Annotated in this window: 52 protein-coding genes and 2 pseudogenes (2 of these 54 running past the window's edge); 29 read left to right on the top strand and 25 right to left on the bottom strand. The window is 64.9% G+C overall.

Annotated elements, in window-relative coordinates; translation table 11 throughout:
• Both HWW87_RS31290 and HWW87_RS31285 read left to right on the top strand, forming a co-directional pair.
• On the top strand, positions 1–286 hold the 3' portion of the coding sequence (locus tag HWW87_RS31290; protein ID WP_175823540.1) for a TetR/AcrR family transcriptional regulator. It extends 293 nt beyond the left edge of the window; the window shows 286 of its 579 coding nt (coding positions 294–579); its start codon lies beyond the left edge, outside the window; the stop codon is at positions 284–286.
• 152 nt (positions 287–438) lie between these two features.
• Positions 439–1314: an SDR family NAD(P)-dependent oxidoreductase gene (locus HWW87_RS31285; protein WP_175823539.1), complete on the top strand. Its 876-nt coding sequence runs from the start codon at positions 439–441 to the stop codon at positions 1312–1314.
• 139 nt (positions 1315–1453) lie between these two features.
• Here HWW87_RS31285 and HWW87_RS31280 read toward each other — a convergent pair whose 3' ends face one another.
• On the bottom strand, positions 1454–2284 hold the full coding sequence (locus HWW87_RS31280; protein ID WP_174429361.1) for an IclR family transcriptional regulator: 831 nt from the start codon (positions 2282–2284) through the stop codon (positions 1454–1456).
• Positions 2285–2397: 113 nt separating this feature from the next.
• Between HWW87_RS31280 and HWW87_RS31275 the strand changes: the two genes are divergently transcribed.
• Together HWW87_RS31275 and HWW87_RS31270 are read left to right on the top strand one after the other, a co-directional pair.
• Positions 2398–4746, top strand: coding sequence for a cytochrome P450/oxidoreductase (locus HWW87_RS31275; protein ID WP_175823538.1), 2349 nt, complete (start codon positions 2398–2400; stop codon positions 4744–4746).
• Between the two features lie 66 nt (positions 4747–4812).
• Positions 4813–6147: an MFS transporter gene (locus HWW87_RS31270; RefSeq protein WP_175823537.1), complete on the top strand. Its 1335-nt coding sequence runs from the start codon at positions 4813–4815 to the stop codon at positions 6145–6147.
• 221 nt (positions 6148–6368) lie between these two features.
• Here the strand turns inward: HWW87_RS31270 and HWW87_RS31265 are convergent, their stop codons facing one another.
• Positions 6369–7289: a LysR family transcriptional regulator gene (locus HWW87_RS31265; protein WP_175823628.1), complete on the bottom strand. Its 921-nt coding sequence runs from the start codon at positions 7287–7289 to the stop codon at positions 6369–6371.
• Positions 7290–7397: 108 nt separating this feature from the next.
• On the opposite strand from HWW87_RS31265, the gene HWW87_RS31260 reads away from it, so the two are divergent.
• The 4 genes from HWW87_RS31260 to HWW87_RS31245 all read left to right on the top strand — a co-directional run bounded on the left by HWW87_RS31260 (position 7398) and on the right by HWW87_RS31245 (position 10747).
• Entirely contained in the window at positions 7398–8135 is a 738-nt protein-coding gene (locus HWW87_RS31260; RefSeq protein WP_175823536.1) for an SDR family oxidoreductase, read from the top strand.
• 56 nt (positions 8136–8191) lie between these two features.
• A complete protein-coding gene (locus tag HWW87_RS31255; protein ID WP_175823535.1) occupies positions 8192–9274 on the top strand; it encodes an alkene reductase in 1083 nt (360 codons plus the stop codon).
• 170 nt (positions 9275–9444) lie between these two features.
• Entirely contained in the window at positions 9445–10281 is an 837-nt protein-coding gene (locus HWW87_RS31250) for an alpha/beta hydrolase (protein WP_175823534.1), read from the top strand.
• Between the two features lie 76 nt (positions 10282–10357).
• On the top strand, positions 10358–10747 hold the full coding sequence (locus HWW87_RS31245; protein WP_175823533.1) for a limonene-1,2-epoxide hydrolase family protein: 390 nt from the start codon (positions 10358–10360) through the stop codon (positions 10745–10747).
• A gap of 36 nt (positions 10748–10783) precedes the next feature.
• On the opposite strand, the pseudogene HWW87_RS31240 reads toward HWW87_RS31245, so the two are convergent.
• Positions 10784–11140 (bottom strand): annotated as a pseudogene (locus tag HWW87_RS31240) (DUF3331 domain-containing protein); the annotation flags it as partial.
• Between the two features lie 646 nt (positions 11141–11786).
• On the opposite strand from HWW87_RS31240, the gene HWW87_RS31235 reads away from it, so the two are divergent.
• On the top strand, positions 11787–12977 hold the full coding sequence (locus HWW87_RS31235) for a M20 aminoacylase family protein (protein WP_175823532.1): 1191 nt from the start codon (positions 11787–11789) through the stop codon (positions 12975–12977).
• A 60-nt stretch (positions 12978–13037) separates the two neighbouring features.
• Positions 13038–14369: an MFS transporter gene (locus HWW87_RS31230; RefSeq protein WP_175823531.1), complete on the top strand. Its 1332-nt coding sequence runs from the start codon at positions 13038–13040 to the stop codon at positions 14367–14369.
• A gap of 43 nt (positions 14370–14412) precedes the next feature.
• Here HWW87_RS31230 and HWW87_RS31225 read toward each other — a convergent pair whose 3' ends face one another.
• Positions 14413–15333 carry a LysR family transcriptional regulator gene (locus HWW87_RS31225; protein ID WP_175823530.1) on the bottom strand — a complete coding sequence of 307 codons (921 nt, stop codon included), beginning with the start codon at positions 15331–15333 and terminating at the stop codon, positions 14413–14415.
• 136 nt (positions 15334–15469) lie between these two features.
• Between HWW87_RS31225 and HWW87_RS31220 the strand changes: the two genes are divergently transcribed.
• Positions 15470–16243 (top strand): transporter substrate-binding domain-containing protein, encoded by a 774-nt coding sequence (locus HWW87_RS31220; protein WP_175823529.1) that lies wholly within the window; start codon positions 15470–15472, stop codon positions 16241–16243.
• A 56-nt stretch (positions 16244–16299) separates the two neighbouring features.
• Entirely contained in the window at positions 16300–17415 is a 1116-nt protein-coding gene (locus HWW87_RS31215) for a succinylglutamate desuccinylase/aspartoacylase family protein (RefSeq protein ID WP_175823528.1), read from the top strand.
• 231 nt (positions 17416–17646) lie between these two features.
• Here the strand turns inward: HWW87_RS31215 and HWW87_RS31210 are convergent, their stop codons facing one another.
• Complete coding sequence (locus HWW87_RS31210; protein ID WP_174385707.1) at positions 17647–18435, bottom strand: IclR family transcriptional regulator; 789 nt, start codon at positions 18433–18435, stop codon at positions 17647–17649.
• A gap of 227 nt (positions 18436–18662) precedes the next feature.
• Between HWW87_RS31210 and pcaF the strand changes: the two genes are divergently transcribed.
• The gene (gene pcaF, locus HWW87_RS31205) at positions 18663–19865 is read left to right on the top strand and encodes a 3-oxoadipyl-CoA thiolase (protein ID WP_175823527.1); all 1203 of its coding nucleotides are present in this window, start codon (positions 18663–18665) and stop codon (positions 19863–19865) included.
• A gap of 155 nt (positions 19866–20020) precedes the next feature.
• Here pcaF and HWW87_RS31200 read toward each other — a convergent pair whose 3' ends face one another.
• Both HWW87_RS31200 and HWW87_RS31195 read right to left on the bottom strand, forming a co-directional pair.
• Entirely contained in the window at positions 20021–20581 is a 561-nt protein-coding gene (locus HWW87_RS31200; RefSeq protein WP_175823526.1) for a GNAT family N-acetyltransferase, read from the bottom strand.
• Positions 20582–20655: 74 nt separating this feature from the next.
• Positions 20656–20796, bottom strand: a pseudogene (locus tag HWW87_RS31195) (SAM-dependent methyltransferase); the annotation flags it as partial.
• 305 nt (positions 20797–21101) lie between these two features.
• On the opposite strand from HWW87_RS31195, the gene HWW87_RS31190 reads away from it, so the two are divergent.
• Positions 21102–22646, top strand: a complete 1545-nt coding sequence (locus HWW87_RS31190; protein WP_175823525.1) for a PAS domain-containing methyl-accepting chemotaxis protein — start codon at positions 21102–21104, stop codon at positions 22644–22646.
• Positions 22647–23057: 411 nt separating this feature from the next.
• Positions 23058–24602 (top strand): PAS domain-containing methyl-accepting chemotaxis protein, encoded by a 1545-nt coding sequence (locus HWW87_RS31185; RefSeq protein ID WP_175823524.1) that lies wholly within the window; start codon positions 23058–23060, stop codon positions 24600–24602.
• 65 nt (positions 24603–24667) lie between these two features.
• Here HWW87_RS31185 and HWW87_RS31180 read toward each other — a convergent pair whose 3' ends face one another.
• From HWW87_RS31180 to HWW87_RS31150, 7 genes are all read right to left on the bottom strand, one after another.
• Entirely contained in the window at positions 24668–25114 is a 447-nt protein-coding gene (locus HWW87_RS31180) for a hypothetical protein (RefSeq protein WP_175823523.1), read from the bottom strand.
• A 70-nt stretch (positions 25115–25184) separates the two neighbouring features.
• The gene (locus HWW87_RS31175) at positions 25185–25679 is read right to left on the bottom strand and encodes a hypothetical protein (protein ID WP_175823522.1); all 495 of its coding nucleotides are present in this window, start codon (positions 25677–25679) and stop codon (positions 25185–25187) included.
• Entirely contained in the window at positions 25676–26350 is a 675-nt protein-coding gene (locus HWW87_RS31170; protein WP_175823521.1) for a M35 family metallo-endopeptidase, read from the bottom strand. The genes HWW87_RS31175 and HWW87_RS31170 overlap by 4 nt, the downstream gene beginning before the upstream one ends.
• Positions 26337–26888 (bottom strand): PAAR domain-containing protein, encoded by a 552-nt coding sequence (locus tag HWW87_RS31165; protein ID WP_175823520.1) that lies wholly within the window; start codon positions 26886–26888, stop codon positions 26337–26339. Before HWW87_RS31165 ends, HWW87_RS31170 begins: the two co-directional genes overlap by 14 nt.
• A 10-nt stretch (positions 26889–26898) precedes the next feature.
• Positions 26899–27561 carry a hypothetical protein gene (locus HWW87_RS31160; RefSeq protein WP_244107371.1) on the bottom strand — a complete coding sequence of 221 codons (663 nt, stop codon included), beginning with the start codon at positions 27559–27561 and terminating at the stop codon, positions 26899–26901.
• Between the two features lie 629 nt (positions 27562–28190).
• On the bottom strand, positions 28191–29660 hold the full coding sequence (gene gabD, locus HWW87_RS31155; protein ID WP_175823519.1) for an NADP-dependent succinate-semialdehyde dehydrogenase: 1470 nt from the start codon (positions 29658–29660) through the stop codon (positions 28191–28193).
• A gap of 90 nt (positions 29661–29750) precedes the next feature.
• Positions 29751–31040: a 4-aminobutyrate--2-oxoglutarate transaminase gene (locus HWW87_RS31150; protein ID WP_175823518.1), complete on the bottom strand. Its 1290-nt coding sequence runs from the start codon at positions 31038–31040 to the stop codon at positions 29751–29753.
• A 120-nt stretch (positions 31041–31160) separates the two neighbouring features.
• On the opposite strand from HWW87_RS31150, the gene HWW87_RS31145 reads away from it, so the two are divergent.
• From HWW87_RS31145 to HWW87_RS31130, 4 genes are all read left to right on the top strand, one after another.
• The gene (locus HWW87_RS31145) at positions 31161–32669 is read left to right on the top strand and encodes a PLP-dependent aminotransferase family protein (RefSeq protein ID WP_175823517.1); all 1509 of its coding nucleotides are present in this window, start codon (positions 31161–31163) and stop codon (positions 32667–32669) included.
• 144 nt (positions 32670–32813) lie between these two features.
• Positions 32814–33878, top strand: coding sequence for a selenide, water dikinase SelD (gene selD / locus HWW87_RS31140; protein WP_175823516.1), 1065 nt, complete (start codon positions 32814–32816; stop codon positions 33876–33878).
• A 72-nt stretch (positions 33879–33950) separates the two neighbouring features.
• Entirely contained in the window at positions 33951–34544 is a 594-nt protein-coding gene (locus HWW87_RS31135) for a LysE family transporter (protein WP_175823515.1), read from the top strand.
• Between the two features lie 230 nt (positions 34545–34774).
• A complete protein-coding gene (locus HWW87_RS31130; RefSeq protein ID WP_175823514.1) occupies positions 34775–35842 on the top strand; it encodes a purine nucleoside permease in 1068 nt (355 codons plus the stop codon).
• 114 nt (positions 35843–35956) lie between these two features.
• Here the strand turns inward: HWW87_RS31130 and HWW87_RS31125 are convergent, their stop codons facing one another.
• Both HWW87_RS31125 and HWW87_RS31120 read right to left on the bottom strand, forming a co-directional pair.
• Positions 35957–36718: a hypothetical protein gene (locus tag HWW87_RS31125; RefSeq protein ID WP_175823513.1), complete on the bottom strand. Its 762-nt coding sequence runs from the start codon at positions 36716–36718 to the stop codon at positions 35957–35959.
• A gap of 13 nt (positions 36719–36731) precedes the next feature.
• Positions 36732–37343: a M35 family metallo-endopeptidase gene (locus HWW87_RS31120; protein WP_244107370.1), complete on the bottom strand. Its 612-nt coding sequence runs from the start codon at positions 37341–37343 to the stop codon at positions 36732–36734.
• Between the two features lie 362 nt (positions 37344–37705).
• Here HWW87_RS31120 and HWW87_RS31115 point away from each other — a divergent pair, with 362 nt between their 5' ends.
• Positions 37706–37828, top strand: a complete 123-nt coding sequence (locus HWW87_RS31115) for a hypothetical protein (protein ID WP_175823511.1) — start codon at positions 37706–37708, stop codon at positions 37826–37828.
• 209 nt (positions 37829–38037) lie between these two features.
• Here HWW87_RS31115 and HWW87_RS31110 read toward each other — a convergent pair whose 3' ends face one another.
• Both HWW87_RS31110 and HWW87_RS31105 read right to left on the bottom strand, forming a co-directional pair.
• Positions 38038–38331, bottom strand: a complete 294-nt coding sequence (locus tag HWW87_RS31110) for a DUF4148 domain-containing protein (protein ID WP_027781548.1) — start codon at positions 38329–38331, stop codon at positions 38038–38040.
• Between the two features lie 384 nt (positions 38332–38715).
• Positions 38716–39402 carry a response regulator transcription factor gene (locus HWW87_RS31105; RefSeq protein ID WP_175823510.1) on the bottom strand — a complete coding sequence of 229 codons (687 nt, stop codon included), beginning with the start codon at positions 39400–39402 and terminating at the stop codon, positions 38716–38718.
• Positions 39403–39732: 330 nt separating this feature from the next.
• Between HWW87_RS31105 and HWW87_RS31100 the strand changes: the two genes are divergently transcribed.
• Both HWW87_RS31100 and HWW87_RS31095 read left to right on the top strand, forming a co-directional pair.
• Complete coding sequence (locus tag HWW87_RS31100; RefSeq protein WP_174433106.1) at positions 39733–40050, top strand: H-NS histone family protein; 318 nt, start codon at positions 39733–39735, stop codon at positions 40048–40050.
• 273 nt (positions 40051–40323) lie between these two features.
• Positions 40324–41031, top strand: coding sequence for a hypothetical protein (locus HWW87_RS31095; protein WP_175823509.1), 708 nt, complete (start codon positions 40324–40326; stop codon positions 41029–41031).
• A 21-nt stretch (positions 41032–41052) separates the two neighbouring features.
• Here the strand turns inward: HWW87_RS31095 and ceoR are convergent, their stop codons facing one another.
• Positions 41053–42057: a putative multidrug efflux transcriptional regulator CeoR gene (gene ceoR, locus HWW87_RS31090; protein ID WP_175823508.1), complete on the bottom strand. Its 1005-nt coding sequence runs from the start codon at positions 42055–42057 to the stop codon at positions 41053–41055.
• Between the two features lie 174 nt (positions 42058–42231).
• Here ceoR and HWW87_RS31085 point away from each other — a divergent pair, with 174 nt between their 5' ends.
• Genes HWW87_RS31085 through opcM form a run of 4 tightly spaced genes read left to right on the top strand, consistent with a single transcriptional unit; the run spans position 42232 to position 49120 of the window.
• Positions 42232–43092, top strand: a complete 861-nt coding sequence (locus tag HWW87_RS31085; RefSeq protein ID WP_174385729.1) for an alpha/beta hydrolase — start codon at positions 42232–42234, stop codon at positions 43090–43092.
• A 33-nt stretch (positions 43093–43125) separates the two neighbouring features.
• Positions 43126–44343, top strand: a complete 1218-nt coding sequence (ceoA, locus tag HWW87_RS31080; RefSeq protein WP_175823507.1) for a multidrug efflux RND transporter periplasmic adaptor subunit CeoA — start codon at positions 43126–43128, stop codon at positions 44341–44343.
• A 45-nt stretch (positions 44344–44388) separates the two neighbouring features.
• Positions 44389–47574: a multidrug efflux RND transporter permease subunit CeoB gene (ceoB, locus tag HWW87_RS31075; RefSeq protein WP_175823506.1), complete on the top strand. Its 3186-nt coding sequence runs from the start codon at positions 44389–44391 to the stop codon at positions 47572–47574.
• Positions 47575–47584: 10 nt separating this feature from the next.
• Positions 47585–49120, top strand: coding sequence for a multidrug efflux transporter outer membrane subunit OpcM (gene opcM / locus HWW87_RS31070; RefSeq protein WP_175823505.1), 1536 nt, complete (start codon positions 47585–47587; stop codon positions 49118–49120).
• A gap of 144 nt (positions 49121–49264) precedes the next feature.
• On the opposite strand, the gene HWW87_RS31065 is transcribed toward opcM, so the two are convergent.
• On the bottom strand, positions 49265–49852 hold the full coding sequence (locus HWW87_RS31065; RefSeq protein ID WP_175823504.1) for a hypothetical protein: 588 nt from the start codon (positions 49850–49852) through the stop codon (positions 49265–49267).
• Between the two features lie 392 nt (positions 49853–50244).
• Here HWW87_RS31065 and HWW87_RS31060 point away from each other — a divergent pair, with 392 nt between their 5' ends.
• On the top strand, positions 50245–50658 hold the full coding sequence (locus HWW87_RS31060) for a hypothetical protein (protein WP_175823503.1): 414 nt from the start codon (positions 50245–50247) through the stop codon (positions 50656–50658).
• A 90-nt stretch (positions 50659–50748) separates the two neighbouring features.
• On the opposite strand, the gene HWW87_RS31055 is transcribed toward HWW87_RS31060, so the two are convergent.
• Positions 50749–51345, bottom strand: coding sequence for a TetR/AcrR family transcriptional regulator (locus HWW87_RS31055; protein ID WP_175823502.1), 597 nt, complete (start codon positions 51343–51345; stop codon positions 50749–50751).
• Between the two features lie 127 nt (positions 51346–51472).
• Here HWW87_RS31055 and HWW87_RS31050 point away from each other — a divergent pair, with 127 nt between their 5' ends.
• Positions 51473–51901 carry a Tautomerase enzyme gene (locus HWW87_RS31050; RefSeq protein WP_175823501.1) on the top strand — a complete coding sequence of 143 codons (429 nt, stop codon included), beginning with the start codon at positions 51473–51475 and terminating at the stop codon, positions 51899–51901.
• Positions 51902–51965: 64 nt separating this feature from the next.
• On the opposite strand, the gene HWW87_RS31045 is transcribed toward HWW87_RS31050, so the two are convergent.
• Entirely contained in the window at positions 51966–52856 is an 891-nt protein-coding gene (locus tag HWW87_RS31045; RefSeq protein WP_175823500.1) for a LysR family transcriptional regulator, read from the bottom strand.
• Between the two features lie 97 nt (positions 52857–52953).
• On the opposite strand from HWW87_RS31045, the gene HWW87_RS31040 reads away from it, so the two are divergent.
• Positions 52954–53394, top strand: coding sequence for a PACE efflux transporter (locus HWW87_RS31040; protein WP_175823499.1), 441 nt, complete (start codon positions 52954–52956; stop codon positions 53392–53394).
• A gap of 93 nt (positions 53395–53487) precedes the next feature.
• On the opposite strand, the gene HWW87_RS31035 is transcribed toward HWW87_RS31040, so the two are convergent.
• From HWW87_RS31035 to HWW87_RS31025, 3 genes are all read right to left on the bottom strand, one after another.
• Complete coding sequence (locus HWW87_RS31035) at positions 53488–54339, bottom strand: alpha/beta hydrolase (protein WP_175823498.1); 852 nt, start codon at positions 54337–54339, stop codon at positions 53488–53490.
• A 239-nt stretch (positions 54340–54578) separates the two neighbouring features.
• Entirely contained in the window at positions 54579–54920 is a 342-nt protein-coding gene (locus tag HWW87_RS31030) for a DUF3579 domain-containing protein (protein WP_175823497.1), read from the bottom strand.
• A 25-nt stretch (positions 54921–54945) separates the two neighbouring features.
• Positions 54946–55728, bottom strand: partial view of a sigma-54 dependent transcriptional regulator gene (locus tag HWW87_RS31025; protein ID WP_175823496.1) — the 3' portion only. It continues 579 nt past the right edge of the window; the window shows 783 of its 1362 coding nt (coding positions 580–1362); its start codon lies off the right edge, out of view; it ends in the stop codon at positions 54946–54948.

Raw genomic sequence — 55728 nt, 5'->3', positions numbered from 1 at the left:
TCCGGACGGCCGGCGTGCGCTGCAGCAGCTCGGCGTGAGCGGGCGCATCGACGACGCGCATCGCGCGGCCGGCACCGAGGGCTTCGGCGCGATCCGCGCGCTGCTGCGCGAACAGGTCGCCGCGTCGGGCGCGCTGAACCGCGACGAAGCGCATGCGTTCTGCTCGGCGTTGTTTACGTCGATTGCGGACACCGCGATGGAATCGATCGCACGCGATCCCGCGCGGGCCGATGCATATCGGGAAGCCGGCTTTCGCGCGTTGTGGGCCGTGTTGCACACGGTGTGAGTCAGGCATGGCCGTCGGGCGGCGCGTGCCGCGACGACGGGCAGGGAGTTTCAGGCAGGGCGATGCAGATCAGGAACGATCGATTCATCGTCCACATTAATGAGTGAGTGATCATTCATTTTCATCGTTTCACCACGATCAAGGAGTGGAAAATGTCGAAAGTCTGGTTGGTAACGGGGGCCGCACGCGGCCTCGGGCGAGCGATTTCGGAAGCCGTGCTGGCTGCGGGCGACCGACTGGTGGCCGGCGCACGCGACCCGGCGCGACTGGCCGATCTGGCCGAACGGTATGGCGACCGGTTGCTGCCGGTCGCGCTCGACGTCACCGACGAAGCGGCGGCGGAGCAGGCCGTCGCGGCGGCACGCGCCGCGTTCGGTCGCATCGACGTGCTGGTGAACAACGCGGGTTACGGCCATACGGCGCCGTTCGAGCAGACGGGCGCCGAGGTGTTCCGCGACCAGATCGAAACGAACCTGTTCGGCGTGATCAATCTGACGCGCGCGGTGCTGCCGACGATGCGCGCACAGCGCGCGGGGCACATCTTCCAGGTGTCGTCGGTCGGCGGGCGGACGTCGACGCCGGGGTTGTCCGCGTATCAGGCCGCGAAGTGGGCGGTCGGCGGATTCAGCGACGTGCTCGCGAAGGAAGTCGCGCCGTTCGGCGTGCGCGTGTGCACGCTCGAACCGGGCGGGATGCGCACCGAATGGGCCGCGCAGGCGAAGCGCGACGTCGACGATCTGCTGCCCGACTATCAGCCGTCGGTCGGCAAGATTCTCGAGTTGCTCGGTGCGTATGGCGGCCACGAGATCGGCGATCCCGCGCGGATCGCGGCGCTGATCGTCGACCTGTCGCGCCGCGACGACGTGCCGATGCGCCTGCTGCTCGGCGGCGATGCGCTGTTCGTCTGCGAGCAGGCGGAACGGCAGCGCGCGGAAGAGGCGGCGCGGTGGCGGGACGCCACGCTGTCCACGCAGTTTCCGGACGCGAAGCTGCCGGACGGGCTGGAGGCGTTGAAGGCGGTCGAGTAAGGGTGGCCGTCGTCGCGGGCGGCGCGTCCCATGCCGTTCAGTCGCTCGACTGAACGGCATCAATTCTCGCGTCACTGCGCAATTCGCCGCGCATGTATTGCAGACAGGAAGCCGGTGTCTGCGTCGACACGCGGACGTACTACCGGCCGTCGGGAGCGGCCCTGTACCCGAGCTCGCCGCTGATCAGCCCGGCCTCGTGGCGCAGCGCCGTCGCGACCGGCCCGTCGATCGACGCGTCGAAGCCGCCGGTCGCGCCCAGCGCGGTGATCGCCGCACACATATGTCCGTTCGCATCGAATAGCGGTGCCGACACGGCGCTGATGCCCTTCAGGTTCGTGTCGCAGACGGTCGCGAGGCCGGACGCGCGGATCTCGCGCTGCAATGTGCCAACCGGATCGCGTCGATCGAGCTGGGCGCGCAACTCGGCCGGCGCCGACGCGAGCTCGTCTTCCGCAAGCTGTCGCACACGCGGCTCGTCGAGCAGCGCGAGGAACAGCCGCCCGGTTGCGGACCATAGCAACGACATCACCGAGCCGGCGCGAACGTTGACCGTGACCGGCAAGCCGGGCTCTTCGAAGCGCATGATCGTCGGCCCGCGGTTGCCCATGATCGCGACGAAGCACGTCACCTCCAGGCGCTCGCGCACGCGCACGAGCGACGGTTCGGCGAGCCGTATCGGGTCGGCCATCCGGATCGCCGCGAGCCCGATCGAGATGCACTGGGGCCCGAGCACGTACTGCTGGGTGGCGCGCTCCTGCGTGACGAACGATTCCTCCATCAGGCTCGCCAGATAGCGGTGAACCTTCGCGGGATTCTCGTCGAGCCGCGCCGCGAGCGCGGTCAGCGTGGCGCGGCCGCCGCACGCGGCGAGTTCCTTCAGCACGAGCAGGCCGGTCGAGGCGGACTGGACGCGTTGCCGGCGGTCGCGCTCGGGCGGCGCGGTCTTCTTCGTTCTGGCGATTTTTTCCATAAGCCGGATTCTAGCCGGACGACCGACGGCGCCCGGCCGCCAAGGTTTACCCCAGTCGTTTGATTACGCATTGCGTATTAGATTTACGCAAAATCATAGCACGGGAGTGAATCATGTCCGTCACGGAGCGCCACGCGTCATCGTCGAAGTGTCCGTTTCATCCTGCGCCGGCCGTCGCGACCGCGCCGAACGGCTGTCCGGTCAGCGCCGCCGCAGCCGCGTTCGATCCGTTCGACGACGGCTACCAGCAGGATCCGCCCGAGTACGTGCGCTGGGCACGCGAGCAGGAGCCCGTGTTCTACAGCCCCCAACTCGGCTACTGGGTCGTCACGCGCTACGACGACATCAAGGCGATCTTTCGCGACAACATCACGTTCAGCCCGTCGATCGCATTGGAGAAGATCACGCCCACCGGCCCCGAGGCGAACGCGGTGCTCGCGTCGTACGGCTTTGCGCTGAACCGCACGCTCGTCAACGAGGACGAGCCCGCGCACATGCCGCGCCGCCGCGCGCTGCTCGACCCGTTCACGCCCGACGCGCTGAAGCATCACGAACCGATGGTGCGCCGGCTCGCGCGCGAATACGTGGACCGCTTCATCGACGACGGTCGAGCGGATCTGGTCGACCAGATGCTGTGGGAAGTGCCGCTCACCGTCGCGCTGCACTTTCTCGGCGTGCCCGAGGAGGACATGGACACGCTGCGCGAATACTCGATCGCGCACACGATCAACACGTGGGGCCGCCCGAAACCGGAGGAGCAGGTCGCGGTCGCGCATGCGGTCGGCAAGTTCTGGCAGTTCGCGGGCAAGGTGCTCGACAAGATGCGCGAGAATCCGTCCGGGCCCGGCTGGATGCAGTACGGGATCCGCAAGCAGAAGGAACTGCCGGACGTGATCACCGATTCGTATCTGCATTCGATGATGATGGCGGGCATCGTCGCCGCGCACGAGACGACCGCGAACGCGACGGCCAACGCGATGAAGCTGCTGCTGCAGCATCCCGACGCGTGGCGCGACATCTGCGAGGATCCGTCGCTGATCCCGAACGCGGTCGAGGAGTGCCTGCGCCACAACGGCTCGGTCGCCGCATGGCGACGGCTCGCGACGAAGGACGTGACGATCGGCGGCATCGACATTCCGGCGGGCTCGAAGCTGCTGATCGTCACGTCGTCCGCGAATCACGACGAAGCGCGCTTCGCGGACGCCGACTTGTTCGACATCCGCCGCGAGAACGCGAACGATCAGCTGACGTTCGGCTATGGATCGCATCAGTGCATGGGCAAGAATCTCGCACGCATGGAGATGCAGGTCTTCCTCGACGAATTCACGCGCCGTCTGCCGCACATGAAGCTTGCCGAGCAGCGCTTCACGTATGTGCCGAACACGTCGTTCCGCGGCCCCGAACACCTGTACGTCGAATGGGATCCGGCGCTGAATCCCGAGCGCCGCGACCCGTCGGTGCTGCGCCCGCGCGCGGCGGTGCGCATCGGCGAGCCGTCGTCGCACGCGGTGAGCCGCGCGGTCACGGTCGAACGCGTGTCGATGTGCGCGGATCGCGTCGCCCACATCCGGCTCGTGTCCGCCGACGGCCGCCCGCTGCCGCGCTGGACGCCGGGCTCGCATATCGACGTGATCTGCGGCGATACCGGCATCACGCGCCAGTACTCGCTGTGCGGCGACCCGGCCGAGCGCGACGCGTACGAGATCGCGGTATTGCACGACGCGCAGAGCCGCGGCGGATCGGCGTGGGTGCATGCGAATGTGCGCGCCGGCGATGTGCTCAAGATCCGCGGCGCGCGCAATCATTTCCGCTTCGCAGCCGACACCCACAAGGCCATCTTCGTCGCGGGCGGCATCGGCATTACGTCGATCAGTGCGATGGCGCGCGAAGCGAAGGCGCGTGGCATCGATTACGCCATCCACTACAGCGGCTCGCGACGCGCGTCGATGGCGATGCTCGACACGCTCGCCGCGCTGCATGGGGAGCGTCTGCACGTGTACGTGTCGGAAGAAGGTTCGCGTAACGACTTTCGTGCGCTGTTCGCACAGCCGGCCGACGACACGCACGTCTACGCGTGCGGCCCCGCGCGGATGCTCGATGCGCTCGAAGCGAGTTGCGCGCACTGGCCGCGCGATGCGCTGCGGGTCGAGCATTTCGTGTCGACGAAGGCGGCGCTCGATCCGTCGAAGGAGCGGCCGTTCGAAGTCGAACTGAAGGATTCGGGCATCACGCTGACGGTCTCGGCGAACCAGACCGTGCTCGACGCGTTGCAGCACGCGAACATCGACGTGCAGAGCGACTGCCGCGAAGGGCTGTGCGGATCGTGCGAAGTCCGCGTGCTGGCCGGTCGAGTCGATCATCGCGACAGCGTGCTCACGCGCGCGGAGCGCGACGCGCACGACCGCATGATGACCTGCTGTTCGCGCGCGTGCGGCGGCGAGCGGCTCGTTCTCGAACTCTGAATGCGCGGTGGCGCCGCCGCGCCGCTCGCCCCCTATAAACCACAAAAAAGACCGGAGACATGCGCGATGAAAAAGCGTGCCAACCTGATGTTCGCCTGCACTGTCGGCACCACGCTCGAGTGGTACGACTTCTTCGCGTTCGCCGCGTGTGCGGTGCTCGTGTTCGACAAGCAGTTCTTCGTCGTCGGCAATCCGCTCGCGGCCACGCTGCTCGCGCTCGCGACGTTCGCGGTCGGCTTCGTCGCGCGGCCGCTCGGCGGCATCGTGTTCGGGATGATCGGCGACCGCATCGGCCGCCGCAAGACGCTCGTCGTCAGTCTGCTGATGATGGGCATCAGCACGTTCTGCGTCGGCCTGCTGCCGACCTATGCGTCGATCGGCATCGCGGCGCCGCTGCTGCTCGTGCTACTGCGGATCGTGCAGGGGATCGCGGTCGGCGGCGAAGCGACCGGGGCGATCCTGATGATCGCCGAATCGATGCCCGCCGCGCAGCGCGGCTTCTGGACCAGCTTCACGATGTTCGCCGGTCCGCTCGCGAATGTGCTGACCGCGTTCGTGATCGGGCTGGTGCAGCGGTTCTACGGCGATACCGCATTCGTCGACTGGGCGTGGCGGATCCCGTTCTTCGTGTCCGCGCTGCTCGTGATCGTCGGTTTCTGGACGCGCCGGCGCGTCGAGGAATCGGCGGCATTCGCCGAGCTGGCCGCCGCGCATCGGACGGTCGAGCGCGCGTCGCTGCGCGAAACGTGTGCGGGCAACTGGCGGCAGATGGCGCGTGCGTTCTTCGTGAAGGCCGCGGAAAACACGTTCCTGTATCTGTTCTCGACGTTCGCGCTCGGACTCGCGACCGGCTATCTGCACTTCAGCCGGCCGCAGGCGCTGTCCGCGCTGATGTGGGCGTCGGCGATCGAGGTCGTCGTCATCCTGATTGCCGCGCACGTGTCGGACCGGGTCGGACGGCGCCCGGTGCTGATCGCCGGCTTGCTCGGCGCGGCGGTCGCCGGTTGTTCGTTGTTCACGTTGTCGCCGGGCAGCGATTATGCGCATCTGCAACTCGCGTTGATCGCGTGCCTGGCCTGCCACGGCATCATTCTCGGACCGATGGCCGCGTACATGGCCGAACTGTTTCCGACGCGTGTGCGCTTTACCGCACTGTCGACCAGCTATCAGCTCGCATCGGTGCTCGGCGGATCGATCGCCCCGATCGTCGGCACGCTGCTCGTCAGCTACACGGGCTCGGCGATCTTCGTCGCGGGTTACGCGATGCTGATGGCGCTTCCCGCGTTCGTCGCGGTGATCGCGTCGCGCGAATCGCGCGGTGAGGACATCGACTCACAGTCGATGTCCGCCGGCCATGCGGTTGTGCGGACGAACGACCGGCCGCGCTCGACGCATGCGTAAGGAATGCTGCCTGCGTCATGCGGGCGAAGAAGCGGGTTGCGTGCGTGCCGGCCCGACCCGTACTCACCCGGATTAAAAACGCTTACCACGGTGAAAAATTCCGCGTAGGAAGCCACGCCGTTCTGCGTGCGCGTGTGCACGTTCGTGGCGTTGGGCGAACGTGTGCGCAGTCAGGCGTCGAACCGGTCGACGAGTCTGCTTCGATCAGATGCCGCTGCTCGTCAATGGTCTGCCGCATACGAAGCAAACACCTTTTTCAGGTATGCCAAGAATACTTTGACGTTCGGGCTACTACGGCGGCTCTCCGGCCAAAGCGCAGTGATAGTGGAGCGCGGTTCGACGAACTCGGTGAGGACCGGCACGAGTTCCCCGCGCCGAACGTACGATGCAGCGACATACGTCGGTGAAATTCCCACGCCTCCACCAGCCGCCATGACAGCCGCCACCGCATCGCTGGTATCGACAACGATGCCCGCATCCGGCATGAGGCTGAGCGGCCCTTCGCTCGTGGCAAAGGTCCAGCGAAAAACTTGTCCCGAACTTTGAAAACGAAAATTTACGCAATCATGATCCACGAGGTCGTCAGGATGTCTGGGAACACCGCGTTTGGCGAGGTAGTCCGGAGACGCATAGGCGCCGATGTAGTGAGGCGAAAGCGCTCGCGAGACCAAACGAGAGCCTGCGAGATCCCCAACGCGAACAGCCACATCGATACCTTCACCGACGAGGTCGACGAAATGATCACCCAGGCGCAGGTCGATCGACAGCTTTGGAAAGCGCTCGCGAAACGCGGGTAGGGCGGGTGCGATGAGATGAACCCCGATGGGGAGCGGCGCGGTCACTTTCAGGATGCCCGCAGGCTCGGATCGCGCCGAGGCAGCAGCCTGTTCGATCGCCTCCATTTCCGACAGCAGGCGCAGCGTGCGTTCATGCAGGTCGCGCCCCTCCTGAGTCAGCGTCAATGACCGTGTAGTGCGGTTGAACAGTTTGAGCTCGAAGTGATGCTCCAGACGCTGGATACTTTTGCTTATAGCGGAAGGCGTTACGCCAAGCGCGCGCGCTGCGGCTGAATAGCTTCCTAACGATGCCGCGCGGCTAAATGCGATGAGACCGGTGAGGCGGTCCAGGCTGATTTGTTCCATGGCGGAAATATAGAAGCGAATGAGGCGCTGATTATCAATGTCCGCTGCCAAGTATAGAGTGCTCTGCACGGCGCCGTTTTGAGTTGTGCCGGCTGACAGGACTACTTCATGAACTCCGATTTCGATTCCCATTCACTCAAGAGCAAGTCCGTCCTCATTTTCGGCGGAACGTCCGGAATCGGCCTTTCGGCCGCCAAACAGGCGAAGGCCGCTGGCGCAAGCGTCACGGTTGTCGGGTTCAACGCGGAGGGCGCCGAACAGGTCGCGATCGAGAATGGATTCGCGGGTTGGCGGAGCGCCGACGTGACCAAGCCGGAAACCATCGTCTCGGCACTGGCTGACATCGCTCACGTCGACCATCTCGTTCTCCTCGCGGGAACCTTCGTGGCAGGCAAGGTACTGGAGGCGGATGTCGACTATCTACGACGGGCGTTCGAGGAGCGCGTATGGGCAGCCGTCCATACTTTGCGCACGTTGGGTGATCGCCTGGCGGCCGATGCGTCCGTCACGTTTATTTCCGGCGTGTTGGCCGACCGACCCAATGCCTATGGCACGGCCATTCTTGCCTCTGCGTCGGCCGCGATGGAGGCGCTGGCCAGGGGACTGGTTCTGGAACTCGCGCCTCGCCGTGTCAACACCGTTTCGCCCGGCACCACCGACACGCCGTTGCTGGCTCGCACGCTCGGCGAAGGTCGTGACGCGTACGTCAACGCATTGAAAGACAAATTGCCGCTGCATCGTTTGGGAACCGCTGAAGAAGTGGGCGCTGCAGTGGTGTTCCTCATGAGCAATGGATCAATGAACGGCGAGACGATTCATGTCGACGGCGGCGCCCGCCTTGTCTGAGTCGTGTAAAGGGTTGTCGGCCTTTCCACGCTGGCAAGAACGAGAAGGAGGTTTTGGTGCCTATGCTGTTTGATCCGTTGCAACTCGGGGCGATTGAAGTGCCCAACCGTATCCTTATGGCGCCGATGACGCGTGCGCGGGGAACGCGCGAACACGTACCGACCGCGATGATGGCGGACTATTACAGTCAGCGTGCCTCTGCGGGGCTCATTATCTCGGAGGCGATCGGTATCTCCCGGCAGGGCCTGGGATGGCCTTACGCCACCGGGCTGTGGACAGCTGCGCAAATTGCCGGCTGGCGCAAAGTGACCGATGCCGTGCACAACGCGGGCGGTCGCATCATCGCTCAGCTTTGGCATATGGGGCGAGTCGTGCATCCGAGCTTTCTGGATGGCGCACCGCCGGTCTCCTCGTCCGAGACTACGGCGCCCGGCCATGCTCATACCTACTCGGGCAAGCAGCCCTACACGCAGGCACGCGCACTCGAGACAAACGAAATTCCCGCGATTATCGAGCAGTTCGCCGCCGCAGCACGTCATGCGCTGCAGGCCGGCTTCGACGGCGCGCAGTTGCATGCGTCGAACGGCTATCTGATCGATCAATTCCTGCGAGACAGTTCCAACTTCCGCAGCGACGCGTATGGCGGATCGATCCCGAATCGGCTCCGGCTTCTCATCGAGGCGACCCGGGCTGTCGCGGATGTAGTCGGTCCCGGCCGTACCAGCGTTCGCCTGTCTCCCAACGGCGAAACCCAGGGCGTGCGTGACAGCGATCCCTTGCCGTTGTTTATCGCGGCCGCCGAGGCGCTATCTGCAGTAGGGATCGGGTTCCTGGAACTGCGCGAGCCTCCGCTGAACGGCAGTTTCGGCGTTGGCTACCTCGATCCACTCGCCGCGAAAATTCGGCCGGCTTTCAAAGGGCCGCTGGTGCTCAACTCGGATTTCGACGCAACTCGAGCTCAGGCAGAACTCGATGCAGGCGTTGGCGACGCTGTTACGTTCGGGCGCCCGTTCATCTCCAATCCGGACTTCCCTCGGCGTCTGGCTGAAGCGATTCCTCTTGCGTCGGACGACCCGACAACATGGTTCACGCAAGACGCGGAGGGTTACATCGATTACCCGTTCGCGCCGTCGACGTAACCATGCCTGCCTGAAGCGGGCTCGAGATCAGACGGCGCCCGCGGACGTTCTTTTCGCCTGCCAGCCGCATTCCGGCGACAACCACTCGACCACTCGAGATCGCCTTGGCCGCGACGAGTGCTTCCGCAGCAAAAGTTACTTCCCTGCAACCGTACGAAAGGAACACGATCATGTCATTCATTACAACGCGAGACGGCGTAGACATTTTCTACAAAGACTGGGGACCCAAGGACGCTCAGCCGATCGTGTTCCATCACGGCTGGCCGCTCTCCGCGGATGACTGGGATGCCCAAATGCTCTTCTTCCTGTCGAACGGGTATCGCGTCATTGCCCACGACCGGCGCGGACACGGGCGCTCGTCGCAGGTCGCTGAAGGTCACGACATGGATCATTACGCAGCGGATGCGTTTGCTCTCGTCGAGACGCTGGACCTCAGGAATGCAGTGCATATCGGCCATTCCACCGGCGGGGGCGAAGTGGCTCGCTATGTTGCAAGGCACGGCGAGCCGGCGGGGCGTGTCGCAAAGGTAATTCTCGTGAGCGCCGTGACGCCGCTGATGCTGAAGACGCAATCGAATCCCGAAGGCCTGCCGCTGGATGTCTTCGACGGGCTACGCAAGGGGCTCGCTGAAAATCGCGCACAGTTCTTCATAGACGTGCCCGCGGGCCCGTTCTACGGGTTCAACCGTCCGGACGCGATCGTTCATCAGGGCGTGATTCAGAACTGGTGGCGCCAAGGAATGATGGGTAGTGCGCAAGCCCACTACGAGGGTATCAAGGCGTTTTCGGAAACAGACCAGACCGAAGATCTCCAGTTGATCGACGTGCCGACGTTGGTGCTTCACGGCGAAGATGACCAGATCGTCCCGTACAAAGACGCGGCGCTCAAGGCAATCAAACTGTTGAAGAACGGCAAGCTGAAGACGTTCCCGGGCTTCTCCCATGGGATGTTGACCGTCAACGCAGGTGTCTTGAACGCGGAACTGCTGGCATTCGTTCAAGGCTAGGACTGGCGGTACATGGAGCACCTGCTTGTGCTTCATGTACCGCGCCTGCTTGTCACCCCTATCCGACGGAGCCGAGATGACTGCCGATGTTTTGGCCGTGGCGTTTCGATTCTTTTCGCTTTGGACTGAGAACCGCATCGACGACGCACTGTCGATGCTCTCTGACGAGGTCCTCTACGATAACGTTCCGTTCCCTGACATCGTTGGACGGGACAATGTTCGCAAATTCCACAGCGACTTCGGGATCGGTACGACGTTCAAGGTCGACTGGACGGTGACCCATATCGCCGCAGTGGGAAACGTTATCCTCAACGAGCGGATCGACGTCTTTCAACACGAATCAGGAGGAAAAATCACGCTTCCCGTGATGGGTACCCTCACCATCGTCGATGATCGAATCACGGTTTGGCGAGACTACTTTGATCCCGCGGACTTCGATCGGCAGTTGAGCGCAATCAAGAAGTAATCTTGCACCGCAGCCGCGGATCATGCAATCCATTGCCGAAGCGAGAATCATCTCGGCGCTATTCCCCGGCCGTTTCGAGCCACGCCACTGCGGCTTGTAGACATCGTCGCCAAATTGTACAAGTTCGCCACTCAGTGCACAGCGCCCCTTAGACCGTGATTTCGCGTTGACCCAGCGCTGCTCATCGTAGCGACAGCGTGTCGAGTCGCTCCACGAGACGAGGACCGTCGTCGCATTCAGTCGCTCGACGGCGACGATGGCCTCGGCGACTTCGCCAATACTGCTTGCCGGGACGCCGGTTCTGTTCGGCTCGCGCGCTGTGACCACATTGCCGCCCCTCTGCTCCGGTACACGGGTTCCACCGTCGAGAATGGCAGCAAGCTCCGCGATCATCTGTTCCCAAGGACTGAAGTCGTTCATACCCTGCATCTTCGAAAATGGTGTGAGAGATGCATCCCCTCAACTAGCGGCCGGGATATTGCCGCCACCGGCAGACGGCGCATCGAACAAGCCTCGTCGCAACATTTCAACAATGTGTGGTTTCCACCATATTCATCGGTCAAAGCAGAGCGCAGGTATTCAGATTTTCAGTGATGCGCGGGGTATCCAGCCCGGTAGATTGGCGCATAACAGGTATTGTTTTTCGATTAAGGACGTTAATGACAGCGTGGAGGATACGACGTCTATTTTTTCTTGAAAATTGGAGTGGGACTCCGATGTGTAATTCCACGATGGAACAAGTCGTGGGTGACCGCTCGCGTATTTGCACAAGGTTTCTGATGGGAGGGATACAGGATGGCCCACGCCAACCCCATCGGCAGCCCGCCGGAAAATTACGCGCGCCACGGGCGGGTACCCAATCAAATCGAAAGCTACCAGCCGGACCAGCGCATCCGTACTAACCCTGATTAAAAACACTTATCACGGTGAAAAATTCCGCATCTTATTGAGCGGATATCGGCTCGCTATAGTGGCTCGCTTTCCCGCACGCCATCGCTCGCGTGCGGCCGATACGCAGACGAACGGCAGGAGCCCCTTGATGACCACCGCTACCCGATTCACCGAAGTCGAGGATCTGATGCCCGCCGCCGGCGGGCTGCGCGAGATCCGTCACCACATCCATCACCATCCCGAACTCGCGTACGAAGAGCACGACACGGCCGCGCTCGTCGCGGACAAGCTCGAGCAATGGGGCTGGCAGGTGACGCGCGGGGTCGGCAAGACGGGCGTCGTCGGCACGCTGCGGGTGGGCGACGGCGCACGCAGCATCGGCATTCGCGCGGACATGGATGCGCTGCCGATCGTCGAGGCGACCGGCCTGCCGTATGCGAGCGGCACGCACGGCAAGATGCACGCGTGCGGCCACGACGGCCACACGACGATGCTGCTCGGCGCCGCGCAGCATCTCGCGAAGACCCGCAACTTCTCGGGCACCGTGCACCTGTATTTCCAGCCGGCGGAAGAGCACGGCGTCGACAGCGGCGCGAAGAAGATGATCGACGACGGCCTGTTCGAGCGCTTCCCGTGCGACGCCGTGTTCGGCATGCACAACCATCCGGGCGCGGCGCCCGGCGTCTTTCTCACGCGGCGCGGCCCGTTCATGTCGGCGGGCGACAAGGCGATCATCACGATCGAAGGTGTCGGCGGCCACGCGGCGCGGCCGCACCTGACGGTCGACCCGGTCGTCGTCGCGGCGAGCATCGTGATGGCGCTGCAGACGATCGTCGCGCGCAACGTCGACCCGTCGCAGCCGGCGGTCGTCACGGTCGGCTCGATGCACGCGGGCACCGCGAACAACGTGATTCCGAACGGCGCGCGCCTCGAACTCAGCGTGCGGTCGTTCAGCCCGGACGTGCGCGCGCTGCTCAAGCGCCGCATCACCGAGCTGGCCGAAACGCAGGCCGCGAGCTACGGCGCGACCGCGAACGTCGAGTACATCGAGGGCTATCCGGTCGTCGTCAATACGGATGCCGAAACGGATTTCGCCGCGCAGGTCGCACGCGAACTCGTCGGCGACGCGCACGTGGTCGAGCAGACCGACCTGCTGATGGGCAGCGAGGATTTCGCGTTCATGCTGCAGCAGCGGCCGGGCTCGTTCGTGCGGCTCGGCAACGGCGAAGGCGAGGACGGCTGCATGGTGCACAACCCGAAATACGACTTCAACGATCGCAACCTGCCGATCGGTGCGGCGTTCTGGACGCGCCTCGTGGAGCGTTATCTCGGGCAGTGAGCGCGGCGGCGGGCGACCGGCGGCCGGCGCTTCCGACCGCATTGAGAGGACACACGAACCATGCAGAAAGACCATCTCGCGCTGCACGCTGCATCGACGGGCGCCGCCGAAACCGATACGCGCGGCGCACCGGCCGTCACGCGGCGCGGCGCGATCGCCGCGGCGGTGATTGGCAACTGGCTGGAATTCTTCGATTTCACCGTGTACGGCTTCTTCGCGGTGCTGATCGGCAAGTTGTTCTTCCCGTCGAGCGACCCGACCACGTCGCTGTTGCTGTCGGTCGCGACGTTCGCCGCCGGCTTCTTCACGCGGCCGCTCGGCAGCGTCGTGCTCGGCGTCTACGCGGACCGCAAGGGGCGCAAGGCCGCGCTGAACCTGACGATCATGCTGATGGCGCTCGGCACCGGCCTGATCGCGATCGCGCCGACCTATGCGCAGGCCGGCGTGGCCGCGCCGCTGCTGGTCGTGTTCGCGCGGCTGTTGCAGGGCTTCTCGCAGGGCGGCGAATTCGGCGCGGCGACGTCGACGCTGCTCGAACAGGGCGGCACGTCGCGCCGCGGTTTCCGCGCGAGCTGGCAGCTCGCGACGCAGGGCGGCGCCGCGCTGATGGGCTCGGGCTTCGCGGCGCTGCTGTCGAACACGATGACGAAGGACGCGCTGGAAAGCTGGGGCTGGCGGCTGCCGTTCCTCGTCGGCGTGCTGATCGCGCCGGTCGGCATGTACCTGCGCCGCCGGCTCGCGGACGACGCGCCCGGCGACCGCCATCACGGCATCGAACGCGGCGTGCTGCACGCGCTGTTCTCGAAGCACACGCGCACGGTGCTGCTGCTGATGCTCACGGTGATGGGCGGCACGGTGTCGACCTACATCCTGACGTTCTACATGCCGACCTACGCGATCCACACGCTCGGCCTGCCGATGAAGCTGTCGATGTTCGTCGGCGTCGCGTCGGGCTGCGTGATGCTGGTCACGTGCCCGCTGTTCGGCTGGCTGTCGGACAGGCTCGGTAGCCGCCGCCTGCCGATCTTCGTCGGCCGCGGCGTGCTGGTCGTGCTGCTGTTCCCGGCGTTCTGGCTGATGAACCATCATCCGACGCTGTCGGTGATCCTGCCGCTGACCGCGCTGATGCTGCTGTTCTATTCGCTCGGCTCGGCATCGGAAATGGCGCTGATGTGCGAGTCGCTGCCGCGCCACGTGCGTGCGACGGGCATCTCGATCGCGTATGCGCTCGCGGTGACGATCTTCGGCGGCACCGCGCAACTGATCGCGACCTGGCTCGTGAAGACGACCGGCAGCAAGCTCGCGCCGGCCGGCTACGTGGCCGCGTGCGTGGTGCTGTCGCTGATCGCGGTCGCGATGCTGCGCGAGACGGCGCGGGAATCGCTGGACTGACGCGCGCGATGCGCGAGGCGGGCGGCGGCGCGGCCCCATGCGCTTACCGCCCGCGCACCACCCTCAGATACGACGCGAGCATCGTCGCGAGTTCCTGCGCGGCCGGCGTCAGCGGCACGGCCGCGCGTTGCAGCAGGCACACGTCCTGCGCTTCGGCCTGCTCGCGCACGGGCACCTTCGCAAGCGCGCCGGCGAACGGCCCGTGCCGCGTGATCGCTTCGGTTTCGAGCGCGAGCGAATCGGTCTGCGTGACGATCTGCAGCGTCTCGAACATCCCTTCGACGGTCGCGAGAATCTTAGGCGGCGGCAGGCCGTGCGCGTCGAAATACGCGAGCAGCCGGTTGACGACCGGGTCGGCGCTCAGGTTCGGCGAGCGCGTGGACACCCATGCATGGTCGGCCAGCTCGGCGAGCGATTGCGCGTGCATCGCCGGGTGCCCGTTGCGGCAGACGACCACCGGCGCCGACGTGCGCAGCGGCGTGACCGCGAGATCGGTCGTGTCGGTCTGCTTCGCGACCAGCGCGATCGCGAAATCGACCGCGCGCTCGCGCAGCCAGCCGATCATCATCCGCGACGTGCCGGTGCGCAGGTGCACGTCCACCTTGTCGAAGCGCGCGCGGAACGCGGTCAGCACGGGCGCGAACGCGTCGATCAGCGGCTCGGTCACGAGGCCGAGCGTGACGGTGCCTTCGTAGGCGCCGCTCAACTGACGGATTTCCCGCTCGACCTGCTCGCATTCGCCGAGGATCGAACCGGAGCGCGCGAGCAGCCGCTGGCCGACGGCCGTCGGCACGATCCCGCGATTGGTGCGCGTGAACAGCGTCGCGCCGAGCGTCGCCTCGAGGCCCTGCAGTTGCTGCGTGACGCCGCTTTGCGCGAGATCGAGCGCGCGGGCGGCCGCGCGCAGGCTGCCGTGCTCGACGACGGCCTGGAAGATGCGGAGCTGGGACAGCGTGAACGCCATGGGAAGCTGCGAGGCCGGTGATCGGAAATACCGATCATGATAAGTCAGCCGATGGTTCCGGCGGGAGCCCGCGGCGCCTACGATCGCAGGCAGTCCGGCTCATGCCGTTTGTCCCGCTTCCTGCCCATCGTCGACCATGAAACGCTTCCTTATCCCGCTCGTTTCCCTGTGCATTGGCCTGGCGGCCAGGTCCGCGTTTGCGCTCGACGCGCACGTGGTGCGGCTCGGCATCGACCCGACCTATCCGCCGATGGATGCGAAAGCGCCCGACGGCAGCCTGAAGGGTTTCGACGTCGATCTCGGCAACGAGATCTGCCGCCGCGCGCAGTTGCGCTGCCAGTGGGTCGAGCTTGAATTCTCCGGGATGATCCCCGCGTTGCAGGCGCGCAAGATCGACGCGATCCTGTCGTCGATGGCGATCACCGCGAAGCGCGAGAAGCAGATCCTGTTCTCGTCGAAGCTGTTCCGCTTCAAGTCGCGTCTCGTCGCGCGGCCCGGCAGCGGGCTCGACGGCACGGCGGCGTCGCTGGCCGGCAAGCGCGTCGGCGTGCAGTCGGGCACGCAGTTCGAATCGTGGGCGCTCGCGCACTGGGCGCCGGCCGGCGTCGGCGTGGTGCCGTACAAGAGCCAGGACGACGTGTTCGCCGATCTCGTGAACGGCCGCCTCGACGCGGCGCTGCTCGGCACCGTGGAAGCCGACTACGGGTTCCTGCGCCAGCCGCGCGGCAAGGGTTTCGCGTTCGTCGGCGCGCCGCTCGACATGGGCGATCGCGGCGTCGGCATCGGCATGCGGCAATCGGATACCGCGCTGAAGGCGTCGATCGACGGTGCGATCGCGTCGATGCTGAAGGACGGCACGTACGACCGGATCGCGAAACAGTACTTCGATTTCAACCCGTACGGCGACTGAGCGCCGTGCCGGCCGATTCCTCCGATTCCCCCGTTTTCCTCCGTTCGAGACCATCGATGCAGATTCGCACCACGCCGCTCCTGCCGCCGTCGATCGGCACGCAGCGCACGCTGACGAGCTTTCATTTCGGGCCGGCCGACAGCGGCCGCAAGATCTACCTGCAGGCTGCACTGCACGCGGACGAGACGCCCGCGATGCTCGCGGCGGTCGTGCTGAAGCAGCGTCTCGCGCAGCTCGACGCCGCAGGCCGGCTCGCGGCCGACATCGTGCTCGTGCCGGTGTCGAACCCGATCGGCCTCAATCATCATCTGCTCGGGCAGTTCATCGGCCGTTTCGATCTCGCGAGCGGCCGCAACTTCAATCGCGGCTTCCTGCCGCTCGCGGAGATCGCCGCGCGTGCGCGCGACCGGCTGGGCGACGACGGCGCACGCAATCGCGTGATCGTGCGCGAATGCGTCGGCGCGGCGCTCGACGACATCGCGCCGCGCACCGAATTCGATGCGCTGCAGCTTGCGCTGCTGAAGCTGTCGTACGACGCCGACGTCGTGATCGACCTGCATTGCTCGCTCGAAGCGGTGATGCACGTGTACACGAGCGATACCGCGTGGCCGGACGTCGAGCCGCTCGCGCGCTATCTCGGTGCGGAGGTGTCGCTGCTCGCCGAGGATTCCGGCGGGCATGCGTTTGACGATGCGCATCACCTGCTGTGGTCGCGGTTGCGAGAGCATTTGCCGGACGGCACGCCGATGGCGGCCGGCACCGTGGCCGTGACGGTCGAGTGCCGCGGCCAGCGCGACGTGACGTACGAGTACGCGCAACGCGACGCCGACGCGCTGGTCGACTATCTCGTGTGGTTCGGCGCAGTGCGCGGCGAGCGTGCGCCGCTGCCGCCGCTGGCCGCGCCGGCCACGCCGCTCGCGGGCAGCGAGCAGTTTTACGCGCCGGTGAGCGGGATCCTCGTGCACCGTGCGGCGATCGGCGCGACGATCCGGGCGGGCGATCCGCTGTTCGACATCGTCGATCCGCTGACGGATGCGGTCACGACGATCGCGAGCGCGACCGATGGCGTGTTCTACATGCGCCGCGCGATCCGTTTCGTGACGGCCGGCGCGCCGCTCGGCCGCGTGACGGGCACGGTGCCGGTGCGAAAGGGGATGCTGCTGGGCGCGTGAGCGGCGCCGGGCGCGCACGCTGTCCGAGATGCGCCGTGCAATTTCGTTCTCGTCAAATTGACCGGGCGTTGCCGCGCCCCTAAATTGGGTGATGCGGAGCGCGCTCCGTGTTCCGTGAGAAGGACGTTGCAAGCAGAGTCAGAGAGTTGAGCGGGCGGCGCATGCCGCCCGTCTTTTTATCCGCGCTATCCGCAAATGACCGTCGTGCCGATCCCCGGGCGAAGTAACCGCTCAACCGCGCCGCGCCACCAGTTCCGATACCGTCTGCGCAGCCTGCTGCAACGGCCCGAGGAACTCCTTCACCATCTGCTTCGCGGTATGCCGCTGCGCGTTGCCGCTGATGTTCATCGCGGCGATGATCTGCCCGCGCCGGTTGCGGATCGGCGCGGACAGCGACATCAGCCCCACTTCGAGTTCCTGGTCGACCACGGCCCAGCCCTGCTGGCGCGCCTGCGCGATCGCCGCCTTCAGCTCGCCGAGGTCGGTGATCGTGCGCGGCGTATGCGCGCGGATGCCGCTCTGCGCGAGCGTGTCGTCGAGCGCCGCGTCGTCGAGCGCGGACAGCAGCACGCGGCCCATCGACGTGCAGTACGCGGGCAGCCGGCTGCCGATCGACAGGTTGATCGTCATGATCTTGCGGGTCGGCACGCGCAGCACGTAGACGATCTCGGTGCGGTCGAGCACCGCGGCCGAGCAGCTTTCGTGGATCTGCGCGGACAACTGCTCCATCACCGGATCGGCGAGATTCCAGAACGGCATCGATGTGAGATACGCGAAGCCGAGCTCGAGGATCTTCGGCGTGAGCCGGAACAGCCGGCCGTCGGCCTCGACGTAGCCGAGCGTCTGCAGCGTGAGCAGGATCCGGCGCGCGCCCGCGCGCGTGAGGCCGGTGGCCGACGCGACCTCGGTGAGCGTCTGCTCCGGGCGTGCCGCGTCGAACGCGCGGATCACCGCGAGGCCGCGTGCGAACGACTGCACATAGGAGTCGCCGGGTTTCGTCTGAATATCGTCGGTTGTCATGAGCGCCTGGAATGTCGTGCAGCCGAGAAGATAGCGCATGGGGCCTGACACGCCAACCACCCGGCGGACTGTGCCCTTGACAGGTCGTCCCTGCACTCCCTATGATGCGTTGAACGTTCGATACACGATCTTATGTTCGTATATAGAACATTTAAGCGCATCCCGGCGGGCAATGCAAGGGGCGCGCCCTGTTCATTTCCCAGCCTTTCACGGGACCGGAGACACTGATGACCGAAGCTTTTCTGTGTGATGCGATCCGTACGCCGATCGGGCGTTACGGCGGTGCACTGTCCGGCGTGCGCGCCGACGATCTGGGCGCGGTGCCGCTCAAGGCGCTCGTCGAGCGCAACCGCGACGTCGACTGGACGGCGATCGACGACGTGATCTACGGCTGCGCGAACCAGGCCGGCGAGGACAACCGCAACGTCGCGCGCATGTCCGCGCTGCTCGCCGGTTTGCCGGAAGGCGTGCCGGGTTCGACGATCAATCGCCTGTGCGGTTCCGGGATGGACGCGGTCGGCGTGGCCGCGCGTGCGATCAAGTCGGGCGAAGCCGCGCTGATGGTCGCCGGCGGCGTCGAGAGCATGACGCGCGCGCCGTTCGTGATGGGCAAGGCCGCGAGCGCGTTCGCGCGGCAGGCCGACATCTACGATACGACGATCGGCTGGCGCTTCGTCAATCCGTTGATGAAACAGCTGCACGGTGTCGATTCGATGCCGGAAACCGCCGAGAACGTCGCGGTCGATTACAACGTCAGCCGCGCGGATCAGGATCTGTTCGCGCTGCGCAGCCAGCAGAAGGCCGCGCGGGCGCAGCAGGACGGTACGCTGGCCGAAGAAATCGTGTCGGTCACGATTGCGCAGAAGAAGGGCGATCCGGTGGTCGTGTCGCGCGACGAGCATCCGCGCGAGACGTCGCTCGAAACGCTCGCGAAGCTGAAGGGCGTCGTGCGCCCGGACGGCTCGGTGACGGCCGGCAACGCGTCGGGCGTGAACGACGGCGCCGCCGCGCTGCTGCTCGCGAACGAGGAAACCGCGAAGCGCTTCGGCCTGACGCCGCGCGCCCGCGTGCTCGGGATCGCGACGGCCGGCGTCGCGCCGCGCGTAATGGGCATCGGCCCCGCGCCGGCCACGCAGAAGCTGCTCGCGCGGCTCGGGATGACGATCGACCAGTTCGACGTGATCGAGCTGAACGAGGCGTTCGCGTCTCAGGGCCTCGCGGTGCTGCGCATGCTCGGCGTCGCCGACGACGATCCGCGCGTGAACCCGAACGGCGGCGCAATCGCGCTCGGCCACCCGCTCGGCGCATCGGGTGCGCGCCTCGTGACGACCGCGATGTACCAGTTGCATCGCACGAACGGCCGTTTTGCGCTGTGCACGATGTGCATCGGCGTCGGCCAGGGCATCGCGATCGCGATCGAACGCGTCTGAGCGGCGTGATGCGGTGAAGCGGCGGATACGCGCCGCTTTGCCGCTGCGCTGTGTCCGCCACGATGGGCGGCACGAGGTGTCTCGTGCCGCCCATCGTCGTTAACCGGCCAGCGACAGTTGCCTGAGGCGCGCGTCGTTATCCGCGTGCCGGGCCGTCAGGCCGTCGGCCCTTCCAGGTGAATGTCCTCGGGTTCGAGCGCATAAAGCTCCGGATCGGGCGCCGTGCTGACCGTGAAGCCGAGCCGCAGGTAGAAGTCGATCGTGCGCTGCGACGGCGTGGCCGACACGTACAGGCGCTCGGCGCCCATCGCGCGCGCCTGCGCGCGGGCCGCGCGGTAGAGCTGTTCGCCGAGCCCACAGCCGCGCCAGTCGTGGCTCACGTGCAGGAACTTCAGCTGCAGCATGTCGCGTTGCGGGCCGAGCGGCCGGCTGTCGACGATCGCTGCCGCGACGAGCCGTGTGCCGTCGAACCTGCCGAGAAACCAGCCGCCGCGGTCGTGGCAGTCGAGCAGGATCGGCGTGTAGTGATCGGCTTCGCCGTCGGGCCAGCCGGCCACGTCGTAGAACTCGGGCACGAGATGCAGCGCGCCGTCGCGCAGCACGTACAGGTGTTCGATGATTTCGCGCCGGTCGATGGTCCACACGAGCGGCACGTCGTCGCGCGCAAGCGGGCGGGCCGACAGCGCGTCGCGGTCGGCGGCGGTGCGGCGCGTCATGCGGCCACCCGGTGTGCAGCGAGCGCGATCATCAACGGCAGGTGTGGCATACCGTCGGGCGGCGCCATCCGGTGGCCGTCCAGTTCACGCTTTTCCGGGAACCGCGTGGCGCCGCCATTGCGGAAAAACGCGGCCGGATCGCCTTGATGGCTGCCATGCGCGACCGTCGCCGTATTCCGGGACAGTCGATTCAGTTCATGCAATGCCTTTTTCATCGAATTCAGGTGGAATGGATCAGGATAGGCCAATCGTTTCGCCGCACGCAACGGCTGCGGGCATTGTCGATGCCGTGTGGTACTTCGTGACAGGCAGATAAACGCGCGCGGCGATTATCGCCGGATTACTTGATCGAAATCATGGTAATGGCCGAATTGCCTATTTCATGCGCAACGGAATTAAGGTTTTCCGGTGAATTGCCGACAGTAAGGACGAGAGTGTCGTAAAGCGATCAACCGTTTTTCGGCTACTGAGCGCAATTTCAGCGCGGCGCGGACGACAGATCCGCCTTTCGGAGCCTTGCATGCGCAACAACCAGCCCGTTACCCAACAGGAATTCGATTTTCCCGACGACGTCACGCTGATGTCGACGACCGATGCCGACAGCATCATCACCTACGCGAACACGACGTTCGCGCAGGTGAGCGGCTTCTCGAACGAGGAGCTCGTCGGCCAGCCGCACAACGTGGTGCGGCATCCGGACATGCCGAAGGAGGCGTTCGCCGACATGTGGGCGACGCTGCGGCGCGGCGAGCCGTGGACTGCGCTCGTGAAGAACCGCCGCAAGAACGGCGATCACTACTGGGTGCGCGCGAACGCGATTCCGGTGATGCGCAACGGCGCGCCGCAAGGCTATATGTCGGTGCGCACGAAGGCGCCGCACGACGAGAGCCAGGCCGCGGACGCGCTGTATCGCGCGTTTCGCGAAGGCAAGGCCGGCCAGCGCCGGTTCCACAAAGGGCTCGTCATCCGCACCGGACTGCTGCGGATCGCATCGCTGTCGCAGACGATGTCGGTGCGTGCGCGCGTTCATGCGGCGCTGTGCGTGCTGGCGCCGGCCGTCGTCGGCACGGGCTGGGCTTGCGGGCTCACCGGCGGCGGGCTCGCCGCGTTTGCCGGCGTGACGGTTGGCGTGGCGGCCGCGGCCGGCTGGTGGCTCGATGCGCAGATCGTGCAACCGCTGAAGCGGCTGCATGAACAGGCGCTGAACGTCGCGACCGGCGAGAGCCGCAGCGGCGTGCGGATGAATCGCGTCGACGAGATCGGCATGACGCTGCGCACGCTCAACCAGCTCGGGCTGATGTTCCGCTGGCTCGTCGACGACGTCAGCGAACAGGTGCACAACGTGCAGCGTGCGAGCAACGAGATCGCGCAGGGCAACAGCGACCTGAGCGCGCGCACCGAACAGGCCGCCTCGAGCGTGCAGCAGACGGCCGCGTCGATGGCGGAAATGACGGCGACCGTATCGAGCAATGCGGAGACGGCGTTGCAGGCGAATCAGCTGTCGGTGTCCGCGAGCGATGCGGCCGAGCGCGGCGGGCAGGCGGTGAGCGAGGTCGTCACGACGATGAGCGAGATCACCGACAGCTCGCGCAGGATTGCCGACATCATCGGCGTGATCGACGGCATCGCGTTCCAGACCAACATCCTCGCGCTGAATGCGGCGGTCGAGGCCGCGCGTGCCGGCGAACAGGGGCGCGGCTTCGCGGTGGTGGCCGGCGAAGTGCGCGCGCTCGCGCAGCGCAGCGCGAACGCGGCGAAGGAGATCAAGACGCTGATCGGCGCGAGTGTCGAGCGGGTCGAGTCGGGCGCGCGGATCGTCGACGGTGCGGGGAAGACGATGGAGGACATCGTCACGCAGGTGAAGCGCGTGTCGGACCTGATTGCCGAGATCAGCTCGTCGACGGCCGAGCAGAGCACGGGCGTCGAGCAGGTCGACCAGGCGGTCGTGCATCTGGACAACATCACGCAGCAGAACGCGGCGCTCGTCGAACAGAGCACGGCGGCATCGGAAAGCCTGAAGCAGCAAGCGACGCGGCTCGTGGATGCGGTGAACGTGTTCAGGTGATGGTTGCAAGAGTGCGCGACGTGCGGGTTCGATCGATGAATGCCGGATGTCGCGCACAGCGCTTATTCAGATTTGCGGGTTCAATCGAATGGCGACGAATGAGAAATATTCGTATTCCAGATTTTGTCGTTGCGCATTAAATCGCACCGAAATCATGGTGCGCAATGGTCAGACGAATCGCCGGCAAACCGTTGCCCGGAAAGGCATTTCGTTTTATCCGTGAACAAATTATTCGGCAAAAACAAGATGATGCATATTTAATGAATATTTACCCGAATACGGCATAATGTTTTCGGCGAATTTGCCGAAAGCGCAGGAGCCGACTCACGCGCATGCGAATCGATCGCCATGCGCGGGGTCTCGAATCAATCGACGAGCGGACGCAAGATCCGTCACCCGGAGCTCCACACCATGCGCAACAACCAGCCTGTCACGCAACGCGAATTCGAATTTGCCGATGATGCGACGCTGATGTCGACGACCGATGCCGACAGCTATATCACGTACGCGAACGCGGCATTCATCCAGGTCAGCGGCTTTTCGCCCGAGGAGATCGAAGGCCAGCCGCACAACGTGGTGCGTCACCCGGACATGCCGAAGGAAGCGTTCGCCGACATGTGGGCGACGCTCAAGGGCGGCGAGCCGTGGACCGCACTCGTAAAGAATCGCCGCAAGAACGGCGATCACTACTGGGTGCGCGCGAACGCGATTCCGGTGATGCGCAACGGGCAGCCGAAGGGTTACATGTCGGTGCGCACGAAGGCGACGCGCGACGAGATCGCGGCCGCCGAGGCGCTATATCGCGATTTCCGCGAAGGCAAGGCCGGCAGCCGCCGGTTCCACAAGGGATTGATCGTCCGCACGGGCGCGATGCGCGTCGCATCGCTGTTCCAGACGATGTCGGTGCGGGCCCGGCTGGTGTCGACGCTGTGCGTGCTGGCGCCGGCGGTCGTCGGCGCCGGCTGGGCGGGCGGGTTGACCGGCGGGGCGCTCGCGGCGTTTGCCGGTGCGGCGGTCGGCGTGACGGCGGCCGCCGGGCTGTGGCTCGACGCGCAGATCGTGCGGCCGCTCCGGCAGTTGCGCGACGAGGCGTTGCGCGTGGCGACCGGCGAGAGCCGCAGCGGTGTGCGGATGAACCGTGTCGACGAGATCGGCATGACGCTGCGCACGCTCAACCAGCTCGGGCTGATGTTCCGCTGGCTCGTCGACGACGTCAGCGAACAGGTGCTGAACGTGCAGCGCGCGAGCAACGAGATCGCGCAAGGCAACAACGACCTGAGCGCGCGCACCGAGCAGGCGTCGACGAGCGTGCAGCAGACGGCCGCGTCGATGGCCGAGATGACGGCGACCGTGTCGAGCAATGCGGAAACGGCGCTGCAGGCGAACCAGTTGTCCGTTTCCGCGAGCGAGGCGGCCGGGCGCGGCGGGCAGGCGGTGAACGAAGTCGTCGCGACGATGAACGACATCACCGACAGCTCGCGCAAGATCGCGGACATCATCGGCGTGATCGACGGTATCGCGTTCCAGACCAACATCCTCGCGCTGAATGCGGCCGTCGAGGCGGCGCGCGCGGGCGATCAGGGGCGCGGTTTCGCGGTGGTGGCCGGCGAAGTGCGCGCGCTCGCGCAGCGCAGCGCGAACGCGGCGAAGGAGATCAAGATGCTGATCGGCGCGAGCGTCGAACGGGTCGAGTCGGGCGCGCGGATCGTCGATGGTGCGGGGAAGACGATGGAAGATATCGTCACGCAGGTGAAGCGTGTGTCGGATCTCATTGCCGAGATCAGCTCGTCGACGGCCGAGCAGAGCACGGGCGTCACGCAGGTCGACCAGGCGGTCGTGCATCTGGACAACATTACGCAGCAGAACGCGGCGCTGGTCGAACAGAGCACGGCGGCGTCGGAAAGCCTGAAGCAGCAGGCGACGCGGTTGGTCGAGGCGGTGAACGTGTTTCGCTGATCGCGGTGAGCGGGTGATGCGGAATGCGGCCCGCATTGCGCGGGCCGACGTGAGGGGCTGCTACGTCATCGCACCTTGGGTATGGGATTCAGGTTCGGGCAACAGTGGTCCGGGCATCCTGGACTGACGTTCACTTCGACGCGTCGCCCGGATTGATCGAACACGTCCGGTTTGAAAATTTTCCCCGTCAAGGCGCTTTTCTCGCCACGGATCGAATGCTGATCCAGGATGGCCATCACGCTTTCCGCTCGTTGCGTTGCAAGCTGTTGCGCGTCGCGTTCGGTTTGTTCGGCCAGACCGATCAACCATACCGTGTCAATGATCGGAAAGCGTTTGTGCATGTCGGTCGACCATGCCGACAGCCTCGACAGTTCAGTCGGAGAAATCGCGCTCGAATCGGCATCGAAAACAATATCGATGTAATGAGCGGGCATGTTCGACGCGCCGTCACAGGCGAACGCCGCATGTGCACAGCTCAATGCGAGCACGGCGGTGGTCAGGAATTTGATCACTGTCGATATCGTACCCGCGACGCTGTTGGCATTTTGGAATGAGAACACCGCATACGTGGGCGCTTCGTGATCAGCGATTGATGAGCTTGCTGTGTGGCGTCACGCGAGGGTCATCACACATCCATGCGCAGCTACCTTTACATATCGGCGTAAATTCCACGATTATCTGATTGGTTTTTATTGTTCCATCTGGTCGTCGTGTAATCATTTCATCGGTAAATGTCTTTTTTTCGATAAGGATGTGATCGGGGTTGATGCCAAGTTGTTGTAAATATTCTTTTGCGTTTTCTCCTCGCATATTTTTCAGTTTTTCGATGTTATTCTCGTAAGCGAAGGCGCCCGCAATTATTATTGCTTGAATTTCGACATTCGGCCATTTTTTTGCCTCGATAACGCTATTGGCTATTGTCACTCTGTCTGAATTGGAAAGTGTGGTCGTGTTGAATGGAAGTTGCAACCGCGCTTCCTCGCCTATCGTGCATGGCACCGCTATGTCCGGTAGCATTGACAACAGCGTGAGTGCGCAGACTGCAACGCTGGATTTAATGGATTTTCTTTTGATCATTCGATTGTCTTGTCAAGGGTTGCTATGTATCCGGTAATGCTGTCTGCATTGTTAATGGAAAGGGTTGGATTGTTCATCGCAAAAATTCTCATTCCTGATTCGCTGTTTCCATACATGGCGTCGTCTGAATCGAATGTGTCGGTGAAATGGGTGCATTCGTGAATTAACACCTTTATCTGTGCCTCATGATACAGCTCGCCAAACGGGTCGCTGCAAAATGACGAGTAGATCGCAATGATTCGTTTATGGGAGTCGGGCTTGCAAACGGCGGCGCGGTTTTGGCCGCTGTCAGGTACGACTGCGCAAGATAGATTCCTGCTGGTCTCGCTGTCCCATCGAACAATTTTCTCTGGCACTAACTCTCGCATCGCGGCGCGCAATCGTGGAAGACCAGCCGACAACCTGTCGTGAATCTGCGCGTTAGCACGTCCGAAATAGGTGGTGACGCGCGCTTGTTCGCCCGCGTCCCATCGTACTAGCGCTGCAATGCGATCATCAATCAGACGGACGGCTTCATCGCGAGCGCGCATCACGATCTTTCTGAACTCTTCGTTGCTCATGTTCGGGCATATCGGCTTCGTGTTGATATCGACATACACCTTGGAACCGGGCCTTGTGTTCGTCATGGCCGTATCGTGTACCAGCACGTAGTCGTCGTCAGGATTCGGCATTTCTGTTCCTCGTAATCTCGAACTTGATCGATTCCGCATATGCGGATGTGACGCGTTGCGTGTGGCCTGTTGCGTCAGTCACGCCGGTGAATATCTTTCCGGATGACAGGCGAATCCGATAGCCGACATTCGCGAGCGGTCGCCCGCTATCTGCCTCGCGCAACACGTACTGTTCGTCATGGATGCGGGATACGGGGGCATATCGCGCGGGCGTGAATGCGGAAAGCGCGGTTAATGCGGTGGCCGCATTGCGACTGCCATCGTCCTCGTAAAAAACCGTGCAATCGCTGCCGGACATTAGAAGGTTTTGTCCGCACGGACAGAGTACCGCGTCGCCCTCTAAAGCCATACATCGCTCGTGCGATATCACGCGTACCGCGCTGGCAGCTATCGGGAACGTTCCCTCGCAATTTCCACACGTCGCTTTGTCACCGTTGACGGCAATGGTTCTGCCGTTGCTAAACATGTTCGACGAACCACTGATGACGATTCCGCCTGTCGTTGTGGAGTCGCCGATCCTGACTGCTCGTCGGCCCATGACTATCTCCTCAATCGAAGTTGGTAAAGACCCAACTCGCTGACTCCGGGTCATAAATTGCGTATTGATCGATATTTGCATCTTCAACTTCGATGGTCGGCGGCATGCGGGCCAATGCTTCGGCCTCTGCATCGGCTATCTGCTCGGTGGTCCACGCATGCATCGAGTCCAGTGTCGTCCCGAACGCGGATAACCCCGCACGCAGATAAGCTGTTTGGATTTGCTCGATCACTTCATCCGCGAAGCGGATCGTGAAATGGTCACGCCGAACGATTGGCACATCAAACGACGAAGCGAAGTAGACCATCAAGGGATGCCCCGCATCGGAAACGATCAGACGTCCCCCGGTCGCCCCGTACGCATAGTTCAAGGCGACAAGTAGTCGACCATGCTGTTCCATGAAATGACGGGTATCGACTTGTCGAAAATCGATCGGCCAAACGTGGTCATCCTCGCGTGCGAGCGTTCTCGAGCCTATGACCGCATCAAGTGGGGAGAGGTAGGTGCAAATGAACGGATCGTGCGTGCAAATCATTTTCATGTTGCCGCTATACGTCGGATCGATCGAGTCGGGCGCATCGGTCGGTGGCGTGTGTAGCTGCTGCACCATCGCGTAAAGCCGGATCGATGAGTGAAGAAAGTAGGGGCAATCGGCATGCTCTTCTTCTTTCATGAAGTCGGACATCTTCTGTATGGACGAGCCATAGACAGTGATCGGTAATATTTTCTTTGTCTATAGAACGAGTACGATTTTTATTTCGTAATCCGACTTAAATAGGGATTTTGAAACGATCAGCAAAGCCGAAGGAAGGGTGAGCGAGCAGAGTGTGGCAGCATCGGTCCAGTCTGAGGCGGCAGGCGACGTGGCTGGTGGATGAGTTGGGCGTGTTTCGGTGAGCGCATAAAGAGTCGACGCAGGTGTGGCGAGGAAGTCGCCCGCCCACGCGTCACGACAGTAGCTGCTGACGTGTGTCGGGGCTCCACCGGCTGCAATGGTGCCAACGTGCGCTGACTCCATGCACACCGGGCCGTCGGGTGAAGGGTTCATGCGCGAGCAAACCTGATCGAGGCGGAGCGCTCAATCTAGTGGCTTGCAGCGAAATGGGAATGAGACTTGAACGAAATACGTGCGCGATATGAGGTATCGACGAATACAGCGTCGAATCGCGTGCGTAGAGTGCGGAGACATCGCGCGTATCAAGGTGACGCGGGCGCGACGGAGAGGGGGGCCGGCCCGCGTCGGGCCACCCGGTTCCGGCCGGGCGGCCAGGGCCCGCCGCCGAAGCGGCAGGCCCCGAACCGTCAGACGGCGAGGCAGAGGTACTTGATCACGACGTAGTCGTCGATGCCGTAGTGCGAGCCTTCGCGGCCGAGGCCCGACTGCTTGACCCCGCCGAACGGCGCGACTTCGTTCGAGATCAGGCCCGTGTTCACGCCGACCATCCCATATTCGAGCGCTTCGGCCACCTTCCACACGCGGCCGATGTCGCGGCTGTAGAAGTACGCGGCGAGGCCGAACTCGGTGTCGTTCGCGAGGCGGATCACCTCGTCGTCGCTGCCGAACTTGAACAGCGGCGCGAGCGGCCCGAACGTCTCTTCCTTCGCGACCTTCATCGCCGGCGTGACACCCGTCAGCACGGTCGGCTCGAAGAAGCCGTGGCCGAGCGCGTGGCGCTTGCCGCCCGTCACGACGGTCGCGCCCTTCGCGAGCGCGTCCTCGATGTGCGCCTCGACCTTCAGCACGGCCGCTTCGTTGATCAGCGGACCCTGCGTGACGCCCGGCTCCGTGCCGCGGCCGACCTTCAGCTCGCCGACCGCCGCCGCGAGCTTCTGCGCGAACTGGTCGTACACGGCTTCGTGCACGTAGAAGCGGTTCGTGCACACGCACGTCTGGCCGCTGTTGCGGTACTTGGACGCGATCGCGCCCTGCACGGCCGCATCGAGATCGGCGTCGTCGAACACGATGAACGGCGCGTTGCCGCCGAGCTCCAGCGACACCTTCTTCACCGTCGCCGCGCATTGCGCCATCAGCAGGCGGCCGACCGGCGTCGAGCCCGTGAACGACAGCTTGCGCACGATCGGGTTCGACGTCAGCTCGCCGCCGATCGCCTTCGGGTCGCCCGTGACGACGCTGAACACGCCGGCCGGCACGCCCGCGCGCTCGGCCAGCACGGCCATCGCGAGCGCGGAGAACGGCGTCGCTTCCGCCGGCTTCACGACGATCGGGCAGCCTGCCGCGAGCGCCGGGCCGACCTTGCGGGTGATCATCGCCGCCGGGAAATTCCACGGCGTGATCGCCGCGCACACGCCGATCGCTTCCTTCGTCACGACGATGCGCTTGTCGCTCGCCGGCGTCGGGATCGTGTCGCCGTACACGCGCTTGCCTTCTTCCGCGAACCACTCGAGGAACGACGCCGCGTAGCCGATCTCGCCCTTCGCTTCGGCCAGCGACTTGCCCTGCTCGGTCGTCAGGATCAGCGCGAGGTCATCGGCGTTCTCCATCATCAGGTCGTGCCACTTGCGCAGGATGACCGCGCGTTCCTTCGCGGTCTTCTTGCGCCACGCCGGCCATGCGGCGTTCGCGGCGTCGATCGCGTGACGCGTTTCCGCCGCGCCCATCGCCGGCACGGTGCCGAGCAGGCCGCCGGTGGCCGGGTTGCGGACGTCGAACGTCTCGCCGTTCGTGGCGCCTTGCCATTCGCCGTTGACGTACGCCTGCTGGCGGAACAGCGACGGATCTTTCAGTGCCAGGGTTTCCTGAACAGTGCTCATATGAATCACCTGCTTTGAAAAGGACGGATGAAAACGGCCGCCGCCGTCTTCACGACGGCGGCGGCGCATTCAGTTGAAGCGGACGGGCACTCAGGCCGGCACGCCGACCGTTTCCTTCAGCACTTCCTCGAGGATCACCAGCGCTTCGTCGAACACGGCTTGCGTGATCGTCAGCGGGAACAGGAAGCGCACGACGTTCGAGTACACGCCGCACACGAGCAGCAGCAGGCCGCGCTCGAGCGCACGCGTCTGCACGCGCTTCGTGAATTCGGCATCCGGCTCGCCCGAACCCGGCTTCAGGAACTCGACCGCGATCATCGCGCCCGGGCCGCGCACGTCGGCGATCTGCGGCACGTCGGCCTGCAGCGAGGTCAGCTTCGCCTTCAGCACGTCGCCGAGTTGCGTGGCGCGGTCGCACAGCTTCTCTTCGTCGATGATCTCGAGCACCGCGTGCGCCGATGCGACGGCCAGCGGGTTGCCCGCGTAGGTGCCGCCGAGGCCGCCGGGCGCGGCCGCATCCATCACGTCCGCACGGCCGACGACGCCCGACAGCGGCATGCCGCCGGCGAGGCTCTTCGCCATCGTGATCAGGTCGGCCAGCACGTCGTAGTGCTGCATCGCGAACAGCTTGCCGGTGCGCGCGAAGCCCGTCTGCACTTCGTCGGCGATCAGCAGGATGCCGTGTTCGTTACAGATCTTGCGCAGCGCGCGCACGAATTCGGCCGGCGCTGGGTAGAAACCGCCTTCGCCCTGGACCGGTTCGAAGATGATCGCGGCGACGCGCTTCGGATCGATGTCGGCCTTGAACAGCATCTCGATCGCCTTGATCGAGTCGGCCGTCGTCACGCCGTGCAGCGCGTTCGGGTACGGCGCGTGGAACACGTCGCCCGGGAACGGGCCGAAGTTCAGCTTGTACGGGGCGACCTTGCCGGTCAGCGCCATGCCCATCATCGTGCGGCCGTGGAAGCCGCCCGAGAATGCGATCACGCCCGGACGGCCGGTCGCGGCGCGCGCGATCTTGATCGCATTCTCGACGGCTTCGGCGCCGGTCGTGAAGAACGCGGTCTTCTTCGGGAAGTCGCCCGGCGCGCGTGCGTTGATCTTTTCCGCCAGCTCGACGTACGACGCGTACGGGACGATCTGGTAAGCGGTGTGCGTGAAGCTGTTCAGCTGATCCGCGATCGCCTTGACGATCTTCGGGTGGCGGTGGCCCGTGTTCAGCACCGCGATGCCGGCGGCGAAATCGATGAAGCGGCGGCCTTCGACATCCCACAGCTCCGCGTTCTCGGCGCGGGCTGCGTAGAAATCGCACATCACGCCGACGCCGCGCGGGGTGGCGGCGTTCTTGCGGGCCTGCAGGTCGGCATTCTTCACGGTCATCTCCTTGATGTTCTGTCCGGTGGGTAGGAAATCGGGCGCCTGGGCAGCCCATGGAGGCGACTATAATCACATTTGGCTCTGGCAATCAGAGCCATTTCAATAAATATTCAGGAGCCAATCATGCGCGCGAGCGTGTTGTCGGACTGGCTCGCGCAGCGCCTCGTGCGCGGCGGCGAACAGCCGATCTACCGGCAGCTTCATCGGCTGCTGCAACAGGCGATCCTGTCGCGTGAACTGCCGGCCGGCACGCGCGTGCCGTCGTCACGGCTGCTGGCCGCCGAGCTCGGGATCGCCCGCAACACGGTCACGCAGGTTTACGAACAGCTTGCGCTCGAAGGCTATGTGCACTCGGCGACGGGCCGCGGCACGTTCGTCGCCGACAGCGCGCCGGACGAGATCGTCGGCGTGCCGCCCGACGCGGCCGCAGGCCCGGCGGTGGTGCCCTCATCCGCGCGGCGGCTGTCGGCGCGCGGCACGCGGCTCGTCGAAGGCGCGGGCGTGTCGAAGCGCCAGGGCGGCGCGTTCATGCCGGGCGTGCCCGATGTGTCACGATTTCCGGCGCGCGTGTGGACGCGGCTGCACAACAAGTACTGGCGGCGCCTGCGCCCCGACCTGCTGACCTACGCGCCCGGCGGCGGGCTCGCACTGCTGCGCGAGGCGCTGGCCGACTATCTGCGCACGTCGCGTTCGGTGCGCTGCACGCCCGAGCAGATCGTGATCACGACCGGCATCCACCAGTCGATCGACCTCGCGGTGCGGTTGCTGACCGATCCGGGCGACGCGATCTGGACCGAGGATCCGTGCTACTGGGGCGTGCGCAGCGTGCTGAACGTGTCGGGGCTGACCACGCGGCCGATTCCGGTCGACGACGAAGGCATCGCGCCGTCGGCCGCCGATCTCGCCGAGCCGCCGAAGCTGATGCTCGTCACGCCGTCGCACCAGTATCCGCTCGGGATGGTGATGAGCCTCGCGCGGCGGCGGATGCTGCTCGAATACGCGCGCCAGCACGGCTGCTGGATCATCGAGGACGACTACGACAGCGAATTCCGCTATGGCAGCCGGCCGCTCGCGTCGCTGCAGGGCCTCGACACGGCCGGGCAGGTGATCTACGTCGGCAGTTTCGGCAAGACGCTGTTTCCGGGGCTGCGGGTCGGCTACCTGGTCGCGCCGGAGCCGCTCGCGGAAAGCTTCGCGACCGCGAGCGCCGAGCTGTATCGCGAAGGGCAGTTGCTGCAGCAGGCCGTACTCGCCGAATTCATCGCGGAAGGGCATTTCGTGTCGCATATCCGCAAGATGCGCACGCTGTACGGACAACGCCGCGAGGTGCTGCTCGAGGCGGTCGCGCGCCGCTACGGCGATACGCTGAGCGCGCTCGGCAGCGACGCGGGGCTGCATCTCGTCACGCAGTTGCCGGAGGGCGTCGACGATCGCGCGGTCGCGCAGGCCGCGCTCGAACGCAACATCGTCGTGCGGCCGCTGTCCGGGTATTATGCGGACCGCTCGCGGGCTGCGTCGGGCTTGCTGCTCGGCTATGCGTGCGTGCCGGAAGACGAGATCGCGACAGCGTTCGCGACGCTCGCCGAAGCGATCGACGAGCGGGCGTTCGGCGGGGCCGTTGCGCTGGCTTGACGTGTAAGTACGGCAATATCGACTCGTTGCGATTCCGTCAAAGACTGGTCGAGGCTCAATTCTCTCCGCGACGTGGAGAGCGTATCGGGCGCGCTCGCGCGGAATTGTCGATAATAGAACGTTGTTATTTACCGGATGCCGACGATGACCGAAGCCACCCAAGCCCAGCCTGCCGTTCCGCGCCTCACGAGCCTGTCGCACGGGGGCGGCTGCGGCTGCAAGATCGCGCCGGGCGTGCTGTCCGAGCTGCTCAAGCGCGCGACGCCGCCCGCGCTGTTCCCGGACCTGCTGGTCGGCACCGAAACCTCCGACGACGCGGCCGTCTACCGGCTCAACGACGAGCAGGCGATCGTCGCGACCACCGATTTCTTCATGCCGATCGTCGACGATCCATTCGACTTCGGCCGCATCGCGGCGACCAACGCGCTGTCCGACGTCTATGCGATGGGCGGCAAGCCGATCCTCGCGCTTGCGCTGGTCGGCATGCCGATCAACGTGCTGCCGCACGAGACGATCGCGGCCGTGCTGCGCGGCGGCGAATCGGTGTGCGCGGATGCCGGCATTCCGGTCGCGGGCGGCCATTCGATCGATTCGGTCGAGCCGATCTACGGGCTCGCGGCGATCGGCGTCGTGCATCCGTCGCGCGTGAAGCGCAACGCGGCCGCGCGGGCGGGCGACGTGCTCGTGCTCGGCAAGCCGCTCGGCGTCGGCGTGCTGTCGGCCGCGCTGAAGAAGAACCAGCTCGATGCCGACGGTTACGCGCAAATGGTCGCGACGACCACCAAGCTGAACCGGCCGGGCGCCGAGCTTGCCGCGCTGCCGGGCGTGCATGCGCTGACCGACGTCACGGGCTTCGGGCTGCTCGGCCATACGCTCGAACTGGCGCGCGGCGCGCAGCTCACCGCGCGCGTGCACTATGCGTCGCTGCCGTGGCTCGCGGGCGTCGAGACGTTCGTTGCCGATGGCGTGTTCACCGGCGCGTCGGGCCGCAACTGGGCCGCGTACGGCAACGATGTACGGCTCGCCGACGGGCTGCCGCCCGTCGCGCAGGCGCTGCTGACCGATCCGCAGACGTCGGGCGGGCTGCTGGTCGCGTGTGCGCCCGAGACCGTCGATGAAGTGCTCGCCTGCTTCCGCGCCGACGGTTTCGACCGCGCGGCCGTGATCGGCGAGATGGTGGACGGGCCCGCACGCGTGGACGTCGCCTGACGCGATTTTTCTCACGCTGGCGTGCCGTCGGTCGATAGAATCGATGCCTTCCGTTGAAGGCATCGACGACCGATGAATGACTTCCTGTTCGGGCTGATGATCGCGCTGTCGGTCGGGCCCGTCGCGCTGATGATCGCGAACTACGGCATGCGTGCCGGCACCGCGACCGGCGTGCGCGCGGCGATCGGCGTGGCCGCTGCCGACGGCTGCTATGCGATCGTGGCCTTCACGATCGGCGCGATGCTCACGAGCACGCTCGCGTCGCATCTGTCGCTGTTCCGCATGGTCGGTGCGTTCGTGCTGCTTGCAATGGGCGCGCGAATGCTGTGGCTGGCGCTGCGTGACCGGCGCCGCACGCTCGACGGCGACGTAGCGACGCCGCCGGGCGATCGCCCGTTCATGTCGATGTTCTTCGTCACGCTCGCGAACCCGCTGACCATCCTGCTGTTCTACGGCTATGCGACCGCTGCCGCCGGTGCGCACCGGCACTGGCTGCTCGGCGCCGCGTGCGTGTTTGCGGGCAGCCTCGCGGGGCAACTCGTGTTCGCGTTCGGCGGCAGCGCGATCGGGCGCTTCGTGAAATCGCCGGGGTGGCTCGCCGCGAGCCATGTGGTCGCCGCACTCGTCGTGGTCGGTTACGGCGTCGCGGGGCTGATGCGCGTGTAGCGCGGCGAGAAGCGGCCGACGTCGCAGATGGCGGCGAACCCGATAGCATTCCTGATGTTTGCAAGGCGGAGACGCGTGCGCGATTTTCCGTCACGCAACACGCATCCGTTCGCACGAAACAACCGCCGTCGTTTCGTAGTCGGGTTCCGCATCGCGCACGCCCGTTCTATACTCGTCGCGCAGTCTCCGACAGCCGTTCTCACCCAACATCATCGAAACAAGGAACGCCGATGCTGACTCGCTCCATTCTTTCCGCCGCTGCATTCTCGCTTGCCGCCTGTGCGACCGCGCCGTCGATCGCGCAGGACAACCAGGGCAACGCAGCATTCGCCGAGACCGGCTCGCATGGCCGCCCGGTCAAGGTCATGATCATCACGATGTTCGGGCCGGAGGGCCAGGCGTGGCTCGACCGGCTCGGCCCGTGGCGCGACATTACCGTGCCCGGCCTGTCGCCCGACTATCCGGCCGTCCACTGCAACAAGCAGGACGTGTGCGTGGTCACGACCGGCATGGGCTACGCGAACGCGTCGGCGACGATCATGGCGCTCACGTTCTCGCAACGCTTCGATCTGCGCCGCACGTATTTCCTGGTCTCGGGCATCGCGGGCGTCAACCCCGCGCAAGGCACGGTCGGCTCTGCCGCGTGGTCGAAATACCTCGTCGATTTCAGCCTGCAGTGGGAGCTCGATGCGCGCGAGATTCCGGCCGGCTGGAACACCGGCTATCTCGGCATCAATACGAAGAGCCCGAACGACAAGCCGCCGCTCGACTATCGCACCGAAGTGTTCCAGCTCAACCCGCAGCTGACCGACGCCGCCTACGCGCTGTCGCGCAACGTCGTGCTGGCAGACAGCGCACAGGCGCAGGCCGCGCGTGCGAAGTTCACGTATGCGCCGGCGAACCGGCCGCCGACGGTGATCCAGTGCGATACGTCGTCGGGCAATACGTGGTTCTCGGGCACGCTGATCGGCGAGCGCGCGCGCCAGTGGACCAAGATCCTGACGGACGGCAAGGGCACCTACTGCATGACCGCGCAGGAAGACAACGCGACATATGAAGCGCTCAAGCGCGCGGCGAGCGTGAAGCGGGTCGACCTGTCGCGCGTTGCCGTGCTGCGCACGGGGTCCGATTTCGATCGGCCGTACGCGGGGCAGACGAGCGCCGACAACCTGCTGAACTACGCGGACCAGGGCGGTTTCGCACCGGCGACCGAAAACCTGTACCGCGCGGGCAATCCGCTGGTGCAGGACATCGTCACGCACTGGGGCGAATGGCGTGACGGTGTGCCGCGCCGTTGAGCTGACGGCAAGACGCGCGGGCGTAATCCGAGCCCGCGCGTGGAGTCGGGCTCCGGGCGACTCATGGTCGCCCGGAGTGATCGGACCCGCGGGCAGATGATCGGGCGCCATGCTTTACGGCTGAGGCAGTGGTGCGAGCTTGAGTTCGATTCGTGTGTATTCAGGTCCCAACAACTGGATGATCCTGGTCTGACCTTGCTCGTCCGTCATGCCGACATACTGCATTGCGCTGGTGCTGATCCGATAGCAGACGTGCGCCAACGGCTTCTTGTGCTCATTTCGCAGAAACAAGGTTTGATTTCGTGTGCGTTCAGTCCAGCGTTCAGTTGTCACGAAGCGTGCGAGTGTCGGTTCCCGGCTGTCGCCGCACGTAAATCGAGCGGAGTCGAGCCGAGGCCCCGGCGTGTCCGGTGTCAGCGCATAGCTGACCACGCCCGATGTGCTCGGGGAGTTGCAGAGGCTCTGACACCCGGCAGGCGGGCATTTTGGAACGAACTGAACCCACAGCTGTTTTGCATCGTCACGATCGAGCTTGCCGTTCGTGCGCGAGATGACCCGCTCGCTGACGTAGACGTCGTCGGGCGCCATGCCGAGTTGCACAAGAAAGGACTTCATCTGCGTGCCGCGTTGGCGAGCCAGTTGCATGGGCCGGTTTTCCCAGTCGTAGGCCGCCGCGTCGACCGATGCCATCGTGCCTTCGAGCGTCCACTCCTTGGCGGTCAGGTAGTGTCTGACGACGGAGAGCCTTTCAGCGTTGCTGATTTCGATTGAGTTCAGCGGCAATTGCATGCTGTCGGTCAGCATGATCTTGCACGCATCGGCCTGTATCGGAAGGGTGAGGAGGGCGATCAGTATCGCGGAGAAAGCACGTCGCATGAATTTCTCCGATCTACCGCGCCAGAATGAACCAGGCGATGTTGTCCGCATTGTTGATGGCTTTATCCGGGTAACGTCTTGCGAACTGAACACAAGCCGAGCGCCCGTACGCCCCCGAATGATCGTCTGCGTTGAATGTATCCGCGAAGTGCGCGCATTCGTGCACGATCGTCAGTTGCTGCGACGAGAGATTACCGGCCGATCGCTCGGGCAGTGAGCAAAAAGGGAGATTGATGGCGATGGTATGGGTAGACGTGTCCGGGCGACAGACGTGCGCGACTTCTGCGCCACGATGACTTATGTTCGGCAGACATCCCGTGGCGCGATCGGCCTCGGAATCGATGCGGACGAAGTTTCGCGGGCCAAGCGCCCCCATCACGCTGACGAGGGCGCCCAGTCCCCGGATCAGCTTGCGCGTCGTATCGATACTCGCTGAACCGAACCATTCGATGACCCGTGCTTCCGTGGCGGGACTCCATCGCATCAAATCCCGGCGGCGCTGCTCGGTGATCGCAACTGCTTCGTCTCGCAATTCGAGCATCCGCTTCCTGAACGTCGAATCCGTCATGTTTGGACATATTGGCGGTCCGTCGAGCGATACGCTGAATTCTTGTGATGCTGTCATCGGTGCGCTCCATATGGGCATCGTTGGGAGTCCCGATGCTAGACATATGAAGCCGACCAGCCATGCGTCAAATTTCAGGTGACGAGGCGAGTGAGTGTGGGGAAACGTGAATGGACGACGCGCAAGACCCCTGTTTCTTTCGGAGAAGAGGGATCGTTCGCGGGCTCGACCGGCATGAGCGGGACGGTCGGGGCGGGCCTGGACATGCGATTTGCGTTCGCCGGACCCCGAAGGATGGCGGCGAACGCGATCTGACAGACGAATCTGTCCGTGTCAATTGATGTATCCAGCGTGCGGCCGACTCGGCTGGGCGGATTTTCCTCGGATAACGTCACGAATCGTGTCACTTCGACGTGCACTCAATGACGATATCCATTGCCTGTCGCTCCCCGGCGACCGAAAACCTGTACCGCGCGGGCAATCCGCTGGTGCAGGACATCGTCACGCACTGGGGCGAATGGCGCGACGGTGTGCCGCGCCGTTGACGGCCGGACGACGATTCAGCCGGCGGTCAGTGCGATTGCGGGGCCGAACGGAACGGCGTCCACACCGGCGTGGTGTCGTCCCAATGATCGAGCGGCGAAGGAAGTTGATCGTTCATCATGTGCTCCTGCAACTAACTGACTCAGCGAGTCGTCGACAAGGTGATTCGAGACGCCGCGCACGGGGCAATCCGCTGCGCGGCGTTGCGCGTTTACCGGCCCCCGCCGGCAAGCTGGTTACCTTCCGGCATCGGGCGATACGGGCCTTGTGCGAGTTCGAGCCCTTGCGGATACGAAGTCGCCTTGCGCAGGTACGCGAGCGTGCCGTCCTTGCGTGCCTGCTCGACTTCCGCGCTCACTTCGGCGCGCGTACGCGGGCCGTTGTGTTGCGAGTACCACGACGTGTTGCCGTAGTCGCCGGCGTGCGGGGTGCCCGAATCGGCGAAGGCCGGTGCGGACACGGCAAGTGTGAGAGCAAGGGCCGAGAGAAGATGGCGGCGGTTCATGGCGTCACTCCTAGAGATGTCGGAGCTGGCGCCTGAGCGCTGACTCCGGTCCCGCGCGGCGGGATCTGTTCGATGCGCAACGAGGTGCGCGACAGGGTTTACTCTAGGTGTCCGTTCCGGCGCGATAAATGCGGCTGCCGCGAATTGAATTGTCGCCGTACAGGAACAATTGGAATCCGCACGCGCAGTGAGGGCATCCGCACAGCCTTGCCCGGCGGCGCCGACAGCGGGATACAGCGGGTCGGACGGCGCGCGCCGCGACGATCGGTGCGCATGCAGCAACAGTCCATTGCGTACGGTGTCAGGATGCCGCTGCGCGTGCCGTTCATCGCGCGTCGTGCCGACGGGAACGGCCGGCTGCGCCGCACGGGGGCGGACGGCGCGTCAGATCGCTTCGAGCCGGTAGCCCAGCGTATAGACCGCGCCGAGCCGCACGCCGTTCGACGGCTGCAGCGCGAGCTTCATGCGCAACCGGTAGATATGCGTGTCGAGGCTGCGCGACACGCCGGCCATGTCGCGGCCCCACAGCGAGCGAATCAGCGCATCGCGCGGCATGATGCGGCCGGGATTGCGGAACAGCAGCACCGCGAGGTCGAATTCCCGCGGGGTCAGCTTGATCGGCGCGTCATGCAGCAGCACGGTTCGCGTCCGCGTGTCGATCAGGTAGCCGCCGAGCTTGAGCGCGTCGTGCCGGCTGCTATCGCCGCGATACGCCCGCCTGAGCAGCGCATTGGTGCGCGCCAGCAACTCGAATTGATTGATCGGCTTGACCATGTAGTCGTCCGCGCCCGCGTTGATCGCGGAGAAGACTGCGTCGTCGCGCGCGCGTTGGGTCAGGAACAGGATCGGCAGATGGCCGCCGATCCGTTCGCGGGTCCATTGAAGCACTTCGAAGCCGGACATACCGGGCACCAGCCAGTCGAGAATCAGCAGATCGACCACCGAACTTTCCAGATGACGAATCGCCTGGTGTCCGTTGCCGACGGCATGCACGCGATAGCCGGACGTTTCCAGTATCGAGGTGATCAGTTCGACATAGGCAGGATCGTCCTCGAGATAGAGAACGTTCATGTTACGTACTCCTTCGATATTGATCGTGGCGATCACGACATATCGAGCATCCAGGCGGGAGCGGGCGGATCCACGCAGGCACACGGCAATCGGCGGCACGCAATGTGTCGCGATGTTCGCATCGATGCGTCGCAAAAATTGTCAACGATTTTGAACGCCATGAATCCGTGAAATTAGACGTATTAATCAATTTTGCAGAGTTTATGACGAGTGTGAGGGCTGAGTTTTGTTGACAAAGGTTGTCAATCTGCGCGAGGGGCGCGATTACGCTTGGCCATGGTGTCGGATGGTCGGCGCAACGACAGAAACAAGCGGTTCGGGGAGCACGTCATGTTGATTTACAAGTCCTTTGTCGAAAAAAAAGCGTTGCTCGAGGCGCAGCTGGAGCGGGAGCGTCTCGCCATCGCGGCGACGGTGTTGATCGAAGTGCGGCGCTGCGTCGAAGAGTTCGGCTTCACGGCGCGCGACATCTTCCCCGCCGATGGCGGACTGTCGACGAGAAAGCGCCGCGTCAAGTACTTCAATCCGCAGACCGGGCAGACGTGGTCCGGCGTCGGTCGTGAACCGGCGTGGATGCGGGGTCAGGATCGAAGCCGATTCGCCATCGACGCCGTGCCCGCCGATTCGGATCAATCTGAGGAATCCTGATTATGTGGTTGCATCGAATCACGATGGGAGTAGGGGGGCGAGCCGCGCAGGCGCTTGCTGCTTCCGGGCATCTTGCCTGCACGGCCCAGCGCCGGCCGCACGATGCATTCAACGAACGGCTGGCGGTGCGATGGCCATGCGGAGGACGCCCTCGCAACCGGAACCGGTTCCAATACGACTATATTACATCTTCATTATGACAATTCTGGTAACCGACCGCGGCCCCGGCCGCCATGGGGCGGGCGACGTGGCCGACGCCGAGGGGAAGCGGGCATGAACGACGAAATGGCGGCTCGGGACAACGACGGGGCGGCGCCCGAGCCTGTGTACGTCGGCATCGGCGTGACGCGCGAGACGCTCGAGGTGTGCATTTCCTCGCTGAGCGTGATCCTCGGTTACCGGAACGAGACGTTCGGCATCGAATCGCTGGCGGATGCGATCGCCGAATGGGTGCCGGCGCTTGTCGTGGTGGAGTCGGCCGGCGGGTCCGAATGCGAGGTGGCGTGCGTGCTGCAGGCGCTGCGATTGCCGCTGGCTATCGCCAAGCCGCATCAGGCCCGGGACTGGATTCCGGACCGCGCCGGCGGCCCGCTAGAGGGGAAGGGCGCACGCGCGCGCCTGCTGGCGGTGCTGGCTGGGGCGCTGGATCGGCATCCGTGTAGCGGGCGGCTAGTCGAGCCGCTGCCCGATCCGCAGCTGGAATATGTGCAGGCGCTGGTGCAGCGCCGCCGCCAGCTGGCGCGCATGCAGATCGCCGAATATCAACTCCTGACCTGGTGCCACGCGAGCGTGCGCAACGGCATCGTCCGGACGATCGCGTTCCTGAAACACCAGATCGGGGTGATCGATCACCATTGTGCGCGGCACGTGAATCTGCAGCGCGACGAGTTTGCGCGGATCCTGGCGCGCGAGGCGCAGCCCGGCCGCGTCGTGCAGCGCGGCCAGGTCGGCGAGTTCATTCGCGGGTGGCGGGCGAAGTGATGGGGGCGGGTCGCGCCCCGCTCAGGCGACCCACTCGTTGATGACCGGCGTATCGAGCACCGGCGCGCGCTCGGCTTCCTCGAACGTGCGCTTGCTGCACGTCGCGTCGAGGCTACCCTTGCCGCTCAGCAGCGGGCAGCGGTCGAACACTTCGGCAATCCAGTCGACGAACACGCGCACCTTCGGCGACAGGTGGCGGCTGTGCGGATACACGACCGAGATCGGCATCGGCAGCGGCTTGACGCCCGGCAGCACTTCCTTGAGCCGGCCTTCGCGCAGGTGCGGCAGCACCATGAACAGCGGCGGCTGGATCAGGCCGAAGCCCTCGACCCCGCACGTGACGTACGCATCCGCGTCGTTCACCGACACGATGCCCTCCATCTTCATCTCGACTTCCTTGCCTTCGATCAGGAACGTCCAGTCGATCGTGCGGCCGGTGCGGCTCGAGAAGTAGTTGACGGCCTTGTGCTGGCTCAGGTCGTCGATCGTCTGCGGCTCGCCGTGGCGCTCGAGATAGTCGGGCGACGCGACCGTCACACATTCGAACAGGCCGACGCGGCGTGCGACGAGCGACGAATCCTGCAGCGCACCGACGCGGATCACGCAGTCGACGCCTTCCTGCAGCAGGTCGACCGGCCGATCGGACAGGCCGAGTTGCAGGTCGATGTCCGGATAACGCGTATGAAACTCGCACAGCGACGGGATCACGAGCAACCGCCCGATCGAGCCCGGCATGTCGATACGCAACTTTCCGTGCGGCTTCCGGTTGTTGGCCTGGAAGCTTGCTTCGGTTTCCTCGACGTCCGCGAGGATCCGCACGCATCGTTCGTAGTAGGCGGCGCCGTCCGGCGTGAGCGAGAGCCGGCGCGTGGTCCGGTGCATCAGCCGCACGCCGAGGAATGCTTCGAGATTCTGGATGATCGTCGTGACGGACGCCCGCGGCAAGCTGAGCGTTTCTGCTGCCTTGGTGAAGCTGCTTGTATCGACGACGCGAGTAAACACCTGCATGGCCTGAAGCCGGTCCATCACTACCTCCGCAATCTAATTTGCCGCCGGAACAAAGAGGCTGCGCTACCTCGTGGGTAAACGCAGCCTCGGATTGTTCGGGGGCGTTGAATTGTGTTGCCGGATTATAGGCATTTATCCCAATGTCTGCCGGACCCAGAATTCGTTCCATCTCGAAATGGATGCTGCATCGTCATGGACGCTTCTGAATTCAGCAAATTCCTGAAAGCCGCGTTGCCCGCGCAAGCCTTGGCAGGCGCGGCGTTGACGGTCGCCGAAGTGGAAATTCCCGGCTACGCACAGGACATCGTGCTGCGCCTCTACCGCCGCCCGGACAAGACCGGGCTGCCAGTAGTGCTTTATTTCCACGGCGGCGGCTTCGTCCGCGGTTCGCTCGAAGACGCGGATTTCGCCGCGCGTTTTTTAGCAGAACGCTTACCAGCTCTCGTAGTGTCGGTCGATTATTCGCTCGCGCCGGCCTTTCCTTTTCCGGCCGCGCCGGAGGATGCGTATCGCGCCGCCGTATGGGCCGCGACGCGTGCCCGCGCGTTCGGCGGCAACCCGAAGAAGATCGGGGTCGCGGGGCACGACGCGGGCGGCCAGCTCGCGAACTGCCTCGCCTTCATCGCACGGGACCGCGGTGAAGTGTCGATCGTCGCGCAGGCGCTGTTCGGGCCGATGCTCGACCCAAGCATGACGCGCATCGGCGACGCCGAGCGCCTCGCGTCCGACATCACCGCGCGCGAATGCGCGGCCTGTTATCGCGCGTACCTGCCGCAGGCGGCGCAGCGCATGCACCCGTACGCGGCGCCGATCGAATCGGTGCGCCTCGCGGGGCTGCCGCCGACGCTGGTCGTCACCGCGCAGAACGACGTGCTGCACGTCGAAGCGGAGAAATATGCGGGCTGCCTGATCTCGTCAGGCGTGCTCACGCAGGTGATCCGCTATCCGGACATCACGCACGCCGCGCTCGCCACGCACGAAGCCGCGTTCGAGGAAGCCGTGCGCTTCTTCCAGTGCCGCTTCCAGGCGCGCCAGCCGAACCGTACCGAATAACCAGAACCAATCCACGCTTACCTGGAGATCCACATGGCCATCCTACGCACCTCCCGTTCCCGAATCGCGACCGCGGCGATCGTCACGCTCGCCGTCGTCGGCCTCGGCACGTTCGGCGCGATGCGCGTGAACGCGAACGCGCCCGAAAAAGCGGCGGCGCCGCTGCCCGAAGTCGACGTCGCGACCGTCGTGCCGCAGACCGTGACCGACTGGCAAAGCTATTCGGGCCGCCTCGAAGCGGTCGAGAAAGTCGACGTGCGCCCGCAGGTGTCGGGCACGATCGTCGCGGTGAACTTCAAGGACGGCGCGCTCGTGAAGAAGGGCGACGTGCTGTTCGTGATCGACCCGCGCCCGTACCAGGCGGAAGTCGACCGCGCCGCCGCGCAGCTCGCGGGCGCGCAGGCGCGCAACGGCTATGCGCAGAGCGACTGGCAGCGCGCGCAGCGGCTGATCGGCGACAACGCGATCGCGAAGCGCGATTACGACGAGAAGCAGAACGCGGCACGCGAAGCGAACGCGAACCTGAAGGCCGCCGAAGCCGCGCTGGAAACGGCGCGCATCAACCTCGGCTATACGCGCATCACCGCGCCGGTATCGGGCCGCGTGTCGCGCGCGGAAATCACGCTCGGCAACGTCGTGTCGGCCGGCGCGTCGGCCGCGCCGCTGACGACGCTGGTGTCGGTGTCGCCGATCTACGCGTCGTTCGACGCGGACGAGCAGACCTACCTGCAATACATCAACGGCGCGCGCAGCGGCCGCAAGGTGCCGGTCGAGCTCGGCCTCGCGAACGAAGCCGGCTACTCGCGCAACGGCGAGATCGATTCGGTCGACAACCGGCTCGACACGTCGTCCGGCACGATCCGCGTGCGCGCACGCTTCGACAATGCGGACGGCACGCTCGTCCCGGGCCTCTACGCACGCGTGAAGGTGGGCGGCAGCGCGCCGCACGAGGCATTGCTCGTCGACGACGCGGCGATCAACACCGACCAGGACAAGAAGTTCGTGTTCGTCGTCGACCAGCAGGGCCGCGTGTCGTACCGCGAAGTGCAGCCGGGGATGCAGCACGGCAACCGGCGCGTGATCGTGAGCGGCCTTGCCGCCGGCGATCGCGTGGTCGTGAACGGCACGCAGCGCGTGCGCCCCGGCGCGCAGGTGAAGCCGCACATGGTCCCGATGACGGGCGGCGACGAGCCGTCCGCGCCGCTCGCGAGCACCGCGAAGCCGGCCGCACCGGCGAAGGCGGATTCGTAAGCGGCGCGCCGCTTCGCATCCGCGTTCAACCAGACAGAGCAACCCATGAACATTTCCAAATTCTTTATCGACCGGCCGATCTTTGCAGGAGTCCTATCGGTGATCATCCTGCTTGGCGGGGTGATCGCGATGTTCCTGCTGCCGATTTCGGAATATCCGGAAGTCGTGCCGCCTTCCGTGATCGTGAAGGCGCAGTACCCGGGCGCGAACCCGAAAGTGATCGCCGAGACGGTCGCGTCGCCGCTGGAAGAGCAGATCAACGGCGTCGAGGACATGCTCTACATGCAGTCGCAGGCGAACAGCGACGGCAACATGACGATCACCGTCACGTTCAAGCTCGGCACCGATCCGGACAAGGCCACGCAGCTCGTGCAGAACCGCGTGAACCAGGCGCTGCCGCGTTTGCCGGAAGACGTGCAGCGGCTCGGCATCACCACGGTGAAGAGCTCGCCGACGCTGACGATGGTGGTCCACCTGATCTCGCCGGACAACCGCTACGACATGACCTACCTGCGCAACTACGCGCTGATCAACGTGAAGGATCGCCTGTCGCGGATCCAGGGCGTCGGCCAGGTGCAGCTGTGGGGTTCGGGCGACTACGCGATGCGCGTGTGGCTCGATCCGCAGAAGGTCGCGCAGCGCGGGCTGTCCGCCGAGGACGTCGTGCAGGCGATCCGCGAGCAGAACGTGCAGGTAGCGGCCGGCGTGATCGGCGCATCGCCGTCGCTGCCCGGCACGCCGCTGCAGTTGTCGGTGAACGCGCGCGGCCGTCTGCAGACGGAAGACGAATTCGGCGACATCGTCGTGAAGACGACGCCGGACGGCGGCGTCACGCACCTGCGCGACATCGCACGGGTCCAGCTCGACGCATCCGAATACGGGCTGCGCTCGCTGCTCGACAACAAGCCGGCCGTCGCGATGGCGATCAACCAGTCGCCGGGCGCGAACTCGCTGCAGATCTCGGACGAAGTGCGCAAGACGATGGCCGAGCTGAAGCAGGACATGCCGGCGGGCGTCGACTACAAGATCGTCTATGACCCGACGCAGTTCGTGCGCTCGTCGATCAAGGCCGTCGTGCATACGCTGCTCGAAGCGATCGCGCTGGTCGTGATCGTCGTGATCGTGTTCCTGCAGACCTGGCGCGCGTCGCTGATTCCGCTGATCGCGGTGCCGGTGTCGATCATCGGCACGTTCTCGCTGCTGCTGGCGTTCGGGTATTCGATCAACGCGTTGTCATTGTTCGGGATGGTGCTCGCGATCGGGATCGTGGTCGACGATGCGATCGTCGTCGTCGAGAACGTCGAGCGCAACATCGAAAGCGGGATGAACGCGCGGCAGGCGACCTACAAGGCGATGCAGGAAGTGAGCGGGCCGATCATCGCGATCGCGCTGACGCTCGTCGCCGTGTTCGTGCCGCTCGCGTTCATGTCTGGCCTGACCGGCCAGTTCTACAAGCAGTTCGCGATGACCATCGCGATCTCGACGGTGATCTCGGCGTTCAACTCGCTGACGCTGTCGCCGGCGCTGTCCGCGATCCTGCTGAAGGGGCATGGCGACAAGGAGGACTGGCTCACGCGCGTGATGAACCGCGTGCTCGGCGGCTTCTTCCGCGGCTTCAACAAGGTGTTCCATCGCGGCGCGGAGAACTACGGCCGCGGCGTGCGCGGCGTGCTGTCGCGCAAGACGCTGATGCTCGGCGTGTACCTCGTGCTGGTGGGCGCGACGGTGCTCGTGTCGAAGGTCGTGCCGGGCGGCTTCGTGCCCGCGCAGGACAAGGAATACCTGATCGCGTTCGCGCAGCTGCCGAACGGCGCGTCGCTCGACCGCACCGAGAAGGTGATCCGCGACATGGGTTCGATCGCGCTGAAGCAGCCGGGCGTCGAGAGCGCGGTCGCGTTCCCGGGGCTGTCGGTGAACGGCTTCACCAACAGCTCGAGCGCGGGCATCGTGTTCGTCACGCTGAAGCCGTTCTCGGAACGTCACGGCAAGGCGCTGTCGGCCGGCGCGATCGCGGGTGCGCTGAACCAGAAATACAGCGCGATGAAGGATTCGTTCGTCGCGGTGTTCCCGCCGCCGCCGGTGCTTGGCCTCGGTACGCTCGGCGGGTTCAAGATGCAGATCGAGGATCGCGGCGCGGTCGGCTACGCGAAGCTGTCGGATGCGACCAACGACTTCATCAAGCGCGCGCAGCAGGCGCCTGAACTCGGCCCGCTGTTCACGAGCTACCAGATCAACGTGCCGCAGCTCAACGTCGATCTCGATCGCGTGAAGGCGAAGCAGCTCGGCGTGCCGGTGACCGACGTGTTCAACACGATGCAGGTGTATCTCGGTTCGCTGTACGTGAACGACTTCAACCGTTTCGGGCGCGTGTACCAGGTACGCGTGCAGGCCGATGCGCCGTTCCGCCAGCGCGCGGACGACATCCTGCAACTGAAGACGCGCAACGACAAGGGCGAGATGGTGCCGCTGTCGTCGCTCGTGACGGTGACGCCGACGTTCGGCCCGGAAATGGTCGTGCGCTACAACGGCTACACGGCGGCCGACATCAACGGCGGCCCGGCGCCCGGCTTCTCGTCGGGGCAGGCGCAGGCCGCGGTCGAGCGCATCGCGCACGAAACGCTGCCGCGCGGCGTGCGCTTCGAGTGGACCGACCTCACGTACCAGCAGATCCTCGCGGGCGATTCGGCGATGTACGTGTTCCCGATCAGCGTGCTGCTCGTGTTCCTCGTGCTCGCCGCGCTGTATGAAAGCCTGACGCTGCCGCTCGCGGTGATCCTGATCGTGCCGATGAGCATTCTGTCGGCGCTGACGGGCGTGTGGCTCACGCAGGGCGACAACAACATCTTCACGCAGATCGGCCTGATGGTGCTGGTGGGGCTGTCGGCGAAGAACGCGATCCTGATCGTCGAATTCGCGCGTGAGCTCGAACACGACGGCAGGACGCCGCTCGAGGCCGCGATCGAGGCGAGCCGGCTGCGGCTGCGCCCGATCCTGATGACGTCGATCGCCTTCATCATGGGCGTGGTGCCGCTCGTCACGTCGACGGGCGCCGGTTCGGAAATGCGCCATGCGATGGGTGTCGCGGTGTTCTTCGGGATGCTCGGCGTGACACTGTTCGGGCTGATGCTGACGCCGGTGTTCTACGTCGTGCTGCGCACGCTCGCGGGCGGCAAGATCCACGTCGCCGGCAAGGATTCGACGGGGTACGGTGTGCCGGCGCCCGATGCTTGAGGACCAGAAAATGAATAACTTGCACAACACGAACGGCCTGATGCGCTTCGCGAAGGTGGCGGCCGCGAGCACCCTGCTCGCGACGCTGCTCGCTGCGTGCGCGGTCGGCCCCGACTACAAGCGGCCGGATGCGGCGGCGCCCGCCGCGTTCAAGGAAGCGCCGACCCTCGCCGCCGGCGAGCAGGCCGGCACGTGGAAGACGGCCGAGCCGTCGGACGGCGAACATCGCGGCGAATGGTGGAGGGTGTTCGGCGACCCGGTGCTCGATTCGCTCGAGACGCAGGCGCTCGCCGCGAACCAGAACCTCAAGGCCGCGGCCGCGCGGGTCGAGGAAGCGCGTGCGGCGACCCGTTCGGCGCGTTCGCAATGGTTCCCGCAGGTCGGCGCCGGGTTCGGGCCGACGCGCGAGGGGCTGTCGTCGGCGTCGCAGTTCCAGCCGCAGGGCACCGGCCCGACCAACGCGACGCTGTGGCGCGCGCAGGGCACGGTGTCGTACGAAGCCGACCTGTTCGGCCGCGTCGGCCGCAACGTCGAGGCGTCGCGTGCCGACCAGGCGCAGAGCGAAGCGCTGTTCCGCTCGGTGCAGCTTGCGCTGCAGGCCGACGTCGCGCAGAACTACTTCGAATTGCGTCAGCTCGATTCGGATCAGGACCTGTACCGCCGCACGGTCGAGTTGCGCGAGCAGGCGCTGAAGCTCGTGCAGCGCCGCTTCAACGAAGGCGATATCAGCGAGCTCGACGTGTCGCGTGCGAAGAACGAGCTGGCCAGCGCGCAGGCCGATGCGGTCGGCGTCGCGCGCCGGCGTGCGGCGTCCGAGCATGCGCTGGCCATCCTGCTCGGCAAGGCGCCCGCGGACTTCGCGTTCAAGGAAACGCCGATCGTGCCGGTCGCGGTGAAGATTCCGCCGGGCCTGCCGTCCGCGTTGCTCGAACGCCGCCCGGACGTGTCGGCGGCCGAGCGCGCGATGGCGGCCGCGAACGCGCGGATCGGGCTCGCGAAGTCGGCGTACTTTCCGAAGCTCGATATCACCGGGGCGTTCGGCTATGAGGCGTCGACGCTCGGCAACCTGTTCCTGTGGTCGAGCCGCACGTTCCTGCTCGGGCCGTTCGCCGGCACCGCGCTGACGCTGCCGCTGTTCGACGGCGGGCGGCGGGCCGCCGGCGTGCAGCAGGCGCGCGCGCAGTACGACGAGCAGGTCGCGAATTACCGGCAGCAGGTGCTCGTCGCGTTCCGCGAAGTCGAGGACAATCTTGCTGACCTGCGTCTGCTCGATGATCAGATCCGCGCGCAGGATGCGGCCGTCAACGCGTCGCGCCGTGCGGCGACGCTGTCGCGGACGCAGTATCAGGAAGGCGAGGTCGCGTATCTGGATGTGATCGACAGTGAGCGGTCGGTGTTGCAGTCGCAGTTGCAGGCGAACCAGTTGACGGGGGCGCAGGCGGTGTCGACCGTCAATCTGATTCGTGCGCTCGGTGGCGGGTGGGGCGCGGCGCCGACAGCGGTTGGGGATGCGGCGTCTGTCAAGGCGGAAGTGGCTGCGCGGTGAGCGTGAACGGCGGGCGGGCCGTCGCTCGCCGGCCGAGAAGTGAAGAACCCCGGTATGCAGGCTCAGGTCTGCATGCCGGGGTTTTTTATGGGGCGTCGCGGATTTGCGGGGGAGGAATGTTGGCGATTGGCCAGGAGCAGCCAATCAGGCGACGTCTAAAATGCCGTCCATCCATGAGGGGAGCCGCAATGGGTTCGACTCGAACACGCGCATCAGTTTGTCCGCTATAGGGCGGTAGAAAACATCGGACTCGAAATAGACGACGCCGTCTTGTACTCCTAGCCGTTGACGGTTCAAACTCGCCGAGGAGACCACATAGGCATGTTGTTCGAAAAGCAAGAAAAGATAGATGAGCCTTGCGATAGTTAGTTCAGTTGAAACATCGAGGTTCGCGTTTGCGGATCCGTCGAACAAAAGAGATCGATACCCAGCATTGTTTTCACAGCGCAGGCCTTTGTCTGGTCCGAGCAGGGTATCGATGAACCAAAGCTCGTCTGTGCGGAACGCGCTCGAATTGTCGATCTGGAATATTTTCCAATTTCCTGCGGGCAACCAACCTGCCGCGTGATGCGCAAATACGTACAGTTCCTTCGAACGGGTGGGCGCACTGTACGGCAGGTAGGTGCGAACGGTACTTTCACTTGGTAGGTCGGCGATCTGATTCCAACTTCCTATGTGCATGCCTATAGTCTGCAGGTATTCATCGGCTTCAGCGGTTGTCAGCAGTCTCATGGGAGCCTCCTTTTGCGTTCAAGGCCTGGGGCGGCAGCACTTTGATGTTAGGGAAGTATAGATAGTCCGAACGGCTGCTCGCTAGCAAGATGACTGACCGCTCCGCGTCGCCGCCGGCCATCGACTTCGCGCGCAGCGCATCGTTCGATGCGCGTCACGGACGGGGCCGCACCGATAGACGCAAGCGTTGAATTCCGGTCTCGGTCGACACGGCGGCCGTCTAATCGTGGAGTAGTATTTCCACATGTTCAGGGTTATTGCCCTGGCCTCCACGGCGCACAGCCGATCCACCATAACGACAGCGGCAAGCTCGTCAAAGCGTTTGGAAACCGCCTCAACGATACGTGTAGTGGTGGCGCCGGCCGTGGCGACGGCATTGATGGGAATGCATCATGTCAACCGAGTGGAAGCACCGCGTCAGACTGTTCGTCCAGCGTTTCTGGCAGCCGACCAGTGCGTGCATGACCTGCATGCCGGGGAGCTGGGGAAACATCATGAGCCTTGCCCACTGGACTATCGCATTTCATACCGGTCTGCTGACCGGACTCCTGGCTGTACTTTTGACTTTCACGCCTGTGGCGAAACTCTTCGCGCATCGATACGGCAATGCGCTGGTCGTTGGCGTCCTGACGACGTTGGGCGACGCCTATTCGCATACGAGTCATTACCGTATCCCCTATGTCGAGCACATCGTGACCGGTGCAATTTCAGGTCTCTTGACGCTTGCGGCCTCATATCTCTTCGAAGACCGCGCGCGGCGCCTTCGGGCGATGTGGGCTCGGGTTGTCGGACAGCCTATCCGCTGACTTTCTGAGCAACGTGTCGATAAGTGACCACTCCGGGTCGAAAGGTCGCGTCCACGGAAATCCACGAAGAATCTTTTTATCGGCCGTCCGTCATGCCTGCTGCTCGGGCCGTACGTCGGTGCGTTCGGCGATCACGACCGCGTAACGGCCGACCGCATCGGCGATGCGCTGGGCGAGTTCGGGATCGCGCACCGCACGCGCGAGCGTGACGCCGCCCGACAGCAGCGCGAGGAACGCGATCGCGCGATCGTCGTCGGGCGATTCGCCGAGCCCGGACGACACTTCGTCGACGATCTGCTGCAACGCCTGTTCGTACGCGTCGCGCGTGTCGTCGTCGGCGCGCATCACTTCGGGCGACAGGCTCGGCAGCGCACAGCTCTCGCCGAGTGCGCAGGTGCGTCGCGGCCCGAGATAGAACGCCACGAACGCGCGCCGCCAGCGCGCGCCATGCTCGGCCTTGAGCGTTGCGACGCCTTGCCGAAGCTGGTCGAGGCCGTCGAGCACGATCTGGCGGAATGCTTCGCCCTTCGACTTGAAATGCCCATAGAACGCGCCGTTGGTGACGCCTGCCGCCTTCGTCAACGGACCGATGCCGGAGCCGCCATACCCTTCCTGGCGGAACAGGCGGCTCGCGGCCTCGAGGATACGGGTGCGGGTTTCGTTCTTGTGCTCGACGGAATAACGCATGACAGGCTCGCTTCAGAGTGATCGCTCTTTATTGCTTGCATAGAGAGCGATTAGTGTCTAATGTATAGAGAGTGACTGATACTTATATCACGTCACGATTCCGATGACCTGACCTGGAGAAAGTGCGATGCCGATTACGCTGACCGTATCAGAAGGGGTTTTCACGCAGGAAAACGAAGGGCCGGTGTTTGCCGAACTGACCGATGCGCTGCTGGAAGTCGAGGGATTGACCGGGAACGCGTTCCTGGCGCCGAACCTGATCGGCACGCTGAATGTGCTGCCGCGTGACAGGACCTTCGTGCAGGGCCGCGCGGAGCCGGCGGCGTTCGTCGAACTGAAGCTGCCGGCCGTCGCGCTCGCCGCGCCCGACACGCAGCGGCGATTCGTCGAACGGGCCACCGAGATCGTGTTGCGCCGCGCGGGCGGACGGCTGACGCCCAGGCAGGTCTGGGTCAACCTCGTTCACGCGGTCGACGGCGGATGGGGGATCGCCGGACGCCGTTACGACAACGCGGCGCTGGTCGATTCCATCCAGAGCGCGGCGGCGGCGCAATGATCGCAACTAACGGTCAAGCCGTCGCACGTTGACGGACGGTGCGGCGATTCCATCGCCGCACCGCTCAATGCTGACCGTCTTCAGCCCGCAGCGCCCGCACGAGTTCCCCGGCCGCCTTGCCGAGCCCCGTATGTTTCGGCCGCCGCAAATACACGGGCAGCGGCAGCCCGTTGCGGATGTTCGCGAACACGAGCGATACGAGTTCGCCGTCGGCCACATACCGGCCGATGATCGATTCCGGCAAGTTCGCCCAGCCATGACCGGCCTTCACGAGCGCGATCGCGGTCGCCATGTCGGTCACCTTCCACGTGCGGTTGCCGATCAAAGGCCGCACGTCGGTGAGCGGCCGCTCCGGATCGGCGATTACGATCTGCCGGAACCCCGACAATCGTTCGATCGCCTCCGGATGCGCGGCTTCGGCAATCGCAGGATGATCGGGCGCGGCGACCGCGATCAGCGTCTCGGTCCACAGCGCGTGAATCTGTTCCTGCGGATGAAGATCGAGTCCGCCGTACGCGATGCAAAGATCGACGGCGCCGCGATGCAGTGCGTCGACGATCGCATCCTGCGGCGCCGTGACGAGGCTGACCGCGAGCGCCGGATACTTCGCCGCGACGGCCGTCAGCGCGCGCGCAATCGGCGCGCCGTCGATTTCGGCCGCGAGCCCGAGCCGCAGCGTGTCCTCGACGCCTTCCGACAGATGCTGCGCATGCGCACGTAGCGCATGCAGCCGTTCGGCGATCGAGCGCGCGTCGGGCAGCAACGCGGCCATCGCGGCGGTCGGCGTCGGTTCGCGCGTGCCACGGTCGAACAGCTCGAGATCGAGCTCGGCCTCGAGGTTCGCGATCGCCATGCTGATCGCCGACGGCGTGCGGCCGAGCGCACGCGCGGCGGCCGAGAACGAGCCTTTGTCGATGACGGTCAGCAGCATGTCGATGTGGTCGCTGGTCAGCATGCGCGCCTCCTGTCAGAAAAATTGAAAGGACCTGACTTTTGCGGACGAAGTGCCCGCTGTAGTCTCGCCACCTGGTTCGAAACGAAGGTGGTCGGTCATGCAAGGATGGAAGAGACGCATAGTCTACGTCGTGATGTTCGAGGTGCTCGGCATCCTCGTCGCATCGTCGGTGCTCGGCATGCTGAGCGGCGCGAGCGCGGCGACGAGCGGACTGCTCGGCGTGATGATCTCGACGACGGGCGTCACCGTCAATTTTCTGTACAACCTCGGGTTCGAGGCGTGGGAGCGGCGGCGCATGGCCACTACGCGCACCGTCGGGCGGCGCGTCGTGCATGCGATCGGGTTCCAGGTCGCGCTCGTGACGTTCCTGATTCCGCTGATCGCGTGGTGGCTCGACGTGTCGCTTTTGCAGGCGTTCCTGTACGACGCGGTGCTGATCGTGTTCTTCCCGATCTTCACGTTCGCGTATAACTGGGCGTTCGACAGCGTGTTCGGGTTGCCGGATGCGGTGACGCGCAAGGCGGCGCCGGTGGCATGACGCAGAGGGATGCGAAACGATGCGGACGGCCTGCGCCGTTTCGCGTCTGCAACAGAGAGGAAGGCCGGGCGGCGCGCATGCCGCCCGTGAGCGTTACGCGGCGACGAACTCGTGCACGTAACGGTTGAACACCGCCGGGCTCGCTGCATTCATCCCGTGCGACGCACCGGCGACGGTTTGCCGTTGCGCATTGCCGATCCACTGCGACAGCGTGTCGACGTTGTGGCGGAACATCTTCGGGCTGCGCTGGCCGTCGATCAGCAGCGTGCGGCATGCGATATCGCCGGCCGTGTGCTGCGAATACGCGGGCAGCGGGTCGCGCAGCTGCTTCGGCAGCGTGCTTGCATTGTCGATCGCCATCGTGCGAAAGCGCGACGTGCTCTTCTTCCATGCGCCGGGCAGGCTCACGGAATCGACGAACATCTCGAGACCGGCTTCGACTTCGCCTTGATCGATCAGGTTCACGGCCTTCGTGCGCAGCGCGATCGCGGTGGCCGGCATGGCGGCTTCGCGTACGCCCGGCTGCTGGAGCGGGCCACCCGGATCGGCGAGCGTCAGCGATTCGACGAGGTGCGGATGCTGGCGCGCGACGTTGAACGCGACGCTGCCGCCGCGCGAATGGCCGACCAGATGCACGGGGCCGAGATCGAGCGCGTCGATGAATTCGGCGAGCTCGTCGACGTGGTTCTGCCAGCTGAACTCGTCCTGGATGCCCGCTTCGACGGCCGGCCAGTAGTGGCTCAGGCTCGGCGCGATGCAGCGGTAATGGGCCGACAGCGCCGCAAGCTGAGGATCCCAGTAGCGGTAGTCGCACAGCGAGCCGTGCACGAACACCATCGGCGCACCGCTGCCCCGCTCGACATACGGCAGGCTGATGCCTGACGAAAGCGTCGAAAATTGCAGGTCGGGGTTCGCGAGCACGGACGGCTCGATTCGCATGTTCATGACTGAAAGACTCAAAGGTGCGTCAACACGACGCAACTATGCATCACGGCGACCTGCAAGGAAAACGCATAATTTTCATCGTGACGATCAATTTTATTGATGGTTGCGCTGGAAATCCTTGTCGGAGCGTGATCATGCGTCGAAGCCTTCAATCATCTGACGATTGATTGCGGCACCGTAAGGGCGTGCGGCGGCCTGCGCGCACGCGCCTTTGCATTGGAACGGGGGAGGGGTGGACGTCAGCGCACCGTCAACGCGGGCGCAGTCTGAAGCTCGACCGGCAGATCGTTATCGGCCGCGAACTGCATCGCGAAGTCGAACGCATCGGCGCACACGGCGCGCAATTCGTCCGACACGACCAGGCATTTGACGCCGCCGTCGACGACCGGCATCGCGAGCCGCGACAGCGCGCACGGATAGCCGGGCCGCCGTTCGCCGACGAACAGCGTGATGACGCCGGCGAGGCGTTCGGGCCAGTCGCTCGGGCGGAAGGTTTTCTGCGCGCGGGTGACGCCGCGGATCAGGTGGCCGTGGGGTTGACCGATGACGCGGCCGTGTTCGGTGACTTCGATGCGATCCATGCTGTTTTGCGTTTCTTCGTTCGCGTCATTCGCCGCCGTCGGCCGCCGCGTCGCCGCGCGCGGGAATCCGCAGGTTGCGCAGCTTGTGATAGAGCGTTTTCTTCGGCATGCCGAGCGCCTCGCTCGCGTCCGCGACGTTGCCGTGGTGACGCCGCAGCATGTCCTCGATCAGCATCCGCTCGAAATACGCGAGCTGTTCCGCGAGCGTGCTGCCCACGGCCGGCGCTTCGCCGGACGACAGCAGGCTGTCGCCGGTCAGCCCGAGCACGAAGCGGTCGGCCACGTTCTGCAGCTCGCGCACGTTGCCGGGCCACGCGTGTGTCATCAGTTCGGATACCTGCGCAGCCGTGACGACCGGCGCCGGCTGCCCGAAGCGCCGCGCGGCCGCGAGCACGAAATGCTCGAACAGCAGCGGCACGTCCTCGCGCCGCTCGCGCAGCGGCGGCAACTCGATCTGCGCGACGTTGAGGCGATACAGCAAGTCCGCGCGAAAGCGCCCGTCGGCCGCGAGTTCGGCGAGATCGGCCTTCGACGCGGCCACCACGCGGCAGTCGACCGGAATCAGGTCGTTCGCGCCGAGCCGCTCGACCACGCGCTCCTGCAGCACGCGCAGCATCTTGATCTGCAGCGCGATCGGCATCGTCTCGATCTCGTCGAGGAACAGCGTGCCGCCATCCGCCCATTCGATCTTGCCGATGCGCTTCTTGATCGCGCCGGTGAACGCGCCGGCCTCATGGCCGAACAGTTCGCTTTCGAAAATCTGCTCCGGCAGGCCGCCGCAGTTCAGCGCGACGAAATGCGCATCGCG

Origin of the sequence: Burkholderia sp. BCC0419 (genome assembly GCF_902830285.1) — a bacterium.
In the GTDB taxonomy this organism is placed as follows: Bacteria; Pseudomonadota; Gammaproteobacteria; order Burkholderiales; family Burkholderiaceae; genus Burkholderia.
The sequence above is the reverse complement of the archived record's forward strand: the minus strand, read 5'-3'. Positions and strand labels throughout refer to the sequence as shown.

What these genes read in the sequence shown, in the direction of transcription:
- HWW87_RS31100 (WP_174433106.1), top strand. Translation starts at nt 39,733, where the DNA reads ATGTTGATTTACAAGTCCTTTGTCGAAAAAAAAGCGTTGCTCGAGGCG.
- HWW87_RS31230 (WP_175823531.1), top strand. Translation starts at nt 13,038, where the DNA reads ATGCAGAAAGACCATCTCGCGCTGCACGCTGCATCGACGGGCGCCGCC.
- HWW87_RS31260 (WP_175823536.1), top strand. Translation starts at nt 7,398, where the DNA reads ATGAACTCCGATTTCGATTCCCATTCACTCAAGAGCAAGTCCGTCCTC.
- HWW87_RS31120 (WP_244107370.1), bottom strand. Translation starts at nt 37,343, where the DNA reads ATGACAGCATCACAAGAATTCAGCGTATCGCTCGACGGACCGCCAATA.
- HWW87_RS31060 (WP_175823503.1), top strand. Translation starts at nt 50,245, where the DNA reads ATGTCAACCGAGTGGAAGCACCGCGTCAGACTGTTCGTCCAGCGTTTC.
- HWW87_RS31285 (WP_175823539.1), top strand. Translation starts at nt 439, where the DNA reads ATGTCGAAAGTCTGGTTGGTAACGGGGGCCGCACGCGGCCTCGGGCGA.
- ceoR (WP_175823508.1), bottom strand. Translation starts at nt 42,057, where the DNA reads ATGGACCGGCTTCAGGCCATGCAGGTGTTTACTCGCGTCGTCGATACA.
- HWW87_RS31130 (WP_175823514.1), top strand. Translation starts at nt 34,775, where the DNA reads ATGCTGACTCGCTCCATTCTTTCCGCCGCTGCATTCTCGCTTGCCGCC.
- HWW87_RS31135 (WP_175823515.1), top strand. Translation starts at nt 33,951, where the DNA reads ATGAATGACTTCCTGTTCGGGCTGATGATCGCGCTGTCGGTCGGGCCC.
- gabD (WP_175823519.1), bottom strand. Translation starts at nt 29,660, where the DNA reads ATGAGCACTGTTCAGGAAACCCTGGCACTGAAAGATCCGTCGCTGTTC.
- HWW87_RS31150 (WP_175823518.1), bottom strand. Translation starts at nt 31,040, where the DNA reads ATGACCGTGAAGAATGCCGACCTGCAGGCCCGCAAGAACGCCGCCACC.
- HWW87_RS31185 (WP_175823524.1), top strand. Translation starts at nt 23,058, where the DNA reads ATGCGCAACAACCAGCCTGTCACGCAACGCGAATTCGAATTTGCCGAT.
- HWW87_RS31145 (WP_175823517.1), top strand. Translation starts at nt 31,161, where the DNA reads ATGCGCGCGAGCGTGTTGTCGGACTGGCTCGCGCAGCGCCTCGTGCGC.
- HWW87_RS31245 (WP_175823533.1), top strand. Translation starts at nt 10,358, where the DNA reads ATGACTGCCGATGTTTTGGCCGTGGCGTTTCGATTCTTTTCGCTTTGG.
- HWW87_RS31265 (WP_175823628.1), bottom strand. Translation starts at nt 7,289, where the DNA reads ATGGAACAAATCAGCCTGGACCGCCTCACCGGTCTCATCGCATTTAGC.
- HWW87_RS31065 (WP_175823504.1), bottom strand. Translation starts at nt 49,852, where the DNA reads ATGAGACTGCTGACAACCGCTGAAGCCGATGAATACCTGCAGACTATA.
- HWW87_RS31095 (WP_175823509.1), top strand. Translation starts at nt 40,324, where the DNA reads ATGAACGACGAAATGGCGGCTCGGGACAACGACGGGGCGGCGCCCGAG.
- HWW87_RS31105 (WP_175823510.1), bottom strand. Translation starts at nt 39,402, where the DNA reads ATGAACGTTCTCTATCTCGAGGACGATCCTGCCTATGTCGAACTGATC.
- HWW87_RS31275 (WP_175823538.1), top strand. Translation starts at nt 2,398, where the DNA reads ATGTCCGTCACGGAGCGCCACGCGTCATCGTCGAAGTGTCCGTTTCAT.
- ceoB (WP_175823506.1), top strand. Translation starts at nt 44,389, where the DNA reads ATGAACATTTCCAAATTCTTTATCGACCGGCCGATCTTTGCAGGAGTC.
- HWW87_RS31045 (WP_175823500.1), bottom strand. Translation starts at nt 52,856, where the DNA reads ATGCTGACCAGCGACCACATCGACATGCTGCTGACCGTCATCGACAAA.
- HWW87_RS31200 (WP_175823526.1), bottom strand. Translation starts at nt 20,581, where the DNA reads ATGACGCGCCGCACCGCCGCCGACCGCGACGCGCTGTCGGCCCGCCCG.
- pcaF (WP_175823527.1), top strand. Translation starts at nt 18,663, where the DNA reads ATGACCGAAGCTTTTCTGTGTGATGCGATCCGTACGCCGATCGGGCGT.
- HWW87_RS31040 (WP_175823499.1), top strand. Translation starts at nt 52,954, where the DNA reads ATGCAAGGATGGAAGAGACGCATAGTCTACGTCGTGATGTTCGAGGTG.
- HWW87_RS31220 (WP_175823529.1), top strand. Translation starts at nt 15,470, where the DNA reads ATGAAACGCTTCCTTATCCCGCTCGTTTCCCTGTGCATTGGCCTGGCG.
- HWW87_RS31050 (WP_175823501.1), top strand. Translation starts at nt 51,473, where the DNA reads ATGCCGATTACGCTGACCGTATCAGAAGGGGTTTTCACGCAGGAAAAC.
- HWW87_RS31225 (WP_175823530.1), bottom strand. Translation starts at nt 15,333, where the DNA reads ATGGCGTTCACGCTGTCCCAGCTCCGCATCTTCCAGGCCGTCGTCGAG.
- HWW87_RS31190 (WP_175823525.1), top strand. Translation starts at nt 21,102, where the DNA reads ATGCGCAACAACCAGCCCGTTACCCAACAGGAATTCGATTTTCCCGAC.
- HWW87_RS31280 (WP_174429361.1), bottom strand. Translation starts at nt 2,284, where the DNA reads ATGGAAAAAATCGCCAGAACGAAGAAGACCGCGCCGCCCGAGCGCGAC.
- HWW87_RS31210 (WP_174385707.1), bottom strand. Translation starts at nt 18,435, where the DNA reads ATGACAACCGACGATATTCAGACGAAACCCGGCGACTCCTATGTGCAG.
- selD (WP_175823516.1), top strand. Translation starts at nt 32,814, where the DNA reads ATGACCGAAGCCACCCAAGCCCAGCCTGCCGTTCCGCGCCTCACGAGC.
- HWW87_RS31170 (WP_175823521.1), bottom strand. Translation starts at nt 26,350, where the DNA reads ATGCCGAATCCTGACGACGACTACGTGCTGGTACACGATACGGCCATG.
- HWW87_RS31085 (WP_174385729.1), top strand. Translation starts at nt 42,232, where the DNA reads ATGGACGCTTCTGAATTCAGCAAATTCCTGAAAGCCGCGTTGCCCGCG.
- HWW87_RS31030 (WP_175823497.1), bottom strand. Translation starts at nt 54,920, where the DNA reads ATGGATCGCATCGAAGTCACCGAACACGGCCGCGTCATCGGTCAACCC.
- HWW87_RS31055 (WP_175823502.1), bottom strand. Translation starts at nt 51,345, where the DNA reads ATGCGTTATTCCGTCGAGCACAAGAACGAAACCCGCACCCGTATCCTC.
- HWW87_RS31175 (WP_175823522.1), bottom strand. Translation starts at nt 25,679, where the DNA reads ATGATCAAAAGAAAATCCATTAAATCCAGCGTTGCAGTCTGCGCACTC.
- HWW87_RS31165 (WP_175823520.1), bottom strand. Translation starts at nt 26,888, where the DNA reads ATGGGCCGACGAGCAGTCAGGATCGGCGACTCCACAACGACAGGCGGA.
- HWW87_RS31115 (WP_175823511.1), top strand. Translation starts at nt 37,706, where the DNA reads ATGACGATATCCATTGCCTGTCGCTCCCCGGCGACCGAAAACCTGTAC.
- HWW87_RS31235 (WP_175823532.1), top strand. Translation starts at nt 11,787, where the DNA reads ATGACCACCGCTACCCGATTCACCGAAGTCGAGGATCTGATGCCCGCC.
- HWW87_RS31035 (WP_175823498.1), bottom strand. Translation starts at nt 54,339, where the DNA reads ATGAACATGCGAATCGAGCCGTCCGTGCTCGCGAACCCCGACCTGCAA.
- HWW87_RS31160 (WP_244107371.1), bottom strand. Translation starts at nt 27,561, where the DNA reads ATGAAAGAAGAAGAGCATGCCGATTGCCCCTACTTTCTTCACTCATCG.
- HWW87_RS31270 (WP_175823537.1), top strand. Translation starts at nt 4,813, where the DNA reads ATGAAAAAGCGTGCCAACCTGATGTTCGCCTGCACTGTCGGCACCACG.
- HWW87_RS31110 (WP_027781548.1), bottom strand. Translation starts at nt 38,331, where the DNA reads ATGAACCGCCGCCATCTTCTCTCGGCCCTTGCTCTCACACTTGCCGTG.
- HWW87_RS31250 (WP_175823534.1), top strand. Translation starts at nt 9,445, where the DNA reads ATGTCATTCATTACAACGCGAGACGGCGTAGACATTTTCTACAAAGAC.
- HWW87_RS31125 (WP_175823513.1), bottom strand. Translation starts at nt 36,718, where the DNA reads ATGCGACGTGCTTTCTCCGCGATACTGATCGCCCTCCTCACCCTTCCG.
- opcM (WP_175823505.1), top strand. Translation starts at nt 47,585, where the DNA reads ATGAATAACTTGCACAACACGAACGGCCTGATGCGCTTCGCGAAGGTG.
- ceoA (WP_175823507.1), top strand. Translation starts at nt 43,126, where the DNA reads ATGGCCATCCTACGCACCTCCCGTTCCCGAATCGCGACCGCGGCGATC.
- HWW87_RS31215 (WP_175823528.1), top strand. Translation starts at nt 16,300, where the DNA reads ATGCAGATTCGCACCACGCCGCTCCTGCCGCCGTCGATCGGCACGCAG.